Genomic DNA, 57671 nt, shown 5'->3' on the forward strand with positions numbered 1-57671 from the left:
AGCTGATCACGAAGGTCTCCGACCGATATTTCCTGATCCTGAAGCAGGTATAAGATTTTAAATCGAATTGGATGAGATATTGATTTCATCAATTTTGTGATAGCCTTAATCTGTTCGTCCGTCATGCTATTGTCCATTGGTTGATTCCTGCAACGGTATACATTACCTTCACAATTCCGGCTCTATAGTTTATGTTGCCCTAAACACAGGCCATGGTCGTACTTTAAATCAATACAACCATGGTCTTCACCGTTTTCCCCTGATTTACATCAGGGGAAAGCAGTATTTACTGCCAGGGATCAACAAGCCGGGACATTGCCGCTGTCACTAGCATAGTTATACAGAAAATCATAGACATGCGGCAGATAAGCGTCTTTAAGAGGTTTTGCCTGCGGACACTCATTAAGCAATTCCTCATTGAGTTTTCCTGCATCGTTAATGGATGTCCACTCTTCCTGGGTATGTTTTTTTGCCATCGTGCCGCCATCAAAACCACAGGGGCCTTTCATAAGCTTGATATAGATTTTCTGACCTTTGCCCGCATCGGCAAAGACCGGTGTGCTGATGAATCCCACGGTAATGATGAGAGCAAAAAGGATACTGAATAATTTTTTCATTTTTTTCTCCTTATTCTAAAAGATATTTTTAGGTACTGGACCCATCACGGCATCAGCCTAATGGTTCGTTGACCTCGATGGTGCAGGTATTGTCGGCGTCGCAGCTTATATTGGCATCGAAATACATGATTTTTGAAACATCCTGCCCGGCTTCCTTCAGTTTGTAATAGGCTTCCATTGCCCTGGCACCGCTGCCGCAGGCAAAAATGGAGACTTTGTCTTTGGGAAGCCTGGACATAAAGTCGGCTGCGCTCATATCTCCAACTTCGATGTTTATCGATCCGCTCATATGGCCGGCATTAAAATCGGCTGGGCTTCTTACGTCGATAAGAGCAATATTGACAGGCACATTGCCTTTCCTGATACGGGCAGCGTACCATTCGCCGTCGACTGTTCCTTCGTCGGCACCGACCTTTACACCATCGACAAAGATATCCTCCACCGGAGCTGCAGCTGAAGCAACCTTGCCGGAACCGGCGGTTGTCGGCAGGTCTGATTTTTTCCATTCAGGAAGGCCGGCGGCAAAAACACTTACATTCCGGTATCCCTGATCAAGAAGCATATTGGCAACAATATGAGATTTGTCACAGTTGTAGCCGCCGCAAAAGGCGATTATCGGAGTGGTTTTGTCAGCAGGAAAGCGGCCCGCCAGTCTTTCCAGTTCCTTGTCGTACATGAATAAGGCGCCGGGAATGGTTTCCGCCAGGTACTTGAGGCGGGGCCGTGCGTCCATCAGCAGCGCGCTGTCTTTCTCCAATGCTGACTTAATTACCGAAGTGCCTATTTCCACATAGCTTCTGGCAGCCCATTCCGGCTCGCCCGCCTGGTAGAGCTTGACATCGGTAAATCCTATTTTCTGAAGATGTGCTGCCACGATCGCGCTTTTCTCGCACTTCCAGCCGCCGCAGAAGACGATGATCTCTTTGTCCTTTGCAACCTTGTCAAGCTGACCGATATAATCTTCAATCTGCGTATCTGGTATGTTAATACTCGAAGGGATAGTGCCCTTCTGATACTTCAGATGCGGCCGGGCATCGACCAGCAGCGCGTTCGCGCCGTTTCTCGTGCCGTTTCCGATGGCCTGCCGGGTATAGGCATAATCCACAACCTCAAGTTGTGCCTCTTCTATCAACTCCTGGACATGAGGTGCCGGTGCATTAAGGGTTTTCTTTACTGGATCGCCAGCTGTCCCGGATTCATTGAAAGCGGCGCAGCCGCCAAACAAAAAACCGGTTGCCAGAAGCAGTATTCCTATCAATTTTACTCGCATAACTTCTCCTTCTTTAGGGTTAGTAGTGTTCACGTAAATTTCCGACCGAAAAAAGACCATCAAAGAGCTTGTAAATAATCATGGCGACACCGACGGAGCCGACAACTATCATGATCTCCCCCAAATGAGGAGAATTGTAGATAAAAGATACTGTAGGGGCATACTGATCATACGTTTCATACCCGGTGCCGAATCTGTTGGACATCGGATTGGCATTGCCGCCATAAACAAACAGATACCGCCCGATAAAGCCGCCGATAATCACGAAGATCGAGGCGAACACCGTGAAAATCGGTTTTCCGGGTTTGATGACGAAGACAAAGGGCAAGGCCAGGGTCAGCAGGATGTATCCTAAAAAGTACACATAACTGAAGGGGCCGAAAAGAATCAGGAAGGCCCAGTCCTTGTCAACGGTCATATAGGCGAAGATTTCATAGAGCGCGAGAGTGCAGATAAAAAAGAGCATGGCCTTTCTGATCAGCTCCATCAGCGACTGATATTCCGGTTTTTTCCTGTGAACCAGATAGGCGTTAATACCCATTATGCCGAGTGAGGAGACGAATGCCGAAATGATGAAATAAAAGGTAAGGGCGGGAAACTCGGTCCACAGATGGCGTGCCGTGTTCATGGCAAACAGCTTTGCCTGTATATAGTACTCGATAAGATCGATACCGAGGCTGAGGATCAGTATGGGAAGGGCCAGTCGCCGCGCCCAGTCCCGCTTGTTGGTCAGTATCAGGTAAATCTCGAACAGAACAAAAGGAATGTAGGTGCAGTAGAGGGGCAGCATCAGCCACATTCCCGCCTTGAAGTTGGGGGTCAGCAGCATCCAGTGCATATTGAGCATATGCAGATCGGTGGCAATGGTGAAAAGACCTGCAAATATCATGGCAATTCCCGCCACCATAAAGCCGGCAGCCGCCTTGGCCACAATCCTGAAGTTCATAAATTCAGCCAGGGCGACTAAGAAAATAATGCCGCTGCCGGTGTAGACCATATACATGTAGTTAGCGATCAGTACAGTCCAGGGCAAAGTCCTATCGATTTCACCTACCGTCCCGAAAACCGCCTGCCGCATCGCCTCTCTCATACCGGGCTCGGCTGGATTCAATCCGGCATCATGGGCACTGACTACAGTGGTGAAATAACGCAAGTCGAAAAGCTCGTACACACCTATCAGAGCAATTACCAGAAGAACATAGCCGGAAAGCATTGTTTTGCTGAGAAACAACCGTTTCATAGGGATTTTGTTGATCTCTACACCTGCAAAATTTACCTTCTCCATTCTTTGCTCCTTCTGATATTTGCCTGTCGATAAAGCGGCTCGATCTCTTTCCAGGTGTAGATTTTTGTCTCATGGGAAACACTCTGTCTAGCGTAAGACTCGTCTTCGGGCAGGAGGTAGAAGAGTTTGGGCAGTGTGCCGGTATACTCTTTCTGGAAGAAAAATCGTCTGGTCTTCAAAAGCTTGACGATATCGCTGTTGTCATCATCCAGATCACCGAAGGTGCGGACCTTGGTGGGGCAGGTGGCCTGACAGGCCGTAGTCCCCTCTTCGGCTATACGGTGGTCGCAGAATGTGCATTTATCGACCGATACCCTGGTATCGTCTACAAATCTGGCATCATAGGGACATGCCTCCATGCAGCCCTTGCAGAGGATGCACTGTTTCCGCTCCACCTTGACTATGCCGCCGGGTTCATAATGACTTGCATTGGTCGGGCAGACGCTGACGCAGGGCGCGTCGATGCACTGGTTGCATTGTGACGGATAGGTATTGGCAAAAGGTTTGCCGAATGTCGTACCTTCGACGAGACCTACCCAGATGCGCTGTTTGCCCGCACCCAGCTGCACCCCGTTTTCCTCTTTGCAGGCAACCTCGCAGGCCTGACAGTTGATGCAGTTCTGATAATCCAGCGCTATTGCATAATTCATAATCACACCTTCCTGACGGATACCAGCGTGTCATGCATGACCGCGCTGCCGAAGACCGGCTCGATGGTACCTTCTATTATTTCATTGTCGCTTGCCCCGTTTCTCTGGGCAAATGTCTGACCGTCCGACTGAGCACCGAAACCGTGAATGTAAAAAAGTGTTTCCGGCAGGATCTTCGGCGTGGGATAGGCTTGTATGCGGATGGAACCGACGCTGCTTGTCACCTCTATGAGATCACCAAGACCGATTCCCCTTTCCCGGGCTTCTTGGTCATTTATCCAGGCATAATTGGTGGGCATCAGCTCAAGAAGCATGATATTGTTCTGCGTCGCACTCTGAGTGTGCTGGGCATAACGCCCGGTAATGAATTTGAATTTTCCCGGCGGTATTTTGACATAATCCTCATCATGCCACATCGGCATGGCATCGATGCCTCTGGCGGTCATACTTTCCAGATTACATTCAATTTTTTTGCTGGGAGTGTTGAATAACCTCTTCCACGGTGCAATATCCGCGGGATTGACACAGGGGTCGCATGATTTACAGAAATCGGATATCGAAGCGCCCCGGTCAACCTCTTCTTCCAGCTCGAGAACAGAGTAGGTTTTCCCCTCACTGGGATAGCACTCGAAGGTATTATTGTTGATTTTCTTAAACTGATCGAGCATCCCGGGATAAAAGACCCCTTTCTCACGCAATACCGACCAGGCCTTTTCGCCATATTCGCTGACGAACATGTGTTTGTTTATTTCTTCCTGAGACTGCATGTAAGGCTCTGTCAGATCAAAGCCCCAATCTTTGAAATATTCCTCTTCCGGAGAGGTCTCCAACTCCGACTGAACGTCCAGGTCATGTTTTTTTGTGATTTCCCAGAGCGGCCTGGTGAGTCTTTTGGCCAGGCCTCGCATAATTTCAATAACGGGCTTGCTTTCGTACATCGGCTCAATAACCTTCTGCCTCAATACGATAGCCGGCTCTATACCGGTAAAGGACTTCAGGGGGTCTTCTCTTTCGAGATAGGAGCATTCCGGCAGAATCACATCGGCAAGCATTGCCGTGTCACTGGGCATTGTGTCGATGACCACGACCAGATCCATCTTCTCGAACATCTTTCGGGTCTTGTTCGAGTCAGGCACCGAAAGCATGGGATTTTGCTTATAGACGAACATTCCCCGGATGGGATAGGGAGTCTTTTCTTCAACCACCATATCCCGCCATGCCACCCAGGAGCCGGTTGCGCCGATAATTGCGGCGGAATCTTTTTCAATTCTGCCCTGGGCGTTGAAATAAAGCGGAGCATTGATAGGGTGATCGCCCAACGGCAAGGTCTTGCCGAAAACGATACCGCCCTTGACATCGACTCCTCCTCCCAGGGCGCTGAAAATGGCCATGGCCCGGCGCAGCTGGAAATCATTTTTCGCCCAGGTGGAGCGCCGCCCCTGATAATATATGGCCTGCGGCGCCGCAGCCATAAAGTCGTGGGCAATCGAGCATATTGTATCTGCCGGCACACCGGTTATCTTTTCAGCCCATTCCGGAGTGTACCCATGTTCTAAAATGTGTTTTCTGTATGTCTCAAATTCGTTGAAGTTGTTTTCCACATAGATCTTGTTATATAACTGTCCCTTTAATGCCACATAGGTCAGGGCAAGGACAAAGGCCAGGTCGGTTCCAGGCTTGATCGGCACATAGGTATCGGCGTGCATCGCGGTTTTGGTATATCGCGGATCAACCACTACAAGCTTCGCTCCCCTGCCTCGGGTGCGCTTGAAGATGTCCATGGTGTCAGGAGTCAGTATGGCTTCAGCCCTGTTGGCTCCCGCCATGATCACATACTTGGCATTTTCTAAATCGGCCTGACCATAGCCGCCGAGGGTTAAAGCGAAGCCTGAGACGGCGGTCTGGAGACAGATGGTGCTGTGGTTGAGGAAGTTCGAACTGCCGAATTTCTGGGCCATAAAGGATTTGAAGGTGTGCTCTGCCAGTCCTTCTCCGGCACAATAGCCGATAGAGGAGCGATTATCCTCTTCTTCATCGAGAATCGTGACCAGCTTCTCCTTTATGTGCTCATAGGCTTCGCTCCAGGTAACTTTCTTATACCTGCCGTCGCCTCGCTTGCCCACCCTGATGAGCGGGTATTTAAGCCGGTCAGGATCATACAGGGCATGTATTCCTGCTGCACCCCGGGCACACAACATGTTTCTCGACTTGGGCAGATACGGGTTTGGATCAAGCTTTTTTACGACGCCGTCACGGACATGCGCTATGGCCGCACATTTGTTAACGCACATTTCACAGACAGTCGGCACCTTTTTATTGATAGACACCCTCTTTTCACTCTCGGCTTTTGCAAAAAGATCGGCTCCGGTCAGAGAAGTTCCGCCTAAAATGGTAAGTGCTACACTTCCCTGCAGAAATCTCCTTCGCGAGACCTCAACTTTCATAATATATCTCCCTGAAAATACGCCTGTCGATGTTGCCCTGCCGAAAAACCAACAGGGTAATTCCATGCGGGGGCCATGGTTCGACAAATCTTTGATATGCAGACAACATGAATGGTGACATCGGCATCGGCATCATAGTTCCTGTCTTTGTATTTTACTATTACGCAGAATAATGAATCTTCAGGCAACACCAAGCCACTCGAATTATAATTACATCGCGTTTGTTCAGCGAATCCGCGGACGGAGGCTGAACACATAACTATCGGAATTGTTTTGGCTTGAGAGTGCTCAAAGAAGCAGGCCATCATCCGACACGTCAGATATCATTCCAAGATATCTTGATACAAGATTCAGCAAATAGCGTGCCAGGTTTTGAGTGCCAGAGAAATTTGATAAAGATTATTACTACTGCATGTTGATGAGGATCTAGATCAGATTATATCTATGCATCTGATTCCATACGGTTACACGTGATACTCCCAGGATACGGGCAGCCTGTGATTTATTGCCCCCGGCTTGTTCAAGGGCCTGCAGGAGCGCCTGTTTTTTCCTCCCGTCCAGGCTCATCGCCGGCACCGCCAGCTTTGAGCGCTTACTGTCTTCCATGTGTACATCCGGAGGCAGGTGCTCCGCCTTAATACTGCTTTCCATACAGGTAACAAAGGCATATTCAAACGCGCTTTTCAGTTCCCGCACATTTCCCGGCCAGGAGTAGCGGACCAGCGCCTCCATAGCCTCCGGGGAAATACCCTGGATAGGTTTATTACTTTTCAGCTGAACATGTTTGAAAAACATTTCAGCCAGCACGGGGATATCTTCGGTACGGTTTCTGAGTGGTGGGATTTCGATGGGGAGAACATTGATACGGTAGTAGAAATCACCCCTGAAGGAACCGGAATCCACAAGCTGTTTGAGATCGCGGTTAGTTGCAGTAATTATCCTTACATCCACCGGAATCGAGCGGTTGTCGCCAACCCGCTCAATCACTTTCTCTTCAAGGACTCTAAGCAGTTTAATCTGAATTGATTGCGGCAAGTCACCGATTTCATCGAGAAATATATCTCCCCCGTTGGCTGCCTCAAATCGGCCTTCACGGTTTTGATACGCCCCGGTAAAAGCCCCCTTAACGTGCCCGAAAAGCTCGCTTTCCAAAACAGATTCATTCAATGCCGCGCAGTTTACCTGAACATAGGGCCGGTCCTTGCGGGCTGAATTTTGATGAATTGCCCTGGCCGCCAGTTCCTTGCCTGTTCCGCTCTCCCCGATAATCAACGCGGGAGCGTCTGATTCGGCGACATTGGCTATCATATCGAAGGTGCGCCGCATAGTCATCGACACTCCGACCATTCCCTCAAATGAATATTCGGCCTGCAGTTCACGGCGATAGGCCTCGATCTGGTTCTCCTTCTCCAACAACTCGGTGATATCCGTAAGGGTTTCCACGGCGCCGATAATTTTTCCATCTTCTTTGAGCACGGAGGCATTTTTCATAACATCAACGGAAGTACCATCTCTTCTGACCATGGATGCCTTCTGCATGTTAACATCGCCAATGCTGAAGAGTCTACACCAATGCTTGCCAGTCGGATCATAGATTTTTTTGCAGCTGCTGCATCCCAGTATCGAGCATGGCTGGCCCACCAGCTCTTCCTGACTATAACCGGTTATATCCACAAGTGCTTGATTTACAGAGACAATATATCCGCCCACATCGACAATCATGACTCCGTCATGAATTATATCGACAACCGTTTTCCAATAGCGGGCAAGCTTCTCATCTTTCATATTACCTTCCTTTATAGACAAAACTATTTAAACACTGTTAAAACATTATGTTCATTATTTAACAGTTTGGCAAAGAAAATGATAGCTATTATCAGAGGAAAAGAACAAAGCGCGATGTTGAGCGATCAACTCGTTTTGCAGTGTAAATTCAATGCCCTGCTTTGTTTCAGTGCTTCACAAGAAAAACACCGGCGATAGTGAGAATGCCGAACCCGACCATCCCGGCTCCGAAGGAAAGCAGGTCCCCGGCTATGGCAATGCCGGCGGGAAGCAATCCGCCGCCGACTATCGGCGCAACGGCAAGACTCAAAGAAAACGTGAGCGCCCGGCTTTCTGTCGAAGAATTGCCCGAGGCCATTGACAGAATAGGAGGAAACAGACAGGCCGAGGCTGCCGCCTGAATGAAAATGGCAGGCACCAGCAGTGCTCCCGGGCCCATACCAAGACAGACAATGGCTACTCCAGTCACGCCAAGGGCGATGGAAATGGCTGTCGACGGGCTCAGCCGATCCGTCAGCCAACCGGAAAGCAGCACCAGAATCACACTTGGAATCCGTGACAGTCCAAGCAACAGGTTGGCCTGGGCCAGATCATATCCTCTTTCACTCACCAGAAAGAGAGGCGTCATCGTATATACGCCGGTTTCCACTCCCACCGCCAGACTCAGCAAAACACTCAACTGCCAGAAGGAGGGTTTGGCCACAACCTCGCCCACCAGTTTCAAGCTGGGCGGCGATGGGCGTTTGTCGGCATCCACACCCGCCCGCAAATAGACAGCACCCAGTGCCGCCAGGGCGGCAGCACAAAAAATAAATCCCCAGCGCCACGACCCGAGAATTACAGCGATTGTCGCCAGAAATGGAACCAATATAAGAGCCAGGTTGGGCGCAAGTTCATGAATGCTGATAGCCTTGCCCCAATCTTTAGGATGGACCAGGACCGTTATCAGGGAGATGCCAGAGGGAACATAGAGTCCTCCGGCCATACCCAGGAAGAAAAAGCCCGGATAAAGCAGCCATACTGATTGCATATACCCTATTAAGAGTGCTGCTATGGCGCTCCCCCACAGGGACAGCAGGATGCAGTGCCGGTAACCCCATTTGGCAGCCAGAAACGCAGCCCCGAGTTGACTTAGGCAAAAGCCTGACCCTATTAGCAGAATAAACATGCCGCTTTGAGTATGGCTCAAGCCGAGTTCCTCCTCGATAGCGGGCAACAAGGGGCCGGCAAGCTGCCTCCCCACAAAGCTGAGGAAAAAAATAAAGGTCAGGAACATGACCGGGGATAGGTTTTTAGCAAGCTCCGTTCCCTGCGAATTAAAGCTTTTGGTAATGTTTTCAGTTTCCATTATTGTAGTTGGTCCATCTCAAAATAAAAGCCCGCCAAGGCTCTTATACCCCTCAGGAGGTAATGTAAAGAGTCCAGCGCAGCTGGCAAGTACCTTACAGTTAATCTCGATATATCGTATACGTTGGCTCCCACGCTGTGGGGATAGCATGCAGATGAAAAACATCGATCCTAATCAGCTTGGAAAAAGGCAGCAACAGCTTTTTTCGACCTATTTTTTAGAACCGCAGGGCTTGGCTGGTTTCTCGAGACGAATTTATGGAATGACTAAAAAATAGTAGTTTTTACTATCGTTAATCTATCTTTTTTATTCCATTGTTCTTCTCCGCTTTCTTCTTAATGTATTGAGCAGATGCATAAAACATCAATCAAAACTACCCCAGCTGAGCTGGATAAGAACCTTAAGACAAATTGTTTTCTTGTAAAGAAACAAGAAAACAATTTGCAAGGCACCAATAACGATAACACATAGAGGTGATATTATGAGAGGCGGATACGAATCACTAGTGTGGTTAAATGATAATAAAGGTAGAGAATTTGTTTGTTATATCGATGATATCAAGGGTAACAAAAAATCATTCGATGAGCTGACTGAAGAAGAAAAAAAGCATTGTGAAAATGTAAATCAACTGGTCGGCACAGAACGCTGGTAATAATTGACGGGGCTCTCGATTCACTAACAGGGGGCCCCTTTTTCTGCAGTCTGCACAAGCCCCCCACCACCAATTTCTTGATACCTGAAAGAATATTGATTGTTTTTATCCAAGATGCCGGTCAAACCTCGTTGGTTTCAGGGACTACACCCTTCTCATCTAGAATCTCGACCATGATCGAATTTTTTAGGGAAATTACGGCAGCTCTCCGGCAACTATCTTCAGATATCGTCCGGACTCCAGAATTTCACCGACGCCGATCTGATTCAAGCGAGCCAGCTCCTCCAACGGAATCGCGACATTGTGCCGGGCATGGAGCTCTTTCAGAGAAATGGAAGACTGGGTTCTGATGATCTTCAGGCGCAAAGGTTCGGCCTTGAGGTATCGGTCATCTGTCAATCTGCTGAAACTGTTGGCGGAACTGCTGATTTCACGGTCATATTTACTCCAGACCTGCTGAGAACTGTAGCCAATGATCCGGTAGAGGCGTTCATTGTAGAGGATAAAGACAGCTCGTCCGTGAACCTGCCCCTTATCAGTCTGAGCGAGAAATTCACCGCCTGCAGCCGGAAGGCCATTCACTTGCGCCCTTGCTGAAGACAGCGCCCTGATGCCGTTCTGTTGAAGAAATAAGGACAAAGCCTGCAGCGGCTCTTCCCCTTTTCCAAGAGAAAGCTGAACTGCCGCATCCTTGCCGGGACTTATTCCCAGAACAACGCTGGGTTGGTTGACGACCCCCCAACCTTCAGGGAAACGAAGCTGGAACGCCATTTCCGGATGGTAGAACCTGCTGCCTTTGATAATCCCCTCCCGGGGATCGGCACCGTAAACCATGCCGTCCAGTCTCTGCAGATATGATTCTCTTTTTACCGGATTGAAATTCCGGCGATCCAGTCCGGCGAGATGAGCGGAAATGAATTCTACGCGGTTTTCCGGGTGAGGATGGGTAGAGGCCCATTGAGGCAACTTTCCTCCTTCCCCGGTCATGCTGCCCAGCATTTCCATGACATCGATGAGTTCCCTGGGATCTTCATTAACGTTGATCATATAGCGTATACCGAGTCTGTCAGCCTCGGTCTCATCATCCCTGCTGAACTTCAGGAAAAGAAGCTGCATTCCCTGACCAAGCATGGAAGAAAACTCCTGCAGCTCGGGGACGGCGATGGTTGCCACGCCGAGCCCCAGTTGGGTTATCATGGCCTTGCTTAGGCGAACCACCGAATGTTTTGCGGTAACATGCGCGATTTCATGACCCAGCACACCGGCCATCTGAGCTTCATTTTCGAAATGGGCCAATATGCCTCGAGTGAGATAGACATACCCGCCGGGCAGGGCGAAGGCGTTTACTACGTCATCATCTATGACCTGAAAGGTCCAGGGCAGCTCCGGCCGTTCAGTGGTTCGGGCCATTCTCGATCCGATTTCCCCTACATAATTCTGCAGGCCCTCATCCTCATACAGGCCCATTGTCTTGACAATTTCCTCGTTGGAACTCTGCCCCATCTGAACTTCCTGCTGTTCTCCTATGAAACTCAACTGCCGTTGTCCGGTAGCATCAATAGTCTGGCAGGCCGTCATGGTCAGGCAGATCATGATCGGCAGCAGAAGAGCAGGATAAAACGAAGCGGTGCAGGAAAACATCCTCGGCATCCATGTAAGTATCGAATGGAACTGTCTTTGTCTCATGGTGGTCCTCTTCCGCAATGGTTTATCGCTCCCCTTGACTTCGGGAGTGTTTGTCAGCATTAGTGCCTCTATTAATCCTACTGATAAAGAGGGATCGTGGCAAATTTTTTCAGCCGAATATGGGCAACAGCAGAGAGAGGGGACAACATTTCCAATCACAGAAAACTCAATAACTCCATAGCCCGTTTTTTATTTCGGATCTTCTCGGCATAGATGAAATGCAACGATTGAATATCTTATAGGAAAAACCTGGTTTGATTTTGCAAAGATGCCGATCTGAACCGGGTTGCTGTCAGCGGCAAAATAATGCTGGAAAAAGCGGGTGAAAACGGCTAGGTTGTTGAAAATCAATAGCGTATCTAAGGGGGATTATGTGGAAAAGTCAGGATGGGGTGACAAAGCAATTACATATCACCTGAACGAGCGGGCAGAGCTGGAAGAAAAGTTACGCGTCATTAATCGTGACTACACCATGCTTCTGGAAATGTGCAAGACTCTCGCGGAATCGCTGGAGTTACAAAAAGTCCTTCAGATATCTGTCGATAGTGTTACGAAGTTAGTTGGATTAGATACCGCAGCCATTTACCTCCTTGAAGAAAACATACTCTATCTTCAGGCAACTACTCCTCCCCTTCCCTCTGATTTTCCAGAAGAGATGCGCTCTGCCCCTCTTGCAGATCACCCTCATATTCAAAAGGCTTTTGACTCTCACAAGCCATTATTTATACCTGATTTTGCACAAGCCGACCTGACTCCAGCCGAACGGGCTATTGCTGAAAAAAGAAATTTACAAACAGTGCTCTTTGTCCCTCTCGTGATGCATGAAAAGCCGGTAGGTGTATTCATTGTAGGTTCAGTCGGGAAACCTTCGGCTCTATCAAATAGACGAATTGAGCTATCCCGTATCTGGGCAGGCTTGTCTTCTTTATCCTTGAAAAATGCCCGACTCTATGAGGAAAGCGAAAAAAATTCCCTGAAAAACAAAAAAATGCTGATCGAGCGTATTGAAATGATGGAGCAGAAAAACAAGCTTGAATCTCAACTTCAGCAGACGCAAAAAATGGAGGCGATCGGGATTCTTGCTGGAGGTATTGCTCATGATTTCAACAACATGCTCGGAGGGATAATGGGTGCAGCCGAACTATTAGGCTATCATTTGCCCAATGATGCCAAGGCGAAGCAGCTGCACCAGACCATCCTGGACTCCACAACCAGGGCAGCCGACCTGACGAAACAGCTGCTGGCCTTTTCACGTCAATCCGTCAAGGCAAACACAACGGTCAACCTTCATGGAGTTATTCAGGAGATTGTCGCGCTCACCAAAAGAACCTTGAATAAACAAATCATCATCGAGGCAAACCTCAGAGCAACAAGCTGTGTAATGGGCGATCCTTCTCTTTTGCATAACGCTTTGCTCAATCTTTGTATAAACGCCTCCCAAGCCATGCCGGAAGGAGGAATCCTGCGATTGAACACTCAGAATACCTGGGTCGATGAAGATTACGGCATCTCCTCCTCTTTTAAGCTGCAACCTGGACAATACATTGAGGTGGAAGTTCAAGATAATGGATGCGGCATAGCGCAGGAACATCTGGGATATATATTCGAACCGTTTTTTACGACAAAGGAGCAAGGGAAGGGAACGGGGCTGGGGTTATCCTCAGTCTATGGAACTGTTCAACAGCACAGTGGTGCCATAAGTGTATACTCTGAACTTGGCGAAGGAACATCTTTTTCAATATTGCTGCCTATCTGCGAAGATGCCGAGAAAGTGCCCACCAATTCTGTCGATATTAAAAAGGGCTCGGGGTGTATTCTGCTGGTCGATGATGAAGAAATAATGAGGAGCACTGCCAAGGCAATTCTGGAATCTTTGGGGTATGAAGTCCTCATGGCCGAAGATGGTGAAAAAGCCCTGGAAATATACAAGCGAGAAAAAGGCAGGATTGATCTTGTTCTTCTGGACATGATTATGCCGGTGATGAACGGCAAAGTGTGTTTTGAAAAATTGAGAGAATACGATCCACAAGCGCGCGTGATGCTCTCGTCTGGCTTTTCCACTGAAGATGATCTCCAGGAGATGAGAAGGTCCGGACTTAAAGGGTATATTCGCAAACCTTATCTCATCTCGACATTAAGCCGGAGTATTTTTGAAGTACTTCAGGAGGAAAGAGACTAACACAAGTTCGACTGGAAGATTCAATTTCCCCAAGTCGCTTGTCCATGACATGCCGGAACAAGAAGGACCTGTTGCCGAGTGAGCATTACCTATCCCGCTGAAAATGATCTATTATATGTCATAAGAAAATCGATCCTGGTGCGTCACCGGAGATCAGATTTCAGCCGAAGCATTCGGAAAAACAAGATGCCGGCCACGCTGGCATACAAAAGAATATGACAATCATTTCATAGGGAACAAACGCTCATGTCACTACAACAACAATACAATCTCGTCCCGGGCAATTATGCAAAAGAAATGGCTTCAGTATGGCCTCATCTCAAAAGTATCGCCGCAGAACTGGCCACTTCCTCATGGAAGGGAGTATCCGCCCTGCTGCAGGGCGGAAGACAATTCCTCCGATCTGCGAAGAAATTCTAAACGACAGGTTCCGCCAAGTTCTACACAACAATTCGATATTGCTGCATAGAGTTTCAATCGGTCACCTCTATCGGAAGTGGCCGATTTTTTTTTGCATTGCGGTTATGGGTACCAGCGCATAAGCAGTAAATCATGCTAAAGCACATCACCATCAAGATACTGCAGGAATCTTTTCAGCGGCGGAGAGGCGGCTTGCCCCTGCGGGTAGGCGCATACAAGATTCCTGGACGCCCACTTGTCTGCCAGTCGTAACATTGCCAGATTCGCATTGGTCAAATGGGGCTGAAGGTCTCGTTCACCGATTATGCCCAGCCCCAGGCCGGCTTCGACGCACCTGATCAGGGAGTTGATCCGCTGCACCCTGACCGTAGTCAACCTTTTCCTGTGCCCTTTTCTGGCCTCGGAAACAAGTTCATCCAGAACACCTCCTTCATGGAAAGAGATGTGTTCGTATTCAAGAGTTTCTTTAAAGAACACAGCTTCGGACGCATTCTTCTCAAGAAACAGCGGATGGTCTTTATGCCCCACGACCCAGACCTGATCCTCCTTGAAAGGCTTGAGCTCAAAACCCGTCGTGTCGACGGAGTCATATATTATGGCCATGTCCGAAACGTCTTCCCGCAAAAATCTCACGCCCTGCCTGGAGAATATCTCCTGCACTGTCACATGGATTTCGGGGTTATCTCTTTTGAACTGGGCAATGAGAAACGGTAAGACACCCGCCAGGGCTCGGGGAATTGCAGCAAGCCGCAACTCACCGGCCTCACCTTCGGCAAAACGCTTCAGATCCGCTCTTACCTCGGCATATTTGTGCAACAGCTGCTCGCAGTGTTCCGCAAAAGCCTGACCCGCCGGCGTCAGATTAGTACCTGAAGGCGTTCTTGAAATCAGCACGATACCAAGTTCACGTTCAAGATCGCTTATTCGCCGCGATGCAGCAGATGCCGCGATGTGTTCATTCCTGGCAGCCGCACCGATACTGCCCAGGCGGCCAACAGCCAGAAATACGCGCATGGTGACTATGTCGAAACTTTCCATGAACTCACTCTTGAGGTGTTTATTGCCCTATTGAAGTAACGGACATACCGTAACCGATATCATTATCTGCACGGTCAGTTGAAAAACTTCTTAAAAAACCGGATTCACTACCACTCTCCCCGCAGCTCATAGCGGCTGGAATGACCCTCCATTTCAATGCTGCGATATTAACCGTAATTATTGCTTATTATCAAGGTAATATCACTACGCCAGAAGCTTGGTGCGATGCAAAGCTCATAGCGGATGTTCGTTGTGGCGGCATTGCTTCTGATCTTAGTCCGGCGGGGGAGTACATATGTCGGCTCCCCTGCCCTCTTCCCAGTGGCAAGAGGTCCCTCTCGGATTTACTATCAAAAAAACAGCTTGTCTGGAAATGGGCGGCGTGATACTTTTTCTAAGTAAGGTGTATTGGATACAAATTGATCAGACAAATTTTTCCAGCCGACGAGGAAATATGCAGATCCCCAGTGTGAAGATACGCAACATACTCTTCCCTACGGACCTCTCCGACAATGCTCGCTACGCCTTTGCCTATGCCGTGAGCCTGGCCGATCAGTACGGGTCGAAAATAACCCTGCTTCATATACTGCCCGAGGACCAGAGGGAAGTGGAAGGCCACATCACCAGTTATATCAAGAAGGAAAAGTGGGAGGAGATCAAGAACTCGCACTACCAAGAGGTCAGGACTTCCCTGACCGGCAAGATCAGGCAGCATGCCAAGACCCGCACAGTGCGGGATCAATTCGCCGCCGATGAAGCCGGCGCCGAGCCCGCCGACGAAATCGTCATTAAGCATGGCAGCAGGCCGGCCCGGGAGATCATCCGTCAGATCGAGGAGTGCCGATGCGATCTTGTGGTCATGGGCAGCAGAGGCGACTCCTCGCTGATGGACGTGGTCATGGGAAGCATTACCGAGCAGGTGCTCAAGCGCTCCCCCGTGCCGGTGTTGGTTGTTCGCTTGCCCGAAGATTGATCTTCCTGTGAGATTACCGGAGCGGCATTTCAGCTGAACAGTATTGAACAATGCTTATCATGGATGTCCCCCCAATTCTACTATTCGGCCCGGACTCATCATGCTGGCGCGCGGAGTGCCAATAGGCCTTTTTTACCTCGCCAAAAGCGCGGTAAACAGTTCGTCTAGTCCGTCGAATCGCCAGTCTAAGCATCGGAGCTTATCAGCGGATCCCCGAACGGTCGAGGGACATTAGCGGTCCGCATGGTCTTCATAAGCAGCCATTTCCAGAGGACATATTCATCAGCAAACAACTATGGTGGTAGTGATTTAAAATCGGTTTTGAGATTAAATACCTCTGTCATTTAATATTTCTACTCCGAGAGAACGTTCTCCAAGTGTCCCACAACTGTTTGAACACACCCATAACAAATATTTATCATATTCTTATTCTTGAACAAATTCTGACCTTTCTCTGTTCGCAGATTACAACCATTTAGTATTTTAAGACATTGAGTACTCTGATGCTCGTTCTTGAAAACATCACATAGTATCTGTATTTTTTCAATTAATTCTTCCTGTTCTTCTTCTGTTGTAGTTTCAGTTCTACCATACCTGCTATTTAAAACTAGAATTCCACCGGTGATTGCCCCACATGTTTGCTGTGTTCTGCCCATTCCAGACCCGAATCCAGTTGCAATTTTCACAGCAGAATCTTGAGTTAATCCTAAACGATTTGCGAAATGAGCAAATACAGATTGTGCACAGTTATTACCGTTTTTGAAAAAAGTTATAGCCAATATTTCATCCATTATTTCCTCCGCCCGAAGGGCCTTACTGTTCAACGGCAATTATTCCCGTATTGCCTCACCTGGACTCAGGTTTATTTCCGCTCTCTTTCGCACCTCGGTGGGGGCAGCCAGCCCAACAACAAGGCCTGCGGACTCCCTCTTTGAGTTCAGTACGCAATCTCTCTATTCGGCTGCGCCTTGTGTTCGGTTTCTTTGCGTCCTCAAGCCAACAAATCCACTCATTTCGTGCGAGCGGTGTAATAGCCTCCCAATGTGACAGTGCACCTCTATCGGCAATAAGGGCTTTCCGCAAATCATCTGGAACACTATGCACCACACCAGTGGCAATCTCTTTTTTGAACATGGTTTCCCTGTCAACTTTCTACTGAGATCCGCCGCAGTCAAAGACCAACCCAAAACCAAGGCTTGCGACCAGCTGTTTTTCCGAACACGGGCACAATTCCTTGCCGTGTAAATTTTTGCCTGCAATATAACAAATATGGCAGGAAAAAGCCCTGGCTTCGTATGCAAAACCAACCGGTTTGGCGATTATTCCCAAACTGAATAATATGTGTCCCCTATTCTAAAAGGCGCCTCCCGGTTTCATTAGGTTGGGGGAATTGGTCATTGGTTGGAGGTAGTTTGGGGCGGAAACGTTAGATCGGCTTACAAGGCGATGTCTTATCCCTGTTGCAATGCTGCACATGAGAGGCGGCCTCTCTTCAATGAGAGAAAAATGAGCCGGTGTTTATGAGATGTGAATATCAGGAGCGGCAGCGGCCGGTTTACCCCAGGCTGCCGCTAACGAATAAGCATCATTCAGTGTGGGATGCGAAGTACAATTTGTCGAATTCATTGACCAGTTCTTTCAGTTTGGCGACATTGTCCAGATCAACGGTCTGCTTGCATTTCATCGCATATACCAGCATCTGATGAAGAACTTCCAGCATTTGACCATACTGCTTGTCTTCCTTCTTGATACGCTGAGTGAGGAAATATTGGGAGACGATTTCCTGGAACTGATTGGCATGGTCTTCCTTGTTCACCACCCAGCGTATGAGTTGGTTCTTGTTGTCGCCGTCCTGGAGATCCATTATCTGTCCCATGGCCTTTTCGATGGTGGTTATATGCTCTTCCAGCATGGTGATTCGCATCTTGTCGTCGTAAATGCCGCAGGGAATTTCGCAATGTGAAAATGCTGAGACTGAGGGGATCAGGAGAAGGGTGAAAACCAGCGAAAAGGAAATGAACTGTCTGTGCATAACGTCCTCCCGGATGAAGTGAATGGTTGAATTCAATTGTACTTCTCACTGGCGATGATGCAGGCCGGTGTATGTTGCTCTGGTTATTCCAGAACTATAGGAATGAATTATTGAAAAACAAGGAGAGCTTGCCAGGACTATAAGGGTGAAATCCATTGACAAAAAGAAGGAGGGGGATTTCCGCACCTGTAGTTGGCTGTTCCCCGGCTTATTAAGAGGCATTGTGAGAACATCCTTAGCGGTATCAACGACAAGCAAAACGAAGTGATTGAGACAATAACAGACTCATTCCACAATAAGTGAAATGGAGGGGTAATACATTGACATTAAGTACGGTCTGTTTAGTTTTTTCTGTATCTTTACCGCAACACAATCATATTAAATCATAACAGCCACATCCGGCGGTGAGGATACCATGGGTTGTCGCTCTGACAACCTGCTTTCTAAACAACAAAGGAGGTTACAATGGCACATACATGTAAAAGCTGCGGTGCCGTGGCCGATGATCCCGGACATCTCTGTGATCCGACGGTTGAAGAATTATCCTGCGAATACTGTGGAGGAAAAGACGTCGGCGTCAACCATGTCTGCAAAGAAAAACTGACCGCCATGAAATTCTCCTGCGACTCCTGCGGGAAAATGGCGCCAGATGAAACCAGGCTTTGCAATCCGGTTGAGATCAAATAGTCAACTCTTCGTTATTACTTTTACCCGGTTTCACTTTCTACCAGGAACCGGGTTATATTTTGTCGTTCAACTGCCGGCGTCCCTGGTTCTGCCCATCATGCCATAACAGGAAAATTGTTCAGTTCTGCCAGAAAGGACGGGTGAAAAGGATAGGTTGCCGCGAGTTGAGCGCGCATGAGAAGGAATCGTGAAAAAGTCGGGACAAATTTGCTAAGCGATGTTATCACCTAAAAAAACAGAAGCTAAAACTGTAATCATGCAATGATTTTTTCTCTCATGGAGGCGCCAATGTCAAGACGTATTCTTCTCTTTATTCTCCTGCCGCTTTTTCTGCTCAGCGGCTGTGGCTACAACAGTCTGCAGTTGAAGGAAGAACGCGTTTTGCAGGCCTGGGCGGATATTGAAGCCACCCTGCAGAGACGTGCCGATCTTATTCCCAATATCGTCGAGACGGTTAAAGGCTATGCCGCACATGAGCGGGAGACCCTGGAGGCCGTGGTCAATGCACGGGCTAAAGCAACCTCCGTCAATCTTTCACCTGGAGATTTGAGTGATGCCCAGGCTATGAACAGGCTGCAGGAGGCACAAGGCGGACTGTCGTCAGCCCTTTCACGGCTCATGGTGGTGGTTGAGCGCTATCCGGACCTCAAGGCCAACCAGAATTTTCTCGATCTGCAGAACCAGCTTGAAGGGACTGAAAACAGAATCAATGTGGCCAGGCAGCGCTACAATCAGGCGGTGGGTGAGTTCAATGCCGCCATCCGTAAATTTCCCTATAACCTGACCAACAATTTTCTGCTTCACCTGGATCGGAAAGAGTATTTTGAAGCTGAAGAAGGGGCCAGGCAGGTCCCGCAAGTTTCCTTTGAATAGCGTAAAAAATCATAGTTAGGCGGATGAGAAAAATAACTGTCATACTGCTTTGTCTGGCTTTATTGTTGAGCCCTCTTGTCGGATCGGCCCTGAGTCGTGAAGTACCTGCGCTCAAGGGCCGGGTAAACGATTATGCCGGAATTCTATCTGCTTCGACAAAAAACCAGATCGAGCAGCTACTGGTCGAACTCGAAAACAGCGACTCAACCCAGGTTGTCGTCTTGACTATCGAATCCTTGCAGGGAGATAATCTTGAGCAATTCTCACTCAAGGTCGTCGAAAGCTGGAAAATAGGTCAGTCCGGGCTGGATAACGGTGCGCTGCTGCTCATTGCCGTGGAAGACAGGAAAGTGCGGATTGAGGTCGGCTACGGTCTGGAGGGCAAACTCACCGATCTTATGGCCGGTAGAATCATACGTAATGTCATCCTGCCCCAATTCAAAGAGAAAGATTTTGATCAGGGCGTCATCAACGGCGTAAATGCAATGATTGCAACGGTACGTGGGGAATATAGCGATGCGGATCAGCTAGGGTCGGGTAGTAACGAGAACGACCTTATGGGGCTTTTAGCCATGATGATGTTTTTCTTCTTTTTTTTAGGTAACATCCTACGCCGTAAAAAAGTGGCAAGCGCTATTGTCGGCGGTATCGGTGCCCCCCTCCTTGGAAGTATTTTCCAGGGGTTTTCTCTGCCACTTTTTCTCCTGCTCATCCCCGTGGGTCTTATCGGCGGATTAATCGTTTCGGCCTTGCCCATGCGTTCAGGAAGATCGGGGCGATCCGGTGCTATGCATATTGGTTCCGGTGGATTTGGTTCTTCCTCCGGTGGTTTTGGCGGATTCAGCGGTGGCGGTGGCGGTTTTGGCGGCGGCGGTGCTTCGGGAGGCTGGTGAGATGAAAACTTCGGCACAACACTTCCTCACGGAGGAACAACAGGACAAAGTTACCAAAACGGTACAGCAGGCAGAACTCACCACCTCAGGTGAAATTGTGCCAATGATTGTCTCGGCATGCCACGACTATGCCAAAGCCAGGTTTCTGACATCCCTGCTTTTCAGTCTTCCGGCAGCCTTGATCATTCCCCATTTTCTCTCAACGTATCTCTGGCTTGAACCTGATAACGTTTATCTGTTTCTTTGTCTGATGGTACCGCTCTTTTTAGTTTTCAACCAGGTGATCATCTTCTATCCCCGTCTGGCTAAATTGTTCCTCTCCAATGAGGAGATGGAAGGTGAGGTTCAGGAAGAAGCTGTCAAATGTTTTTTCGAGGAAAAACTTTATGCCACCCGCGACGCCAATGGCATTCTCGTATTTATTTCGGTCTTCGAAAAGAAGGCATGGATTCTGGCCGATCATGGTATTGACAGAAAGATTGACCCGCAGATCTGGGTCACACTTGTCAATGAATTGACCGCAAAAATAAAAGATGGTGAGCGCTGCACCGCCCTTTGTCAAACCATATCCGAGATTGGTCAAATCCTACAGCAGCATTTTCCGTATAAAAAAGACGACACCGACGAGCTCCACAATCTCATAATTAAATAACCGGTATTGAAGATGACATCTGTCGTTGATGGGAAGATAGTGGAATATGGGATAGACCACATTTGATATATTTTTGTATATTTTTTATATACTTATTTGAAATAAAAATCCGACCCCAGAGGGGCCGGTATTGTTTACCCCTTGAAAGGGATACTTTGCCGGGCGATATTTAATTTTACTCTGACCCCTTTATATATGAACTTCAACAAGGAGTAATGTGAAAACCGTCGGCAACAAAACTATATATATCTTCGTCTCAATACTGGGCTTTTTCTTCCTCTCCACGCTCGTCTTCGTGTCACTTCTGGGAGAGAACAATAAAATTGATGCCACTGTCCTTAACTATTTCAAGAATGTTCAGGCACAAGAGTATTTTTCCGAGGAAGACAATCTCAAAACCGTTGCCGACCTTGATGTTTTTGATATTGAGGGTGAATTTAGCGAAAATTGTTTTCTGCTCGAATTTGCTCTATTGGAGAAATACGGGTTAATCGAATCGCAGGCCTATGATATCGTCCTGGAAAAGGATATCTTCTGGATTCCTTTTTCCGGAGATTCCTCGGTAAACGTCAGCGTTTCTCTTCATCCCTCCAGGAACTCTTTCCGGTCATTCATACAAGATGATGCCGTTGAGGTAATCAGCGGGTTATTCACGGTCAAAAAGATAAACGGGTTGTGGAGAATTGCATCGATCAATGTGAAAGACTCCGCCCTTCTCCCATATCTGAAAAGTTTAAGAAAAGACCTGGGTCTGGAAAGTTATGTGAAAACTGCGGGAGAGAAACTCATGATAATGCCGGTAGAGATAGATACCGGCAACGCCACAATTTTTGAAAAACGAAAGTTGAGTTACATTTTCCAGAAGGTGAACCATCTCATTCAATCTTCGGAAAAATAGATCTGCAAGGAGCCGAGGTTTTCTACACCGTGATCATCTCCTCGACCCGTTTATCTATCTCTTCCAGCTCATCCTGCCGTCCTTCTTTTTTTAATTTTTCACGGAGCTCCTCCAGTTCCATGCGCAGCTGCGGAATCACTTCATCGCGGAGATGATCGCGAACATCTTTCCGGGCTTTTTCGAATTCATCGGCAAATTGCTTAACAGACCTCTCAAATTCCTTTACCTTCGGAGACTCCGGCACTTTTTGTGCTTCGTTTTTAAATTCCCGCAGTTTTTCGGAAAGTTCTCCGAGCCTGTATTCCAGCTCTGAGTCGAGCTGTTGTGATGCCGCACCCAGAGATTCCTGCAGCCGTTCCAGGACCTGACGCATTTCCTTTTCGGCTACTCCGGTGGTTTTGCTCAGATCACTGATGATTTTGTCAAGATAGCCCGATCCTGCGGAACCCTGCGCGATGCTGCCATCTTCCAGAACCCTGCCGCCGGATTTTTCCTGCAGGACGATAACGGCCATATCCTGTTGCGTTGTGGGATCGCTGCCGACAAAAAACTTCGAATCTTCCGTGGCCGCATTTCTGAACTCTGGTTTTATGGTTAACTCGACCAGGTAATCGCCTTGCTTGGTATATGAAATTTCCCCTACCTTACCGATGCTATTTCCCTCGAAATACACGCCGTCATCCTGTTGCAGTCCTGATATTTCATCAAAACGAACCTGGATGGCCAAGGATTTATCGACACATCCCCAGATCAACAGAAGCACCAGGAATATGGGAGCAAGGGTAAAAGAAAAAAAGAGCCTTTTGTTCATGATTGTTTCCTCCGCTATTACTTTAAGATAGGTTCATCGCTTTTTCAGGACAGATTTCCTGGCAGCAGAAACAGGCAATACAGGCAGCTTCATCCACTTCGGGAAGACTGTCTTTCATGGTAAGGGCGACAACGGGGCACTGCTCGACACAGGCACCGCAGGCTGTGCATAGCTCGGGATCAGCTTTTGGTTTGACCTCGGCCCTGGCATTCATTAATTTCTGAATCTCACAGTTACCGGCGATGGCTTCACCGCCTAACGGAGGCAGCTTGAAATCAGGCAGGACATAAAAATCCCCATCGATTTGGATCTTCCCGGAATCAAAATCACCAAGCCCGAAAGCCTTTGCCTTCTGCAGGAAACGCAGTCGACCCGGATCAAGGCCCATCATTTTAGCAACGACAGCATCCATGGCCACAGGGTTGTCCGCGGCAAGAACCAGGCCGATCTCCCGCAGATCAGGAGAAGCCGGACCATTGCCTTCCATGCCGACCACGGCATCCATGATAAAGAGATCGGGCACCCGCAACCGGAAAACCTCGACCACAACCTCATGAAAACGCTCCGGAGATCCGGCCAGTTTATGCAACCTGGCCTTCTGGGCACCGGGCAGGATGCCGTAGCTATTTTTAATAGCTCCGGTCATAACGGTCAGGCCGTGCGTTTTAAACTTGGGCAGACTGATCAGGATATCCGCATCCATGATCTCTTTTGAAACCCCGATTTCAGGCATGTATTCGGGATTAAAGGCAAGATTTCGCGAAGTATCGCCTAGATTTTTGTAATATCCTTTGGCAGCAGCCATCAACCCGGTCTTTGAAAAACTGTTTTCGTTGTCGCCATAATTAAACAAACCGGGATTGTCTCCAACTATAATCTCCTTTGGCGCCATGTCCTCGACTTTCTCAACCACCGCACGCAATAGTGCCGGGTTGGTGACAATATGCTCTTCTGCGGTGGAAACCCGCAGCACATTTGGCTTGATGACGACTTTTTTTCCGGTGATATCCTGAGGGAAAAGCTCAAACGCCCTGTCGACGGCTTTTCTGCAATTCTCATATGTGGCCGGGTGAATCATGACACGATGCATACTCCCCTCCTTTATGTTTAAACTCTTTTGAGATTCTCTGTTCCATATTATGGCTGAATAATTTTAACCAAATCCGATCTCCTTGTAAACAAACCGTCATTTCTTGATGGGCTCGTAAAAACCCCGAAGTGCTCTCTAGGTCATTCCGGGCTTGATCCGGAATCCTGTTATTTAATATAGTTATGAATTCCGGATCAAGTCCGGAATGATGAATACCAAAAATTTTTGGGGTTTTTACGAGCTTGTCATTTCTTGACTTACATCATTTTTTCCACATGGAATCCATTTTATACTGCCGACAGATCAAACTTGTTGTAGCTGATTAGCGGAAAAGAGAACAACAACTATTTAAACATGATTAACCCTAATCCTCAGCTCAAGGTCGGGACTGCTCTTTTCACGGGTCTCTGCAGCCCGGACGACTCCAGCAAAGCCCCCATGAACGGGTTTATGGCGTCCCGATGAAAAGAACAGTCCCGGCCTGGGCCAGAAAATGCTGACTTTCAGGGGTAATCGAAATTTTAAATATCAGAGGACTATTATGTCAGGATGCGGATGCGGCAGCGCCAACGGCGCGGGCCCTTTTTCAAAAGGAAGAGAGTTAGTGGAATTTGTGTATAACGCTCATGGCGGAACCGTCAGGGATCAACCGATACGCCAGGGGCCCCTGCAGACACAATGTCAGGGATGCGGTGAACCTTTCGAGCTTCAGACCTATCTGGGGAAATGTCCGCAGTGCGGGGGAGTCCATGCCGTGGCTCCGATGAACCCCACTGCCGAAAATATCCAGTTCGGCGGTAAGGGCTTTAATATCGAATAGCGGGTAATTATCAGGTTTCTAAATTTCGTGCGGCTCAGTGCAGCGGTCTCATTTACATGGGCCGCCGGGATCAGGATCCATTTCCCGCTGCGGTCTGATACGGTGCGGTAATATCATGGCCAAAGATATATATCATTATCATTCAAGACACCAGCCTACCTGTTATGCAGATTAATGGGTAATGATTTTTTCCAGCTTCCGCTGATTTCACCGGCAAACATAATTATAGTTGATATTTTTAATGCTGCATCCATCAACCATGATCTGGGCTTCGAAAGGTTTTAATCGGAAAGTGCACCTTAATCAGCAGGAGGCTGGCTATGCCGCAAGTGAACTTAATAACCGAAATCTCCCCCGAAAAACTACAAAGTTGGATAGAGGAAGATATCAATTTTCTTCTGATAGACACTCTGGCTCCTGAATACCACGAACGGGTTCACATTCCACAGGCACAAAATTGTTGTGTTTTTCAGGTAACTTTCCCGAATCGAATCGAAGAAATCACCACAGACAAACATACCCCCATGGTTCTCTATGGTGCAAACGCCGGCACCATGGACGCGCAGAGTGCCGCGGAAAAACTGCACAGGTCAGGATATGAAAATATATATATTCTAGCCGGCGGCATAGAGGGGTGGCGGGATGCCGGATTACCACTGCAGGGGGATGCCGCGGCACTTGATGAGGAAACACAGCACCTGCAGCCACTGCAGGAAGGCAGATATTTGGTCGATCCGACAAAAAGCAGCGTTGTCTGGGCAGGCAGGAATCCTGCCTCACGCCATTACGGCAACATTGTAATTTCCGCCGGGGAGTTGCGGGTGAAGAAGAACGAGGTCTCGGGGGATCTGCACATAGATATGAACTCCATAACCAACATAAACCTGGAGGGCGATGAACTGCAGCCCGTTCTTGTTTCCCATCTAAAATCCGATGACTTTTTCGATACCGATCTCTATCCCTCGGCCCAGTTTGAAATCAGCGGCTCGACTCCTCTCGAGGAAAACTATCGCACTTCTCCCAACTTCGGAATCCAAGGCCGCCTGAACCTCAAGAGAAAATGGGCAGATTTGATCTTCCCTGCCACCATCAACAGATTAGATGATGGAAGTCTGACCCTGGAGGCTCATTTTGATATTGATCGGACACGATGGGGGGTAATTTACGGGTCGACGAGATTTTTCAAGCACCTGGGAATGCACCTGGTATTTGATCATCTCAGCATCGAGTTGCGATTGGTTGCCGAAAAGAACAACTGAAACCAGTTGGCAGACACTACTTTATTCCGGGCTTTCATCAGCATCTCCTCCATCAAGGACGGCACGCAGAGCCGCTGCTATTTCCCGGAGGATAAAGGGCTTCATTACATACTTGCAGGCACCTATAGTTCTGGCTTTCTCCTCGTTAATCAGTTCACTGAATCCTGTACAGATTACCACCGGTATATTGGGCCGGTATTTTAAAATTTCTTTTGTGAACTCAGCGCCGTTCATCTTTGGCATGGTCATATCGGTCATCACCAGATCAAAGGAACTGCCGTGTCTCTTAAAAAATTCCAATGCCTCTATGGGACTCTGAAAGGCCGTGATGCTGTAGCCAAGCTTTTCCAGAAGTGATTTCTCGAGGTTGAGAACAATCTCTTCATCATCGACAAGCAAAATCCTTTCCCTGCCGCCAGGCAGAGGTTTGTTCTGGGTGATAACATGTCTGCTGACACTCCCGATTATCTGCGGGAAATACACCCTGAAAGTGGTTCCCTCCCCCGGTTCGCTGTAGGCACTGATATGCCCGCTATGCTCCCTGACAATACCATGGACGACGGCCAGCCCCATACCTGTGCCGCCGCTCTCTCCCCTGGTGGTGAAATAGGGATCAAAAATTCGTTCAAGAACATTCCGGTCCATGCCTACGCCGGTATCGCTTATCTCGAGGACGACATAGGGGCCGGGCTGCAGATGAAGGCGCCCCACCCGTAGATCATCTTTGTCGATCTCCGTTTGGATAAGATTGACACTGAGTGTTCCGCCCTTCTCCCGCATGGCATGATAGCCATTTGTGCAGAGATTCATGATGATCTGGTGCATCTGGGTAGGATCGGCCATAATATAGTCGTCATCGTTGAGAATATTCTCCCGGATCTCGATGGATGCAGGGATGGTCGAACTCAACATATTCATGGCTTCCCTGACGATCACGCTGAGCTGTACTGGCACGTTTTCATGTTTCTGCTGACGGCTGAATGTCAGTATCTGCCTGATCAGATCCCGTGCCCTGTGCCCGGCCTCCAGGAGTCTTGCCAGATCATCATGAACAGGACAATGTTCCTGCTTGCAGCCCTCGGCGATGTGCAGTTGAGCAAGATCAGTGTAGCCGATTATTGCAGTCAGGATATTGTTGAAGTCGTGGGCAATTCCTCCGGCAAGTGTACCAATTGCCTCCATCTTCATGGCCTGGCGAAGCTGTTCCTCAAGCTTGTCGTTTATCTTTTCGGCTTTTCTCCGCTCCGCCACTTCTTCAAAAAGTTCCCTATTGGTCTTTTCCAGCTCCGCTATTCTCTGCTGCAGTTCGGGGTAATAGCTTTTGCGAATCGATTTTTCCCCTAATCCGATTATCTTGCTTCTCAGCAGGTCTCTGGTTTCCTGCTCAGAGGGCTTCTTCATAGATGACCTCGATATCCCTCACAGCCGCAACTCTGGGATTGGTAACCATGCATGGATCTTTCATGGCATTGCGGGCCAGCGCCGGAATATCGGCAGAAACCGTTCCTCTTTCCTTTAATCCGCCGATTATGCCGACTTCCTGCTTGAGCTGTCGGATCCGCTGCAGTATTTCATTTTTTATCGCCGGGGAGTCCATGGAATCGACAGGAACACCTATGGCCCGGGCAATGTTGCGATAACGCTCGGGAGCTTTGGGATAGTTATAGGCAACCACATGATCCAGAAGGAGAGCATTACATTCACCATGGGGCATATCAAGAAGACCTCCGCAACTGTGCGCCATAGCATGCACCGCGCCCAGGCTTGCATTGGAAAAGGCCAGGCCTGCCTCCAGGCTGGCAAGAGCAATTCTGCCGCGAAGCTCCATATTGCCGGGTTCCTGTAATACCGGCACCAGGTTTTCAAAAATAAGTGTTATGGCGTTGAGGGCGTGCAGATCGAGAATTGGAGCATGGGCCGTGGAGACATAAGCCTCGAAAGCATGCACCAGTGCATCTATACCAGTGCAGGCCGTCAGATATCCATCCATGGAAACTGTTGCCGCGGGATCGATCAGGGCGACATCGGGCACCATGGTTTTGCTGACGATGGCAATTTTGATCAACTCTTCGCGGTTGCTGATTATGGCAAATTGAGAAACATCCGCTGCGGTTCCAGCCGTGGTCGGCAGGCAGATCAATGGTGGCCCGGGGATCTCCACATTGTCAATGCCTTCAAATTCCAGGATATGTCTGCGATTTGTGGTGACAATACCGATTCCCTTGGCGCAGTCCATGGGACTGCCTCCACCCACCGAAATTATCACATCACATGAATCGCTGAGATATTGCTCGGCGCCGGCCATAACCTCCTGCGCCCGGGGATTTGGCGATATGGCGGTGAACAGGGAAAATTCGAGACCAATAGCCTTAAGATTATCAATAACTTGTTGGGTTATCCCGCTATTGACAACACCTTCATCGGTGACGATAAAAGCCTTTCTGGCGCCGAAATTTCCGGCATACCGTCCCACCAAATCAAGTGCACCCAATCCGAATATAAACTCAGGGGCTACAAACTTTCGTAATTCCAGCATGAAAATCTCCTCAAACTCTCAGCCCCCCCCCGTGGAGGATTTAGTCCAGCACCTACAACGCATCATCTCGGATTATAGATATCATCAAGAAAATAAATTACTGGATTATAAAGCCTAAACCCTGGCGAATTATCTCCGATGTCATGTGGGTTGTCAACAGCCCATTGCCAGGCCTGATGGAGTCGTAAAAGCTCGATTGATATCGTTACAGATGAAGCAATGGCGATTCGCCTACCTCATGTATCAACAAATCACGCTTGAGGTGCTACGACTAGTATATCCAGCTTTCTCAAAGTATTCGCTTATACAGAGTACATCTCGGGCAACCTCGAAGATTTTTTCCGTGCTCATCACCCCCCGAGAGCCGCTAAAACGGGTATATGATTGTATTAACCAGTTAATTGTGCTATTCTTCTGCACCACTTAGTTAGTTTCTCTTGACAAATCATTTTCTAAAAATATATTGATGTAGAATTTAATTAAAATCTTTAATAACCTCTTTCATTCTTTTACCTCATGACACTATTTTATCGGGTATCTATCATCCTTCTGGTCTGTATTGCCGCAGCCCCCCCCCTTTTTGTGTTCGCAGGCCAGGGAGAGGAGGAACGGGTCTGGGATGCGGAGAGCGCCGTCGACTATGCTCTGCAGAACAATGCCGACAGTCGTATCGCCCTGATACGAATCGCCAGAGCCCAAGCGGGAATCGATCAGGCCGACAGTGCACTTTATCCCCGGCTGCTCCTCAACTCGGAATACGCTCAGACTGATAATGCTCTTTATTCTTTTGGCAATATTCTCAATCAGGGCTCTTTCGACAACTCCATCGATTTTAACGATCCAGGCAGAACTGATAATCTCCGCATCCAGGCTGAACTGCAGTATCGCCTCTATAGTGGAGGAAAAGACCGTGCCGCCATCGCCCTTTCTGAACATGATCGCCAGAAGTTCATCGCCGATCGGGAAAGTCTTTTAAATCAGCTTGCCTTCGAAGTTGTCCGGGCCTTCGAACAGATCGTTCTTGCCGAGGAAATGGTGGAAGCCCGCAAATCGGCACAAGATGCCATCAAAGCCTCACTACATGTTGCCAGGGCACGTTATGATGCAGGTGATCTGCTGCGCCGGCAACTTCTTGATCTCGAGGTCCAGGAAGCTCGAGCAGGAGAAGACCTGATTCTGGCCCGGCACACTCTGAATCTCACTCATCATGCCTTCAACAATCTGCTGGGAATTGCCGATGGACCGGTACAGATAGACAGAGAAAGCTCCTTTCAGCAGAGTATCCCCGAAATTGCCGACTATTCCGCCCGGCCTGAACTCAAGTCCATAGAAAGTGGTATCGCAGCAGCCGGGGCTGCCATGCAGATGAGCCGGGCCCAATACCTCCCCGAAATCGATGGATTTGCCGGCTACCAGCACGACACGGGGTTTGTCAGCGGCGATCACGGCAACTCATGGATTGCCGGGGTCAGACTGAAATATTCACTTTTTGACGGAGGACGAAGGGATGGCGAGCTGGCCGAGAAAAAAATGCTGCTGGCCGAACGGGAGGAACTGCGAAGAAAGACGGAGCTCCAACTCAACTATGAATTGCAGCAGGCAAAACAGGAATTGCAGCAGGCCAGAGAAAGAGTTGACGTTACTAAAAAGATGATCAACTTTGCCAGGGAAAGCGCACGGCTAAGCCGGGCTCGTTTCAAAGAAGGCGTGATACTCTCTTCCGATCTCATAGACTCCGAAACGCGACTTACAGACGCTCTGGTGCGGGCTTCTCGGGCTAATGCCCTGCATAAGATAGCCATTGCCAACCTGCGCAAGGTAGTTGGCCTGCCTCAATTTTGAAAGCTTATTCTACCATTGATTTTCATACTTAGATAACATGGAGCAGAAAATGGTCCGATACCCCAATAGTCATGGCACAGTCTTCTTCCTGCTGCTTTTTTTATTCCTTGCCGGCTGCAGCAGTGAGCAGGATAAGGACAGTCAATCCTTTCCCGGCGGTGCGGTCACGGTGGAAACCGTTACCGTCGTCAGTACGGAAGTGGCCGATCAAGTCGAAGTAATGGCCACCGTTCAGGCCGCCAGACAGGCAGTCATTTCCTCAAGAATCAGCGGTAATATTATCGCTCTGGAGGTTACCTCCGGCTCCCACGTAACCAAGGGTCAGACATTGCTGCAGATCAGCGCCGAGGAAATATCGGCACAGCTACAGCAGGCCCGGGCTCAGCTTGATCAAGCCTCCCGCAATCTTAGCCGGGAACGGAAACTGCTCGCACAGAACGCCGCCACGCCGGAAGCGGTGAAGCTCCTGGAAGATTCCCAGAAGATCGCCGAAGCCACCTACCGGGAGGCTCGGACCATGCTGGATTACACCACCGTGACGGCACCTTTCGATGGTCTCATTACCCAAAAATCGGTAGATATCGGCGATCTGGCAACTCCGGGAAAACCCCTGCTGCATATTGCCGATGAAAGCAACCTGCAGATAGTGGCCGATATCCCCGAAAGTCTTGTCGCAAATATCACTCTCGGCATGGAAATGGAGACGAGCGTCCCCGCAGCGCAGCTCAAGCTGAAGGGTACTGTTGTCGAAATCACTCCAATTGCAGATCCGCGCAGCAGAACGGTACCGATCAAGCTTGACATCAACGAACAACCCGCTCTTCGTTCGGGCCAGTTTGCCCGGGTGATTCTTCCGGGAAACACCGTGGAAACAATTCTGGTACCACCGCAGAGTATCGAATCGTTCGGGCAGATGGAAAAGGTTTTTCTTCTGGTGGATGGCAGAGCCAGACTGCGGCTGGTCAGAACCGGAAAACATTACGGACAGGAAGTTGAAATACTCTCGGGGCTCAGCGCCGGAGATAAACTGATAATCAGTGATGACAAGCGCTTGAGAGATTCTCAGCCCGTCAATACATTAGACCCGCAAGGTCAATGATGAAGAACGCTAATTCCCCGAAAACGGGCTTTGCCGGCATTTTTGCCGGAGCCTTCCTGCACTCCAAGCTGACCCCACTGGCCATAGTCGCCTCGCTTCTGCTTGGGGTGCTGGCTGTGATACTGCTGCCGCGTGAAGAGGAGCCGCAGATCAAGGTGCCCATGATCGATGTCCTGGTTCAAATGCCCGGCGCAACTCCAAAGGAGGTTGAAGAGCGGCTCTCCATCCCCATGGAAAAGCTGCTGTATGAACTTCCCGGAGTTGAATACATCTATTCCACCTCAATGCACGGCAAGAGCCTCATAGTGGTGAGATTTTACGTGGGTGCCGATCTCGAGGAATCCATAGTACGGCTCAATCAGAAACTGGAGACCAACTTTGACCGCATTCCGCATACGGTATCACAACCGTTGATCAAACCACATACCATAGACGATGTCCCCATCCTTGCCGTCACCCTGCACAGTAATGAATATGACTCCTTTATGCTGCGCCGGGTGGCGGCACAGCTCGATGATTCTATAAAGAGCATCCGGGATGTTGCCGAAACCACGATAATCGGAGGGACCCAACGTCAACTGCGGGTGCTTTTCGATCCATTACTCCTTAATTCCCGGAACCTGACTGCTACCGAAATCATTACCAAAATTCAGCAGGCCAACCAGCAGTCCTTTTCCGGAAGTCTCAAGACCCTGAATACTGAAATATTGCTGCAGACCGGCCGCTTTTTCGCCGATGTGGAGGATGTGGAAAGGGTGGTAGTCGGAGTATTTGGCGGAAAACCCGTATATCTCAAAGATGTTGCCGCCGTCATGGACGGTCCCGCCGATCCCGAGAATTATGTTATCCATGGCGACCGGAACACCCCAGCGAGAGAGGCAGCGGTAACCCTGTCCATTGCCAAGAGACCCGGGGCCAATGCCGTTAGTGTCGTCGACGATGTACTCAAAAAAATTGAAGGCCTCAAGGGCAGTCTGATACCTTCGGAAATAGATATCACGGTAACCAGGGATTATGGTCAGACTGCGGCTGAAAAATCGAACGAGCTGCTTCTCCATATGGGAATCGCGGTCTTCGGCGTCGCCCTTTTAATACTGTTCTTTCTCGGCTGGCGCGAATCGATCGTGGTCATGCTGGCCATCCCCTCGACCCTGGCCCTGACCCTGCTCATCTTTTACCTCTACGGCTATACTCTCAATCGAATAACGCTTTTTGCCCTCATCTTCTCCATAGGCATTCTGGTCGACGATGCCATTGTCGTAGTGGAAAATATCGTGCGCCACCGGCGTCTGCCTGCCAATAGCGATAAATCCTTTTCCACAATCGCCATCGAAGCCGTCGACGAAGTGGGCAATCCCACAATTCTCGCAACTTGGGCGGTAATAGCGGCAATTCTCCCCATGGCCTTTGTCGGCGGCTTGATGGGGCCTTATATGCGACCGATTCCCATCGGTGCCACGGCGGCGATGATCTTTTCTCTGCTCATCGCCTTTTCCATCACGCCCTGGGCGGCCGTCCATATTCTCAAAGGCAAAGCGTCCGGCAATCATGAGGGCGGTGACCACGACGTTCCCGACGATTTCTTCACCAGACTCTATCATGCGGTGATGGATCCGCTGCTTTCACATGGGTGGTGGCGTATTCTTTTCTTCGCCGTAATCATCATTCTGCTGCTGTTGAGCATGTCGATGGTCTACTTCGGTCTGGTAAAAGTCAAGATGCTGCCCTTTGACAACAAGAGTGAATTTCAAGTCATTCTCAATATGCCCGAAGGGACTACGCTCGAACAGACTTCACGGGTTGCTTTGCAGATGTCCGAGGCCGTTGCCAAGGACCCTGCGGTGGACAACTATCAGATTTACACCGGAATCGCTTCGCCCTATAACTTCAACGGCCTGGTTCGTCATTATTTCATGCGCAAGGGACCGGAGGTTGCCGATATTCAGGTCAATCTTCTGCCAAAAGATGAACGCAGCGACCAGAGCCATGATATCGCTCAGCGAATTCGTCCTGCACTGGCTCTAATAGCAGAGCAGTACGGAGCGGCCGTGGCCGTGGCCGAGGTGCCTCCCGGCCCCCCGGTACTGCAGACTCTTGTTGCCGAAATCTACGGCCCGACGGAGGAAGCCCGCATAGAACTGGCAGAAGAAGTAAAGCGGATATTTGCCGAAACCGAGGGAGTGGTCGATATAGACTGGTTCAGGGAAGAGGAAAGACACAGAAAGATCATCACCGTCGACAAGGAAAAGGCGGCTCTGAATGGGGTATCGGAAGAACTCGTTGCTAAAACCATTGACATTGCCGTCCGGGGCGCTTCCATTGCCCTGTACCACAAGGCCAGCGACAAAGAAGAGATCAACATCATTTTCGAGCTGCCAGAGTATCTTCGGGCCCGAATCGACTCTCTGCTCAATATCTCAGTACGCCCGGACATGTCGCCCGAATCTGCCCTGGTACCGCTGCGGGAACTTGTCCGGGTTAAAGAAAAAAAAGTGGCTCAGACCATCTACCGGAAAAATCTCAAACCGGTGATCTATGTTACCGGAGATGTGGCCGGCAGCGTTGAAAGCCCGGTGTATGCCATCTTCGCAATGAATAAGCGGATAAAGCAATTGGAGGCGGAGCAGTTTGGCGGCAGGGCGGGAAATGTTGCCATATATAATCTCAACCAGCCCTTTATGGAGCATGAAGTAGCACTGAAGTGGGACGGGGAGTGGCACATCACCCTGGAGGTTTTTCGCGACCTCGGCCTTGCCTTCTGCGTCGTCATGATCCTTATTTATATGCTGATGGTGGGCTGGTTCAAGGATTACATCACACCCCTTGTGGTCATGGCGGCCATTCCCTTTTCACTCATCGGGATTCTGCCTGCGCATTGGGGACTGGGCGCTTTCTTCACGGCGACTTCAATGATCGGTTTCATGGCCGGTGCCGGCATAGTGGTGCGCAACTCCATAATCCTGGTCGATTTTATCGAACTGCGCAGAGCACAGGGACAGGAGCTGGCCCATGCGGTCACCGAGGCCGGTGCAGTGCGTTTTCGTCCGATGCTGTTGACCGCTCTCGCCGTTGTTGTAGGGGCCTCGGTCATTCTTGCAGACCCGATTTTTCAGGGGCTCGCCATCTCCCTCATGTTCGGCGAAATCGCCTCACTTCTGGTAAGCAGGATGGCGGTTCCTGTTCTTTATTATATGGTAAAAAAACCCCGGGTAAACAAATAAAAAAACAGCTCCCGTAAAGGAGCTGTTTTTTTATTTTTCCCCGGGGCAACCCGGTAACTTCTGCCAAGACAATGTCCGCTGTAAATTTAGGACTTAAGCCCTTTCTATTGCTTCAGGTCTCCTTCCTGCAGACCTGTCTTTTTTCTGGGCTCGATATCAGCCGGTAGGGTAAAAGCAAAATCATCCACGTCCTTCTCCTCCTGAAATTCCATACTGCCACCATTTTCAGCCGCTTTGATGGCAGGCAGAAGGTTGGGATCCAGGGTATTCATTTCCTGTTCAACCCTGCTGATATTATCCTGGACCTTATCCAGTATGTCCACATCGGAATATTTTGTGAGTATTTCGGTAAGAAGCCGTCTCGACTCGGTGAGAAGCTTCTTTTTCATCTCGACATCCGATGTCTTGGTATAGCGAATATAGAGATCTGCGGCAGCCCTCCTGTCCGATTTGGCGGCAAGAAGGGTAATATCTTTTATTTTATCCTCGGCCTTGGCGTGATACTCCGTCTGCAGCAATGCCTGAAAAGCGGTTATGGCTTGATCATAGTCTCCCTCTTCGACCTTTACCATTCCTTCATTCCAGCGGGTCTGTAACTCCTGCATTTTCTCGATCTTGCGGGTTTCCCGCTCGACGGCTTCAGCAAGAACAAGTTCATCGGTTCGCGCCTTTATCTTCTCCTTCTGTTCAAGACTGATAATGTCTCCCGGGATCGCTTCCAGTTTTTCTATGGCATCAAGATATTTTTGTTCCGCTGCCAAATCGTCCACTTCAACAAAGAACTGCTCGAACCATTGCTGGGCTCTTTGCCGGGCCGTATCCTTGATGATATCAACATTGGAGGCCACAGCGGAATAGGGAAAGTCGGCCAGAAAATTTTCGGCATCCCAGACAATTTTAAAACCGTCCCGTTCCGGAATAAAGCCGAGAAAGTTGCGCAGCAGATTGGAGTATTTCGTGAGCTCCGGACCACCTTCTTCGCTCCTTTCCAGAATATTAAGCTGCAGTTTTGACCACTCTTCTATGCTGCCAAGATCCCGGTAGTCTCGTGAGATATTGAGGTACTGACTCTCCGCGGCAGTGTAATTGCCCGATGCGGTATAGAGATCCGCCAGTATCCGGCGTAATGAAAGCAGATCGGTCTTCTGCTCGTCCGAGACCGACATCTCATCGACTATCTGCTGATATATTTCCGCAGCCTTCTCTTCCTGATGCAAAAACATCAGGGCATTGCCATAGAAGATCTTGGTGCGCAAATGAACTCTTTCCTTCTGCTGCTCGGGGATTCGCTGCCAGGCCTGCACAACCTCTTCATATTCACGGCTGTCCGTGTATCTCTCGATTATGGTTTCCAGCTGCGGCAAATCTGCATCGGCCTCCCTGTTCTCCCAGTCGACCAGTTCATCCCCTTCGGGAGCAAGTAATTTCCCGCATATGGATTCCAGAAAAGAAATATCGCGCTTCTGCAAATCCATGACATCTTCACCGCTTATTATCAGATGAGCGCTGCTGGTATTGAGCTGCAGCATATCGGCGCGAAGCCGGTTATAGCCATTCAGAACCTTTTGCAGATCCACAAAACAGCCGACCATGGTTTCGCTATCCTCGCGGCTCATCTCCAGTGCTGCCGAGCGGGCATCTATCTCTCTCCAATGATCAAGCTTTCGACCATATTCAAATATACGGTCATTGACATACGTCATTGTCGGCAGAGGGCCCTGGATCTGGACAAAATCCTTTTCTCTCGCTGTCTCCGAAGGAAGGCGTATTTCCTGGGGTTGGGTGATTTCTTTTTGCGAGTCAAAATCTACCGGAGAGCTGCTTACTCCGGGATAGGAGCCATCTCCATCTCTGCTCTCTCTGCTCTCTCTGCCATAACTCTCCTCCTGCAGCGGTGGTGCGTATTTCGGGGGGGAGCCGCAGCCAGTAAACAGCAGAGCACAAATGACACATACTACCGGTATTTTTAAGGAAGACATTTTCATACGTTATTTAATTTTCTTCATTTTTCCGGGAGGAGATATTCGCCCCGCGTTGGTTTTACCTGTTACTGTCATATCGGTAACAAATTAAAATAGTTTAACTAATCAAACTGGTTGCACCTGCCGCACTTTTTTGCAGGGAGGTCTACAGCTCCTGGATTTTGCGGTCGGATACAGCCTGTTATCTCCGCTCTTTACCCGCATTATAATAGACATATTCCATATCATAGCAAGGAGCAGGAATAAAATCCAGGAAGTCATGCCGATCCCGAAAACAATGAAGCATATCCTGGGATTTTTTACCTGGTCAGGGTCTTTTCCACAAGAGAAGACACCCGCCAGTATGGGAGAAAATGACGTGTCGGAAGAAACCCTCCCTGGTCATCCAAAGTGCCGAATGTCAATATCGAAGGAGTATACCTGTCCTGAGAATCTATGATTCCCGCAGCACCCGGCGGAATGATCCCTCCCTTATCCGTGGAAATCGCAATATTTTTTTGTCCTATTTCAGGGCGCTTCAGCGACAATCCATAAAAAGAGAGATCGACGACATCGAGTTGGTTAGCATATCCATCGTTCTGCACAATCGCATTGACAATCTCACTCCAGATAGGCAGTGCTCCGGCAGAACCGGATATTCTGGTAGCCCCTTTCCTCATGGCCTCATTATCATCAAATCCGACATACACTCCGACGGCATAACCATCGCTCAGCGAAAGAGTGTTGTCAGCCTTGGAAAATCCGGGAAGATAACCGAAAAACGAGGCATTGGTATATCTGTTGGCCGTCCCGGTTTTTCCCAGAACCGGAATAGACAGGCCCAGGCCGTCGATTATTTCGTCCTTCTCCTGAGTCGCCGAGCCGGTGAGTTTGACATGCTTATCTGCATATCTCCCTGTGCCGAATTTTACTACATTTTCAAGCACATGTCCTATCGCTGCGGATGTTTCCGGAGCTACGAGGTCCCGGCTAATCCGCTGTGGCTGATACAGGATCTCTCCACCCGATGATTCAATTCTATCGATGATGCTGAGCAAATCTCGGCTGTCATCCTCATTGACGCCGGACAGAGTCACTTTGCCGGTCGTCAGTCCTTCATAAAGGCGCAGGGTTTCTAAGAGCGTGACTACATTCGATCCAAGCGGAAAGGACAGCACCGGGGCCAGGCCGCTGTTGACTCCGAATTCCTGAGCAAGTGCTATTAAATATCTAAGGCCGACCAGTATTCTGAAATCACTGATATGCTCGAGTGTATCCATACTGTAGGGTTGCTGTTGTCGCAAAGTTTCCATCTCACGGGAAACCTGTTGCTGTATCAATTCGAAACCCTCCACCGAAATTTCGGAATTCAGATAAACATCATTCCAGAAATTTTTTCTCTGCGTCTCACTCATAGCTGTCAGCATCCGCTCCAGACGAGCCCCGGACAAAGGAATCATTCCTCCGCTCCGGGATATATCTTCCAGGAAGATATAGCGTCCGGCAAATTCGTCATAGAATAATCGACCCTCGGCACCTTCCTCGCTCTCGTCAATGGTATCCTCCACCAACTCCGGATAGTATACGGAGGCGAATGTTCTATCGCTGCGGTGCCGTTGTCTGAAATTGTCAAACTTGCGGTGAAGATTTTCATAATCAAGATAACTTTCAGCCACTATTTCCCGGCGCAGCTCCAGCTCTTCCCTGGCACTCTGGCTCAACGATCGATTTTTGAGTTCTTTTTCAATAGACTTTTTAATATCCGCAAACCCCAGACCATAATGCATCTTCTGTAAACGTTTATGCTCAAGGTCTCTGCCTGCAAAGATAAAATCCGTTTCTATATTTTCCAGGGCACGCTGAAATGCGGCTTTACGCAGGGTGTCGAGATTTATGACAATTCCATACCTGTCGCGGATGCGGCTCCTGTAACGGGAGTAGGGTTCCTGCTCACCATCGACGACAGTCGGCGCCATATCGACATGCTCCGCCACCTCACGGAGCTGTTCACTGGTCAGCTTATCGCAAAGATGTGAGAGCAGCCAGACAGAGGCAACATTCTCCGATTTGACACCCGCCCAGCTCAGTGAAACCTCATCAAAAGGCGAATGATGATCGGGACGGGGAAAATATGGCTGGTTCTGGTACATGAAAACATCCCGGGAGTTCCGCAGATGATCTGTGCTATTCCACCCCAACTGCAGTGCCGCCGCAAAGACAAAAGGCTTGAAGGATGACCCCATCGTCCTTCTGGCATAAATGGCCCGATTATAAAAGCGATTCTCCACTCCTCCGGCCACCGCTTTGATAATGCCGTCTTTAAGAACCAGTGCCCCGCCGTTTAATTGTGGATATTTTTCCAGATCGAGCTGTATCCTGCCATCGTCACCTTCTCCGCGAACGCTGACCCAAACCGTGTCTCCCGGCTGCAGCTGCTGGAGAAAGGCGCTGTAGTCCTTTGCGCCGGCAACACTCCAGGGATTTTTCTGCCAGCGCACTCTGGCGGCCACCAGCCGTGAAAGCCCGCTCTTGTCTATCACGCCGGTTCTGGCACGATGGCCCAGATCGACAGTGACCAGCGGAGAGCCGTCATCATTTGAAACCTCCACAATTTCACCAAAGAGAAAGGCATGCTGTTTGAAAAGCTTGTCGCCCTTATAGGTAAGCTCCTGCAACTCTTTCTGCACCTGCTCGCGTTCATATCCGCGAAGACGCACATCCAGACGGGAAATATCATGGCGCAGAGAGTACAGCGTCTGTTCCTGCATTTTTTTATCGATGGTGGTGATGATACGCACGCCTGATGTGGAAATATTGGTAATTTCATGTTTTTCCAAAGCCTCGGTAATTTCAACCGAGGTCACTGCGTCCTTGACCATATCCATGGCATAATCAAGAGGAAAGCCGACCTCGCCTTTGGAAAATCCTATATCACCGAATGTGGCAACGCCCTGCTCGTATTCGCTGATCATTCCAAGCTCGAGCATTTTTGCCAGAACGTAGTTGACTCTGGTCCTTCCTCTTTCAAGCGCCTTCTTTCTATTTTCCTCCGACTTTTTGATGAAAGGATTATAGTAATTCGGCCTCTTGACGCTTCCGGCTATATAGGCACACTGCAGGAGAGTCAGCTCCTCGGGTTTTTTATCAAAGTAGTAACGCGCGGCAATACCTAATCCATGACCATTGCCGCTGACAAAGAACTGGTTGGCATAAAACTCGAAGATTTTCTCCTTGGGGTAGTGATATTCGAGACGTAAGGCAAAAAGCAGCTCTTTCAATTTCGCTTGTATGGTGCGGTTTTTTCTTTTGAAGAGGTTTTTCGCGGTCTGCTGTGTCAATGTAGATCCACCCTGTACTATCCTTCCGGACTGAATATTCATCCAGGCCGCCCGCATGATACTTAGAGGGTCAAAGCCAAAATGAGAGAAGAAACTATTGTCTTCGGAGGCCACCAGGGCATTGATGAAATTGACGGGGATTCGGTCATATGGCACATACTGTCGGTGCGCCTGGTCAAAAAACACGCCAAGGCGGGTGATGCCGTCGTTATAGAAAACAGGACTTTCTTTCCCTAATATGCTTTCGATATTCTCTGATTGAATCTCTTCGCCGGGATGGAGGACCACAAACCAGTAAAGTGCTGCTCCACCTCCAAGTACAGAAAGAAAGAGGGCTATTGCAAGAAACCGCAGTATTTTTTTTATCATTTTTGAAGGCAACTAAGTAATATCAATGAGGCACAGCAATAATAGTCTTTTTCTCTTTTTTCCATCGCGAAATCCTGCCATAAGAAACTCAAGGGAGTATTCTCAATAGCAGCCGGATTCACGGAAAATATCATCCTGAAAAATATCCGAAAGATTTTTTCTAAGGTACTAAAATGCTATTTTGCTTGCAATTCAAGGAATCATAAGGTTTAAATACACCAATTTTACTATCAAGCTGATAGAAAAGTGAGTGTACATTGTTACTCCACTTATCTCAACCTGCATGTAGTTGTTTTCTATTTTTGGTAGCTTCCGGCAACAGAATATTACTATGATTTGCAAATAATGATTATATCAAAAACCCGCTTTATTCTCCTTTCATGTCTTCTCCTCGGTCTTTCGGGCTGTGCAGCCAAAGAAACATTTCTCAGTTTTATAGATGATCCTGCAGTAAATTCGGGGGAAGATGTCATCCTGATCGATTCTGAAAATTCATCCACACCTCCCGCTGAACTGCTGCCGCTGCCGGTTGAGGATGAAAAAAGCATAACTCAGGAACTTAATGCTCTCGAACAGACAGGGTCCTGGGCGGAAAAAAAGATTCCTGCCGCAGCTGACGTCAAGGACTATGATTTTCCGATAGTTATCAACAAACAGGTCGAAATGTATATCGACCTCTTTCAGAACAAGCAGAAAAAACATTTTAAACGCTGGTTGGCCCGTTCCTCAAAATATATGCCGCTTATCCATGCAGAGCTTGAGAAAGCGGGTCTGCCGAAAGACCTCATCTATCTGGCCATGATCGAAAGTGGTTTTAATCAGCGCGCCTATTCGCGAGCCCGGGCCGTTGGCATGTGGCAGTTCATGTCAGGGACCGGCAAGGATTATAATCTCAGAATCGATCAGTATGTAGATGAACGCCGCAACGCCGAAAAGGCGACAAAGGCCGCCGTCGCCTTTCTCGGCGATCTCTACGCACAGTTTAATGACTGGCACCTGGCGGTGGCTGCCTATAATGCCGGCGCCGGTAAAATCGGATATGGCTTAAAACGTTTCAAAACCAAGGATTTTTGGGAGCTTGCCGAAAAAAAATATCTCAGTCTTGAAACCAAGCGGTATGTCCCCAAACTCATCGCTGCCATGATTATAGCCAAAAACCCGGAAAAATTTGGTTTCAACAATATCAGCTACGAAGCTCCCTTCCAGCACGACACCATTGAAGTCGGCCCGGGTCTGAGCATCAACGCCCTGGCCCTTGTCAGCGGGGGATCCGAAAAGGAACTCGGACTCCTCAACCAGGAGCTGAAAACAGGAAGAACCCCGCTTAATCAATCAAAATATCTTGCCAATGTTCCCAAAGGTACTTCCAGCCTTGCGGCGGCCAATCTCAGCAGACTGCACAGTGTCGTCAAAACAGGCTATAAAACACATATAATAGCAAAAAACGAAACTCTTACGGCTATCTGCAACAAATATAACGTCAACAAGACCACGATCCTGAAGGTCAACAATTTACGTAGCGGTACCTTACAGCGTGGGCAGCGTCTCCGTATCCCTTATAGCGTTGTTGATTATCAGCTGCTGCCGAAAGACGGCTCGGCCATTGCTCACTCAAGCGACAGTTTGATCCTGCATACTATCAAGCGTGGTGAAACCATTTCAAAAATTGCCACGAAATATTCGGTTCCTCAGCAGATGATCGTTGCCTGGAATGGGCTTAAAAGCGTCCATAAGATTCGGGAGGGGCAGCAGCTTGCTCTTTATATAATAGATGACGGCGCTGTTTTAGCCTCCTCCACCTCCGCTCAAAAAAATCCGCAGAAAACAGCGGCTGCGGATACCGACAATAACCTTATAGTCTTTGCTGATAATAAAAAGAACATTCCCGTAACGGAAACGTCCGCCCATGAAGCGTTTAGCTGGTATCAGGTTAAGGGTGGCGACACTCTCTGGAAAATTTCACGCCGCTTCAATACCTCGCCCAAAGAGATCAAACTCTGGAACAATTTGAATACCAACCTCATCCATCCGGGCAGTAAGCTGAAAGTAAAGGATGTCTAGATGAAGACAGCGCTGGCGAACTCCCGGCCACAGCCCTTTTGCTGAGACAATGAGTGGTTTTCGAGAACTGCTTTGGCAAGCAGGATTTTGTGCCGGGCTTTTGCCGATGTCAAAGATCATTTTTTTGACAGCAGGATACGTTTCGAATTCTCTTTACAACTGAACCTTTCGTTGCCATTGTAGGGCTAGACCTTACGTGCGTGGTGCAGCGCAATTATCCTCCCCTTTTTTAAAATTACTCATATTCATGCTCGAAGACACACTTGTCAGGAATCAACATTCGGATGATGTCCATATACTCCATCTTGAAGGAAAAACAGTCCTGCTCATAGGGACTGCGCATATATCACAGGAATCAGTTGACCTTGTCAGACAGGTAATCACTCTTGAAAACCCTGACACCGTCTGCCTGGAGCTCGACGATAAGCGATATAAGGTCCTGATGGAGAAGAAACGCTGGCAGGCCCTGGATCTGAAAGAGGTTATCAAAAACAAACAGCTGTCGACACTGATGATCAATATGCTGATGGCCTCCTATCAGAAGAAACTCGGAAGCCAACTGGGCGTCACCCCCGGTGCTGAACTTCTCGCCGCCGCGGAAACCGCAGACAGGCACGGGATACCCATTGCCCTGTGCGATAGGGATGTGCGCATTACTCTGCGCAGAACCTGGAAATCCACCTCATTTTTCAAGAAAGGATATCTTTTTGCGGCTCTGCTGGGAAGCCTTTTTGATCGTACCGAAGTAAGTGAGGAGAAACTGGCCGAGCTGAGACAAAAGGACGTTCTGGCCGAATTGATGGATGAAATGGGAGATACTCTGCCCGATGTCAAAAGGGTACTTATCGATGAAAGGGATATCTACCTTGCTGAAAAAATACGAACCACACCGGGTGGGAAAATAGTCGCTGTCGTTGGAGCCGGCCACATAAGTGGTATCATCAAACATCTACAAACCGACAACAGTTCGCTGATGGAGGAGATAAGCACTATTCCACCGGTATCCCGTACCTTTAAATTTGTAGGATGGGCCATACCTCTTGTTATTATCGGTTCACTTGTTACCATCGGCTTCCAAAAAGGAGCATCGGTGGCCGGCGCCAACCTGCTCTACTGGATTTTAGCAAATGGTATACCATCGGCCGCAGGAGCGGTGCTCGCCATGGCCCACCCTTTCACTACTATTGGCGCCTTTGCGGCGGCGCCGATAACCAGCCTCACTCCGGTGATCGGCGCGGGATATGTCACCGCATTTATCCAGGTTATGGTATGCCCGCCGGTTGTCAGGGAATTTGAGACGGTAGCTGAAGATATGCTGCATTTCGCCTGTTGGTGGAAAAACAAACTTCTGCGGGTATTCCTGGTCTTTATTCTTACCGGTCTTGGATCCGCCATCGGTACCTGGATAGGCGGTGTTGAAATAGTTAAAAACCTTATGAGCTGAAACACTTGTCTTCGGCTCATACCTGGCCATTGCCTTCATAGGCTAAATTTATTAAAAACGGTTACAAATTATAAATATAATGGATACTCCAGCAAAACCTCAAGATACAGCACTCACCAACCGGCAAATCAAATACCTCAGAGGTCTGGGCCACAAGCTTTCCCCCCTGGTTCTCGTCGGCAAGGAGGGCATCAGCGAAAGTCTGCTGAAAGCCGTGCAAACCGAACTTCTCAATCACGAGCTTATTAAGGTAAAGGTAGGCAGCAACTCCGAAGTTGACAAAAAGGAAGCTGCCCGGATCATACCGGAAGCCTCGCAGAGCTCACTGGTCCAGTTCATCGGCAAAACCCTGCTACTATATAAAGCCAATCCCAAAAGACCGAAGGATAAGCGGATCCACCTACCCAGCATGTAATGTGATTTTTATTTGCCTGCTTGCCCCCTAGTCCTCGGCCCAAGGCCAGGAGAAGCTGGAGTTCAGGGGGAAACAGATTTATTTATGATGGTGGGCCGATAAGGAAAGATCCATGATGGTAGTGGGACACTCCTGCCGTGCCACTACGAAGGTGCTGTTCGAATCAGCCTTTACTTTCATTGCAGCTTCATGGGCGATTCCGGGAAGGTTGTTGGTTTCACTCAGGTGGGCCAGAACGATGTATTGTAACCGCGGATTGAGAAGACGGCCCAGAAAATCGGCGGCATCGTCATTAGCCAGATGACCGTGGCTGGAGCGGACGCGCTGCTGTAAAAAAAGTGGATACGGACCTTGCCTGAGCATTTCCGGATCATGATTAAATTCGAGGATCAAACCATCACAGTTGAGTAGGCGGGCTGCCATGAGATGGGTGACTTTGCCGGTATCGGTGCAGTACCCCAGAGTGTATTGACCGTCGCTGATCACATACCCCACCGGATCATTGGTATCATGAAGAGTGCGGAAGGAGCGAATTTCGAGATCCTGAAAGACAAATTTCTCTCCTGTTTCAAACTCTTCTCTCTGATGAAGCCTCCCCATCTTCTTCTCTCCGCCGCGAAAGGTGCCTTCATTGGCGAAAACCGGAATCTTACAGCGCCTGGAGAGTATTCCCGCTCCACAGATATGATCATTATGTTCATGGGTTAATAAAATTCCGCCGACGCATTCGATGGCTTTACCGGTACTGTTCAGGCGTGAACACAATTGCTTTCCGGAAAATCCCGCATCCAGCAATATCCCCGTTTTTCCGGATTCAATATAGACGGAATTTCCTTTGCTGCCGCTGCCGAGCACCGAAAAACGCATATCACCTGCCTGTGTGGCCGAAACCGCCATCACCCCGTGTGGTCCTGGAGAGTTCCAGTGCCGTCTTCACATTTGCCCGGACAACAGGTGCCACGACTAATTGTGCAATACGATCTCCTCTGGTAATACGGAAATCCTCCGTGCCGAGATTGATAAGCGCTATCTTGATCTCTCCCCGATAATCCGCATCTATCGTTCCCGGGCTGTTGAGCACGGTAACACCATGCTTAACCGCTAGTCCGCTGCGGGGCCGTACCTGAATTTCAAAACCTGGAGGAATGGCAACTGCCAGTCCTGTTCCGATAAGAGCACGTTCGCCGGCCCTCAGGATCAGAAAGGTGTCAACCGCGGCACGGATATCCATGCCCGCGGCATGTTCTGTTTCATAGGCAGGCAGACCCAAATCGGCGGTGGCCTGTCGATCCAGACGGCAAAAGGTGATTATTTCTTCGCTCATTGATTTTTTCAATTCAAAAAAAAAGCCGGATCAATAACGATCCGGCTTTGCATTAAATAATTACCACGCGTTCAGTCGATTACAGCAGGGCTTTACGGCTCAGACGGATCCGGCCTCTATTGTCGACATCGAGAACTTTCACCTCCACAGTGTCACCCTCGTTGAGCACGTCGGTAACCTTGGCAACACGTTTGGTATCCAGTTCGGAAATGTGAACAAGGCCGTCAGTTCCCGGCAATACTTCAACAAAGGCGCCAAAATCCTTTATGCTCTTTACCACTCCGGTGTAGGTCTTGCCTATTTCAACCTCGGCTGTAATCGCCTTGATCTTCTCGATCAATGCTTCAGCTTTGCTGCCATCCGAGGTGAATATCTTCACCAGACCGCTGTCATCAACTTCTATTTTGGCATCGTATTCAGCAGACATCTCTTTGATGATTTTGCCGCCCGGGCCGATAATATCCCGAATCTTATCCGGGTTTATTTTGATAACCAGATACTTAGGAGCATATTCTGACACTTCTTCACGTGCTTTGGAGATTCCTGATTTCATTTCAGCAAGAATGTGCAGCCTTCCTCTCTTGGCTTGCTCAAGGGCATCTCCCATGATTTCACGGTCAACCCCGGCAATCTTGATATCCATCTGCAGTGAAGTTATGCCGCCTTCAGTGCCGACCACCTTGAAGTCCATGTCGCCGAGATGATCTTCATCGCCGAGGATATCGGAGAGAATAACAACCTTGTCTCCTTCCTTGATAAGTCCCATGGCAATGCCTGATACCGATTCCTTGATCGGTATTCCGGCGTCCATCATGGCCATACTGCCGCCGCATACTGTTGCCATGGAAGAAGATCCGTTTGACTCCAGCACTTCTGAAACCACCCGAATCGAATAGGGAAAATCCTCTTCACTGGGCAGAACCCCGGATAAACCGCGCATCGCCAAGGTGCCATGGCCGACATCCCTTCTTGAAGGACCTCGCATCATGCGCGCCTCGCCCACACAGAATGGCGGAAAGTTATAGTGGAGCATAAACCTTCTGTTTTCATCGCCAGTGAGGGTTTCAATGCGCTGCTGGTCTCTCTCGCTGCCGAGGGTTGCCGTCACCAGGGCCTGGGTTTCTCCGCGGGTGAAGAGCGCAGAACCGTGTGTTCGCGGGAGGTAACCGACTTCACAGGTAATATTACGAATCTGATCAAAGGAGCGCCCGTCAATCCTTCGCTCATCATCAACGATCATTTTACGCATGACCGTCTTCTTGTAAGATGACAGCAGATCACTGATTTCCCCGGCCCGATCGCCGCTTTCATCAAGCTCGGCAATCACTTTTTTCTTGAGCTCATCGGAAAGACGACCCCGTTCCATTTTATCGGCCGTGGTGACTACTTTGATCACACCCTCGGAGGAAACCTCTTTTACCTTCTCCAGAAGGGCTTCATCAATCTGCGGTGGTTCGATAATTCTTTTCTCGCGTCCATTGGTGGACCTCAAATCATCCTGCAGATCTATCAATGGCTGTATCTGCTCGTGCACAAAAAATATGGCTGATAATACTTCAGCTTCGCTGAGGCTGTCGGCCTGGCCTTCGACCATGACAACAGCATCTCGGGTACAGGCTACAACGATGTTCATGCTGGATTCAAGCAGCTCGTCCGCCGTGGGGTTGATAACGTAATCACCGTCTATATATCCAACCCGGGCACCGGCCACAGGTCCGCCGAAGGGAATGTCGGAGAGGGTCAGAGCGCATGATGCACCGACCAATGCCAGAACATCCGGGTCATTCTGGGTATCAGCGGATAGAACAGTGGCGATAACTTGCGTCTCGGATGCATAGCCCGCGGGAAACAAAGGACGCAGCGGTCTGTCTATAATTCTGCAGGTCAACACCTCATGATCACTGGGGCGACCTATCTCTCTTCTGAAATAGTTGCCCGGTATTTTGCCGACAGATGCCAGTTTTTCCTGATATTCGATGGTCAGCGGCAAGAAACCCAACTCGGGTTTATTTTCCTTGCCTGCAACCGCGGTCACCAGGACAACGGTCTCTCCTGACTGGATCACAATAGAACCAGAGGCCTGTTTGGCCAGTTTACCGGTTTCAATGGAAATGTTTTTCCCACCTATTTGTGCTTCTACTTTTTTATACATTTTAACTCCATAGTTATTGCATCAGGGAAATGCCCAGCGCCACTAATATGACTGGATTATCCACCAGCCCCGTATGCTCTTTTTTTTCCGGAAATGCGTATTTACCTACCCGGTTATACCGGATAAGCAGTGCCTTTAAAAAGCATGTTCTTACAAACAATTGTAAAATTACTTAAAGACACCAAAAACAACAGACTATTGCGGAGTCTTCCGGAATAGTCTGTTAAATAATGGCACGAACGTAAACATGAAAAGGGCAGAAGCCCTGCACAATCACTATTTACGAATACCGAGCTCCTGAATCAGGGCTCTATATTTATTTATATCTTTTTTCTTCAGATAATCAAGAAGGCTCCGCCTCTGTCCGACCAATTTCAGCAACCCTTGTCGGGAATGATGGTCCTTTTTGTGAGTTTTAAAATGATCGGTGAGGTAATGAATACGGTCCGTCAGCAGAGCAATCTGCACCTCTGAAGAGCCTGTATCCGAAGGATGCACCTTAAATTTCTCAATTATTTCACTTTTCTTTACAGCTGTCTGTGCCACAACAAATCCTCCTGAAATGTCATCCGGACAAATTCGCTGGTATCTTTTGAAAACGAATTTGATCCAATAAAAACTCCATAAGCACCTTCATAAATAATTTCCTGACCCAGCTAAACAGGATAAGAAAATATTCCCAGGGTACTCAAATACACATGCCACAACAAGCGACCTCTTAAGCTGTCCCTTGAGGGGTGATAACAGTACAACTAAATATCACAAAAAAACAAGACTTACCATGTCAATGATTCAGTCGACCCGGACCATGGCCTTAAGGCGTCTGCACCTCTGCCCCTGCCGGTGGCAACACCCTATCCATTAATTAGGATTTTTGCAATAGATTACATACATCATTTACAGATAATGCTCCAGCCAAAAAACGCTCGTAGGCATTCTCCGCCGTGAAATCCTTACCAGAAAAACTGTCCGTTACCGAGAAAGAACCGCTCCGTATGCGGCGCAGGCTGCTGAGATAGGCGCCGCAACCCAGCATCCGACCGATATCTGCGGCCAAGGTGCGAATGTACGTGCCTTTACTGCAGATTACCCTGATAGTGAGCTCCGCACCGGAGCCACTGAGTATGCCATTCTCATCGACTCTCTCTATCTGCCGGATATGTACATGGCGCGCCTCTTTCTTCACCTCTATGCCTTTGCGTGCATAATAATAAAGAGGCTTTCCTTTATGCTTCAAAGCCGAGTAAACAGGAGGTATCTGCATCTGCTCTCCGACAAAGCTTGTCAGACACCTTTCAACCACCTCTTCGGCGAGAGGTTCCACCGCAGTCGTGGCGGTAACCTGCCCCTCCGGATCCTGTGTTGTCGTCTCCACCCCAAGTGTCAGAGTAGCGAGATATTCCTTTTCCCCTTCCATCAGCGAAGAGATTATTTTTGTGGCCGGCCTTCCGGCGCAGATAACCAGGAGACCACTGGCGAAAGGATCGAGAGTTCCGGCATGCCCTACTTTTTTGATCCCCAGGAGACGCCGAACATTTTTCACCATGGTAAAGGAACTAGGGCCGGCGGGTTTATCCACCAGAAATACCGCCGCTTCAATATCTGACATAAGATTTTTATTACATTCAGGAGGATCGCTCAAACATTCGTGTCAATTCGTCGGTGACAATCTGATGCACCTGTTCAGCGGTCTTGTCGGTAAAGCTAAAGCCGGCGGCGTTTCTATGACCGCCACCGCCGAATGCCTTGGCAATCTCAGCGACATCATGCTCTCCTTTTGCCCTCAGGCTCACGGAAATGGAACCGTCTTTACCTTCCTTAACAAAAGCGGCAATCTTGACCGAGGTGATGGAGCGCGGAAAGTCGACAAACCCTTCGACATCTTCAGGCAGGGCGCCGCTTTTCTCAAACATCTTCCCGGTAACGTGAATAACAGCGAGCTGATTGTAGGCGTGCAGACTTAAAGTGCCGAGAACCATCTCCAACAGACGGATCCTCTCCAAGGTGAAATTATTATGGATATAGTCAGAGATTTCGTCTGGGCATACCCCAATATCCAGGAGATCAGCGGCAATCCGAAGAGTGCGGGAGGTAGTGGAATCGTATCGAAATGATCCGGTATCGGTGGAAATCGCCACATATAAATTATAAGCACAATTGTAGCTGATCCCGGCCTGCAAATGCAGGGCAAGTTCATACACCATTTCCCCGGTCGAGGATCTATCTGGATCAACCCAGCGATGCATCCCGAAATCCTTATGGGAACGATGATGATCAATCACCAGAAATGGTTCTATCCGAAGAAAAATATCTTTATTTTTACCTAATCTGTCGCAATCGCCGCAATCGAGCGATATGCCAATAACATTTTTATTTTCATTAACAAATGATGAGAGTTCGGTGAGAGAACTGTTCACCGTCTCGCAGTCTGGCAGGAATCGGTAAAGATATGGCACGGGCTCTTCAAGATAACAGAACACCTTTTTGCCTAGTGATTTGAGTATTCCGGCACATCCCAGCATTGATCCCACCGCATCACCGTCAGGATGAACATGGGTAAGCAGAATGACGCTTTCGGCGTCTTGAATGGAAGTGCTGATTTCCTCAGGAATCATCGTCATTTTTTTTTCTCGGCAGCTATCTCACGAAAAATCCTCTCAACCTCTTCAACCTTTTCAGCAGTTTCATCATAAAAAAACTGCAGCGCGGGGGTATATCGAAGATTGAGAGTCTTAGCCAAATGGCTGCGCATAAACCCCTTTGCTCTTTCCAGTCCCTTTCCGGCAAGCTTAATTGCCTTCCCCTTTCCTTGAACTGTATAATATATTTTGGCGTATTTCAAATCATCGGATACCAGCACCCGGGTCAGAGCAACACCTGCGAGATCGGGATCGCGCACCTTCTCGATCAGTAAGATCGATAATTCATTCCTGATTACATCCGCCACACGAGCGGGTCTTTTCTTTTCCTGCTTCCCCGCTCCCAAGGAATCCAGGATATTTTTGGGATCCCAGTCACTCATTGTTGATCATGCTCACTATTTTTCCGACAAAGTCGCTGCTACCTGCTTGATGATAAAGGCCTCCAGTGTATCGCCGACCTTGATATCATTATAATTCTCTACTCCAATACCGCACTCGAAGCCCGAGACGACCTCTTTGACATCATCCTTGAAACGTCTAAGTGAATCTATCTTTCCAGTGTAGACCACGACGCCGTCGCGGACCACCCTCACCTTGGCATTTCGTTGGAATTTGCCGTTTGTGACAAAAGAGCCGGCAATGGTTCCATGCTTGGGAACACTGAATGTTTCCCTGACCTCTGCATTTCCGATAACGTCTTCCACAAAGGTGGGATCGAGCATACCGACCATGGCCTTCCTGATGTCATCAAGAGCGTGATAAATAACATCATATGCCCTGATATCGACATTCTCTTTCTGCGCGAGTTCCTTCACCTTCACCGAAGGTCGTACATTGAATCCTATAATAATTGCTTCCGAAGCAGAAGCCAGGAGAATGTCGGATTCGGTTATGGTTCCGGTTCCTTCATGAAGCACGCGAACCCTGATTTGGTCGGTGGACAATTCTTCAGCTGCCTTGGCAAAGGCTTCAAGAGTTCCCTGAACATCAGCGCGGAGAACTACGCGGAGTTCCTTAACGTCACCTTCGCTCATTTGTTCAAAAAGTTTATCCAGAGAGATCTTGGTATGTGCACCAAGTTCACTTTCCCGGACCTTGAGTGAGCGAGAATGGCTGACACTCTTTGCCATCTTCTCATCGGTGACAACAAGGAACTCGTCACCTGCAGAGGGTACGCCGGACATTCCCTGTACCTCTACCGGAATCGAAGGACCGGCAACTTCTATCGGCCTGCCCTTATAGTCGGACATGGCACGTACTTTACCGCTGTATTGACCAACCACAAAGTAGTCTCCGGCGCGCAGGGTTCCTTCCTGTACCATTACGGTTGCAACCGCCCCGCGGCCCTTATCGAGTTTTGCCTCGACAACCCGTCCTTTTGCCTTACGGTCCGGGTCGGCTTCGAGCTCAAGGATTTCCGCCATAAGCTGGATATTGTCCAGGAGATTGTCTATGCCTATATTCTGTTTTGCCGAGGTCTCACAATATATAGTCTGCCCTCCCCATTCTTCCGGGGCCAGATTGAGATCAGCAAGTTCCCTTTTTACCCGGTCGGGATCGGCATTATCTTTATCTATCTTGTTGACCGCCACGAGAATGGGCACCTCAGCCGCCTGAGCATGGTGGATTGCCTCTCTGGTCTGGTCCATGACTCCGTCGTCTGCGGCCACCACCAGAATCACCAGGTCAGTGACCTGAGCCCCACGGGCACGCATCTCGGTAAAAGCGGCATGACCTGGCGTATCTACAAAGGTGACGTCTCCGGAGGGTGATTTGACATGATATGCACCGATATGCTGAGTGATGCCGCCAGCTTCTCCTTCTGCAACATCGGTTTTTCTGATGGCGTCGAGAATGGAGGTTTTACCATGATCAACATGTCCCATGACCGTCACAACCGGCGGACGGGGTTTCCTGACACCACCTTCCTGTTCCTGGTCTAGTATCTGGATGCCGATCTCCTCGGTAACGCCCTGTTCTACTTCATAGCCGAAATCGCTGGCAATCAGCATGGCGGTTTCAACATCCACCGGCTGGTTCATTGTTGCCATGACCCCAAGCCCCATCAATTTGCCGATAACTTCGCTCGCCTTGACCCTCATCTTGGCCGCGAGATCGCCAACGGTGATGGAGTCATATACTATTATGCGCTTCTTACTCGCTTTCATTTCCAGAAGCGGGGAAGACTGCCTGTCTTTCTTGCCTTTGCCGCCTCGCTTTCCTCTCTTGCCGGGAGAGCGCTGATATTCTCCAAAGTGGGTATATTTTACAGCCTTCTTCCCTTTCTTTAAAGCTTTGCCCTTACGGCCTGCTTCATCATCTTTCTCTACCGGGACAGCTTTCCGCCCCTTTTTCTTAACGCGGGCTTCTTCGTCTTTTCCTTCAGGACCTACAGGAATATCCGTTCTGCCGGGTGCGCCTGAAACTGGTGGTCTGGCAGGTCTTCTCTTCGGTCGGGACGGTACCGGTTTTTCTTCTTCAACAGGGATATCTATTGTGCCGACAACACGAGCAAAGTTTTTACGGGGGGCTTCTTTTTTACCCCTGGGGGCTGGTTTCTTTTTCGCAATAGCCTCCCCGGCCTTCTCTTCCATGATTTCCGAAGGTTCCTCTTGTTCCGGCTCACTACCGGTATCGGCAGTCTGTTCTATGTCTGCATCCCTGGTTTCTTCCGGCGTTGCAGAAACTTCCTGAGCGGTTTCATCCGTGGCCTGCTCCCCTGCGTGTCCGGAAACACCTTCGGCATCGAAGGCGGTTTGGCCCTCCCGCTCTTTCTCGGCGGGATGCTTTTCTTCGGCATGAGTACCTTCACCTTCAGCTATCGTGCTCTCAAGCTCTTCTCCAAGGCCTTCCGGTGTCTCGGCGGTGACGGTCGTTCCGGTTTCCCCCTCATCTCCGCTTTCTTCTTCAACGGCGGGAAAGGCTTCCTGTTCCTGCTCTTCTTCAGGGACACTTTTCGGCCTGCGGCGAATAATAGTGGACCTTCTGCGGATAACAGTCGGTCCGGCCTCACCCTTTATCCTTTTTTCGACAAGTTCAGTATCAGCGCTTTGCAAAACGGTTTTACGGATCTTGTCGGCCGTTTCTTCATCAACAGTTGAACTGTGGCCCTTGACGTCATATCCCTGATCCATGAGTTTTGAAGCCAATGCCTTGCTGCTCATTCCGGCCTCTTTCGCCAGCTCGTAAATCCTAACCCTACTCATTTTTTGCTCCCGTAATACCTCTCTACAGCAAAAACACCCGGTTAACTTAATCTTTTCTATTTGTGAAAAAAGTTATGCCTGAGCATCATTAAAAAGTCAAACTACTTTCTAAATGTTTTTCGCCACTTTTGCTTTTGTGAAAGAAATCTATGCAGGCACTTTTCGCCTCTGCAGCAATAAGCTCCTCTGCCTTCCATCCTCTGTAATTCATCGAGGACAGGTCCTTCTTCCATCCAGACAAAACGATGTAATATCCTTTTGTCCGTCTTCATTCTGCAGGCCACGCATGTTCTAACGGACACAGTCACAGATATTTATTTATTTCCTTCGGCTTCCGTATCTTCTGAATCATCCTGATCGATCTTCGCCGCTTCTTCCCTGGAGGAGATCAAACCTTCCTCTTCCTCGCCAGCATTTTCTTCCGCGGGGGATTGGTCATCCTCTGCCGCTTCGCCTTTTTCATGGGAAGAGGCTGGGTCGTTTGTTGCCGTTTCGGTTTTTTCTCCCACGGAGATCACATTTTCCGCCTCCGCTTCAATCCGTTCTTCGGAGGAAGTTTCGTTTTGCTGCTCCGCTTCGTCCTTTTCTTCCGCCTCGGCCTTTCCTTCAGGTATAAACCCCAGCCCGTTTTTTACTGCCTCAGCGGCGGCCCCGATCAATCTTTCCGCAATTTCTTCATCTATGGAGCGCAGAACAATCAGTGTCTCGACACTTGCCCTGGCCAGGTCGTTAACGGAAGTAATACCCTTTGCGAATAGCTGGTCGGCAAGCGGTTCTTCGACACCACGAAGAGCGAGCAGGGTCTGATATCCAGGATCTTCCAGGTTGGCATACCTCTGTTCACTCTTGACATCAATTTTCCAGCCGAGCAGCTTGGAGGCCAGACGAACATTTTGCCCCTGTCTGCCTATTGCCAGTGAAAGCTGGTCATTCGGCACCACAACGAGAAGAGATTTTGTATCCTCGTCGACCCGTACCATGCTTACATGAGCAGGAGCGAGTGCGTTATATACATATTTTGCAGGATCCGGGCTCCAGGTCACGATATCTATACGCTCACCCTGAAGTTCCTGAACGACATTCTGCACCCTGGACCCCTTCATGCCGACACAGGCGCCTACAGGGTCTACGTCGGTTTCCATGGAACTCACGGCGATTTTAGCGCGAAATCCTGGTTCCCTGCTGACTCCCATTATCTTGACGATGCCCTCGGCTATTTCGGGAACTTCCAGTTGAAAAAGCTTCTCCAAAAACTCATCGCAGGTTCGCGACAACAGCAACTGGGAATCTCTGCTGGTCTGGCGTACTTCTTTAAGATAGGCCCGTATCCTGTCACCCTGCTTGAAGGATCGTTTGGGTATCTGCTGATCCTTGGGCAAAACAGCATCGGTTCTGCCAAGATTGACAATCATGTTGCCCCGTTCAAAGCGCTGGACAATACCGCTGACGACTTCGCCGATTCGCCCTTTGAACATTTCATAGATGACTTCCTTCTCGGCATCCTTCATCTTATGAATGATGACCTGCTTGGCCGACTGCGCGGCAATCCGGCCAAGATCCTCGATTTTGTCCATTTTTTCGCCAAGCTCATCACCCAGCTGTACCTCAGGGTCAAGACGAATGGCCTCATCGAAAGAGATCTCCGTCTGCTCGTCTTCTGCAGATTCAACAACGCTTCGGAACTGGAATATTTCCACCTCACCATATTCTTCGCTATAGCGGACTTCAATATCCCTTCGACTGCCGAGCTTCTTTCGTGCGGCTGAAGCAACGGCTTCCTCGATTGCCTCAATCAGAAGTCTTTTGTCAAATCCTCTATCCCTGCTGATCTGATCGATAATGCGTTTTAAATCTGACAGCATCCTGTTACTCCACCGTTTTTGCCCTGACTTCTTAGAACGGACACTCTTTTATTATATGACAATGCGATATTCATAATTAAATAGCAAGCCTCGCCACGCTGACCATGTCAAAAGTGAACTCCAGCTCTTTTCCACCTTCCATCTCAAGAAATATCGACTCCCCGTCGACTCTGGAAATAACGCCGATAAACGTCTTCTCCCCATCAATGGGCAGATGCATTTTGATTTTTGCCTTGCGACCGTGAAATCTCTCAAAGTCCTTCAGCCTGGAGAGTTTTCTTTCCAAACCGGGAGATGATACCTCCAGATGATACTGGTGTTCGATGAGATCCTCAACATCAAGGTAATCACCCAACTCCCTGCTGACCATACTGCAATGATCAAGGTTGACTCCATCCGGACCGTCAATAAAAATCCGGAGAACCAGACCGTGCTGTTCTCTTCTGAACTGTACTTCTACAAGTTCAAGTCCCATGGAAGGCAGCAGTTCATCTGCGAACTCACCTATTTTTTTAATTACAAAATCACTCATTTTTTGTGCAATTTAAACACTACTTTAAAATCGTACTCTCATCCACCGATTCGTACGGAAAGGGTGGACGATACTTTTCATTACCTTTGAAAAATTTTTTCTTAATGAAGTTGTATGAGAAAATATTTTTCCACGCCAGGTATACGCTCCGGGCCAGATGAACAGACATAAAAAAAAGCGGGCAAAGCCCACTTTCAAATGCCTGCCGATAATCTGGCAGGTATACCCCTCCGGCCCCTTTCGATCTCAGCTCCACCAACGACTCAAACCGAATTGGAGCGGGCAACGAGGTTCGAACTCGCGACCTCAAGCTTGGGAAGCTTGCGCTCTGCCAACTGAGCTACACCCGCATGTACCCGTCTCAAGCAGTCAATTTAAACATTTCCACGCGGCATTGTCAAGTGATAAGGACTGGAATCATCGGCAGATAATTAAGAACGGCGGTAGTCATGGAATTGCGGCAGCAAGTGTATTGCTTTTTGAATCTATGTAGTTCCCTGATAAACCGAAAACAATTTCACTGGTTGTTCTTTTCCTGACTGCCGGCCCGGATTAAATAACCGCACGTTTGACATTCAACCGATAGGCCATACAATAGACCTGCGGCAGAAAACTCCCGGCATTTTGCCGTTAAGCGGAGGCGCCATCCGGGTTAGGAAAAAAATTCCGATTGACAAACCACCGACCGCCCTATACAACATCTGACTATTTTCATAGAATCGATAGAAAAACCTTGCGCTGCTTTGCTTTATCGCTGAATTTCCTGTCCGAAAAGGACACTCATCCAGCTGGACTGAGCAGCAATAGGTTATCGTATTATATACAAAAAGAACAAATATGATTCTCAAAATACTAACTCAGCTGAGCCGAATAAGTGCTCTGGCTGTAGAGGCCGGTTCACATCTAATATATTTTTTGATTTTCTTGTTTGTTGTAAAGGCCTTTCGAAGTTGCGGAACCAATCCAGCTGAGCTGCATAAGTGCTTTGGCTGTAGGGGGCGATTCACGGATTTTAATATATTTTTTGATTTTCTTGTTTGTTGTAAAGGCCTTTCGAAGTTGCGGAACCAATCCAGCTGAGCTGCATAAGTGCTTTGGCTGTAGGGGGCGATTCACCGATTTTAATATATTTTTTGATTTTCTTGTTTGTTGTAAAGGCCTTTCGAAGTTGCGGAACCAATCCAGCTGAGCTGCATAAGTGCTTTGGCTGTAGGGGGCGATTCACGGATTTTAATATATTTTTTGATTTTCTTGTTTGTTGTAAAGGCCTTTCGAAGTTGCGGAACCAATCCAGCTGAGCTGCAT

Annotated in this window: 47 protein-coding genes and 1 tRNA gene (1 of these 48 only partly in view); 17 read left to right on the top strand and 31 right to left on the bottom strand. The window is 48.9% G+C overall.

Annotation, left to right across the window (positions count from 1 at the left end):
• The 8 genes from JWG88_RS09805 to JWG88_RS09840 form a co-directional block, all read right to left on the bottom strand.
• Nucleotides 1-125: the 5' portion of an ArsR/SmtB family transcription factor gene (locus JWG88_RS09805; protein ID WP_205233549.1), read on the bottom strand. The gene continues 211 nt to the left of window position 1, outside the view; the window shows 125 of its 336 coding nt (coding positions 1-125); its start codon is at nt 123-125; the stop codon falls past the left edge of the window.
• 174 nt (nt 126-299) lie between these two features.
• The gene (locus JWG88_RS09810) at nt 300-617 is read right to left on the bottom strand and encodes a hypothetical protein (protein WP_205233550.1); all 318 of its coding nucleotides are present in this window, start codon (nt 615-617) and stop codon (nt 300-302) included.
• Between the two features lie 52 nt (nt 618-669).
• The gene (locus tag JWG88_RS09815) at nt 670-1887 is read right to left on the bottom strand and encodes a rhodanese-like domain-containing protein (protein ID WP_205233551.1); all 1218 of its coding nucleotides are present in this window, start codon (nt 1885-1887) and stop codon (nt 670-672) included.
• A 19-nt stretch (nt 1888-1906) separates the two neighbouring features.
• On the bottom strand, nt 1907-3172 hold the full coding sequence (nrfD, locus tag JWG88_RS09820; protein WP_205233552.1) for an NrfD/PsrC family molybdoenzyme membrane anchor subunit: 1266 nt from the start codon (nt 3170-3172) through the stop codon (nt 1907-1909).
• Nucleotides 3160-3822, bottom strand: a complete 663-nt coding sequence (locus JWG88_RS09825; protein ID WP_205233553.1) for a 4Fe-4S dicluster domain-containing protein — start codon at nt 3820-3822, stop codon at nt 3160-3162. The genes nrfD and JWG88_RS09825 overlap by 13 nt, the downstream gene beginning before the upstream one ends.
• A gap of 2 nt (nt 3823-3824) precedes the next feature.
• On the bottom strand, nt 3825-6266 hold the full coding sequence (locus tag JWG88_RS09830; RefSeq protein ID WP_205233554.1) for a molybdopterin-containing oxidoreductase family protein: 2442 nt from the start codon (nt 6264-6266) through the stop codon (nt 3825-3827).
• Nucleotides 6267-6692: 426 nt separating this feature from the next.
• Nucleotides 6693-8051 (bottom strand): sigma-54 interaction domain-containing protein, encoded by a 1359-nt coding sequence (locus tag JWG88_RS09835; RefSeq protein WP_205233555.1) that lies wholly within the window; start codon nt 8049-8051, stop codon nt 6693-6695.
• Between the two features lie 166 nt (nt 8052-8217).
• Nucleotides 8218-9399, bottom strand: coding sequence for an MFS transporter (locus JWG88_RS09840; RefSeq protein ID WP_205233556.1), 1182 nt, complete (start codon nt 9397-9399; stop codon nt 8218-8220).
• 481 nt (nt 9400-9880) lie between these two features.
• On the opposite strand from JWG88_RS09840, the gene JWG88_RS09845 reads away from it, so the two are divergent.
• Nucleotides 9881-10051: a hypothetical protein gene (locus tag JWG88_RS09845; protein ID WP_205233557.1), complete on the top strand. Its 171-nt coding sequence runs from the start codon at nt 9881-9883 to the stop codon at nt 10049-10051.
• A gap of 195 nt (nt 10052-10246) precedes the next feature.
• Here JWG88_RS09845 and JWG88_RS09850 read toward each other — a convergent pair whose 3' ends face one another.
• Nucleotides 10247-11797, bottom strand: coding sequence for a M48 family metalloprotease (locus JWG88_RS09850; protein WP_205233558.1), 1551 nt, complete (start codon nt 11795-11797; stop codon nt 10247-10249).
• A 313-nt stretch (nt 11798-12110) separates the two neighbouring features.
• Here JWG88_RS09850 and JWG88_RS09855 point away from each other — a divergent pair, with 313 nt between their 5' ends.
• Both JWG88_RS09855 and JWG88_RS09860 read left to right on the top strand, forming a co-directional pair.
• Nucleotides 12111-13916, top strand: a complete 1806-nt coding sequence (locus JWG88_RS09855) for a response regulator (RefSeq protein WP_205233559.1) — start codon at nt 12111-12113, stop codon at nt 13914-13916.
• Nucleotides 13917-14162: 246 nt separating this feature from the next.
• Nucleotides 14163-14336 carry a hypothetical protein gene (locus JWG88_RS09860; protein WP_205233560.1) on the top strand — a complete coding sequence of 58 codons (174 nt, stop codon included), beginning with the start codon at nt 14163-14165 and terminating at the stop codon, nt 14334-14336.
• Between the two features lie 135 nt (nt 14337-14471).
• Here JWG88_RS09860 and JWG88_RS09865 read toward each other — a convergent pair whose 3' ends face one another.
• Complete coding sequence (locus JWG88_RS09865) at nt 14472-15374, bottom strand: LysR family transcriptional regulator (RefSeq protein ID WP_205233561.1); 903 nt, start codon at nt 15372-15374, stop codon at nt 14472-14474.
• A gap of 454 nt (nt 15375-15828) precedes the next feature.
• Here JWG88_RS09865 and JWG88_RS09870 point away from each other — a divergent pair, with 454 nt between their 5' ends.
• The gene (locus JWG88_RS09870; protein WP_205233562.1) at nt 15829-16347 is read left to right on the top strand and encodes a universal stress protein; all 519 of its coding nucleotides are present in this window, start codon (nt 15829-15831) and stop codon (nt 16345-16347) included.
• Between the two features lie 353 nt (nt 16348-16700).
• On the opposite strand, the gene JWG88_RS09875 is transcribed toward JWG88_RS09870, so the two are convergent.
• The 3 genes from JWG88_RS09875 to JWG88_RS09885 all read right to left on the bottom strand — a co-directional run bounded on the left by JWG88_RS09875 (nt 16701) and on the right by JWG88_RS09885 (nt 18379).
• A complete protein-coding gene (locus JWG88_RS09875) occupies nt 16701-17138 on the bottom strand; it encodes a C-GCAxxG-C-C family protein (protein WP_205233563.1) in 438 nt (145 codons plus the stop codon).
• A 55-nt stretch (nt 17139-17193) separates the two neighbouring features.
• Nucleotides 17194-17481, bottom strand: a complete 288-nt coding sequence (locus JWG88_RS22150; protein ID WP_205233564.1) for a YdeI/OmpD-associated family protein — start codon at nt 17479-17481, stop codon at nt 17194-17196.
• 451 nt (nt 17482-17932) lie between these two features.
• Nucleotides 17933-18379 (bottom strand): superoxide dismutase [Ni], encoded by a 447-nt coding sequence (locus JWG88_RS09885; RefSeq protein ID WP_205233565.1) that lies wholly within the window; start codon nt 18377-18379, stop codon nt 17933-17935.
• A gap of 465 nt (nt 18380-18844) precedes the next feature.
• On the opposite strand from JWG88_RS09885, the gene JWG88_RS09890 reads away from it, so the two are divergent.
• From JWG88_RS09890 to JWG88_RS09910, 5 genes are all read left to right on the top strand, one after another.
• Nucleotides 18845-19066, top strand: a complete 222-nt coding sequence (locus tag JWG88_RS09890; protein WP_205233566.1) for a hypothetical protein — start codon at nt 18845-18847, stop codon at nt 19064-19066.
• A gap of 288 nt (nt 19067-19354) precedes the next feature.
• Nucleotides 19355-19939: a LemA family protein gene (locus JWG88_RS09895; protein WP_205233567.1), complete on the top strand. Its 585-nt coding sequence runs from the start codon at nt 19355-19357 to the stop codon at nt 19937-19939.
• A 23-nt stretch (nt 19940-19962) separates the two neighbouring features.
• Entirely contained in the window at nt 19963-20832 is an 870-nt protein-coding gene (locus JWG88_RS09900) for a TPM domain-containing protein (RefSeq protein WP_205233568.1), read from the top strand.
• Between the two features lies 1 nt (nt 20833).
• Entirely contained in the window at nt 20834-21484 is a 651-nt protein-coding gene (locus JWG88_RS09905) for a TPM domain-containing protein (RefSeq protein WP_205233569.1), read from the top strand.
• Nucleotides 21485-21701: 217 nt separating this feature from the next.
• Nucleotides 21702-22382, top strand: coding sequence for a hypothetical protein (locus JWG88_RS09910; RefSeq protein WP_205233570.1), 681 nt, complete (start codon nt 21702-21704; stop codon nt 22380-22382).
• A gap of 22 nt (nt 22383-22404) precedes the next feature.
• Here the strand turns inward: JWG88_RS09910 and JWG88_RS09915 are convergent, their stop codons facing one another.
• A complete protein-coding gene (locus tag JWG88_RS09915) occupies nt 22405-23193 on the bottom strand; it encodes an MlaD family protein (protein ID WP_205233571.1) in 789 nt (262 codons plus the stop codon).
• A 22-nt stretch (nt 23194-23215) separates the two neighbouring features.
• Entirely contained in the window at nt 23216-24283 is a 1068-nt protein-coding gene (locus tag JWG88_RS09920; protein WP_205233572.1) for a DUF362 domain-containing protein, read from the bottom strand.
• Between the two features lie 541 nt (nt 24284-24824).
• Between JWG88_RS09920 and JWG88_RS09925 the strand changes: the two genes are divergently transcribed.
• Together JWG88_RS09925 and JWG88_RS09930 are read left to right on the top strand one after the other, a co-directional pair.
• A complete protein-coding gene (locus JWG88_RS09925; RefSeq protein WP_205233573.1) occupies nt 24825-25103 on the top strand; it encodes a hypothetical protein in 279 nt (92 codons plus the stop codon).
• A 320-nt stretch (nt 25104-25423) separates the two neighbouring features.
• The gene (locus tag JWG88_RS09930; protein WP_205233574.1) at nt 25424-26362 is read left to right on the top strand and encodes a YceI family protein; all 939 of its coding nucleotides are present in this window, start codon (nt 25424-25426) and stop codon (nt 26360-26362) included.
• A 21-nt stretch (nt 26363-26383) separates the two neighbouring features.
• On the opposite strand, the gene JWG88_RS09935 is transcribed toward JWG88_RS09930, so the two are convergent.
• Together JWG88_RS09935 and ercA are read right to left on the bottom strand one after the other, a co-directional pair.
• Nucleotides 26384-27763 (bottom strand): hybrid sensor histidine kinase/response regulator, encoded by a 1380-nt coding sequence (locus JWG88_RS09935; RefSeq protein ID WP_205233575.1) that lies wholly within the window; start codon nt 27761-27763, stop codon nt 26384-26386.
• A complete protein-coding gene (gene ercA / locus JWG88_RS09940; RefSeq protein ID WP_205233576.1) occupies nt 27747-28898 on the bottom strand; it encodes an alcohol dehydrogenase-like regulatory protein ErcA in 1152 nt (383 codons plus the stop codon). The genes JWG88_RS09935 and ercA overlap by 17 nt, the downstream gene beginning before the upstream one ends.
• A 516-nt stretch (nt 28899-29414) precedes the next feature.
• Between ercA and JWG88_RS09945 the strand changes: the two genes are divergently transcribed.
• Genes JWG88_RS09945 through JWG88_RS09955 form a run of 3 tightly spaced genes read left to right on the top strand, consistent with a single transcriptional unit; the run spans nt 29415 to nt 35060 of the window.
• A complete protein-coding gene (locus JWG88_RS09945) occupies nt 29415-30740 on the top strand; it encodes a TolC family protein (RefSeq protein ID WP_205233577.1) in 1326 nt (441 codons plus the stop codon).
• A 49-nt stretch (nt 30741-30789) separates the two neighbouring features.
• The gene (locus tag JWG88_RS09950) at nt 30790-31839 is read left to right on the top strand and encodes an efflux RND transporter periplasmic adaptor subunit (protein WP_205233578.1); all 1050 of its coding nucleotides are present in this window, start codon (nt 30790-30792) and stop codon (nt 31837-31839) included.
• On the top strand, nt 31839-35060 hold the full coding sequence (locus JWG88_RS09955; protein WP_205233786.1) for an efflux RND transporter permease subunit: 3222 nt from the start codon (nt 31839-31841) through the stop codon (nt 35058-35060). The genes JWG88_RS09950 and JWG88_RS09955 overlap by 1 nt, the downstream gene beginning before the upstream one ends.
• A gap of 104 nt (nt 35061-35164) precedes the next feature.
• Here the strand turns inward: JWG88_RS09955 and JWG88_RS09960 are convergent, their stop codons facing one another.
• The gene (locus JWG88_RS09960; RefSeq protein WP_205233579.1) at nt 35165-37045 is read right to left on the bottom strand and encodes a tetratricopeptide repeat protein; all 1881 of its coding nucleotides are present in this window, start codon (nt 37043-37045) and stop codon (nt 35165-35167) included.
• Nucleotides 37046-37341: 296 nt separating this feature from the next.
• On the bottom strand, nt 37342-40728 hold the full coding sequence (locus JWG88_RS09965; protein WP_205233580.1) for a transglycosylase domain-containing protein: 3387 nt from the start codon (nt 40726-40728) through the stop codon (nt 37342-37344).
• A gap of 345 nt (nt 40729-41073) precedes the next feature.
• On the opposite strand from JWG88_RS09965, the gene JWG88_RS09970 reads away from it, so the two are divergent.
• The 3 genes from JWG88_RS09970 (at nt 41074) to yhbY (ending at nt 44648) form a co-directional block, all read left to right on the top strand.
• On the top strand, nt 41074-42789 hold the full coding sequence (locus tag JWG88_RS09970) for a LysM peptidoglycan-binding domain-containing protein (RefSeq protein WP_205233581.1): 1716 nt from the start codon (nt 41074-41076) through the stop codon (nt 42787-42789).
• Nucleotides 42790-43036: 247 nt separating this feature from the next.
• A complete protein-coding gene (locus JWG88_RS09975) occupies nt 43037-44233 on the top strand; it encodes a TraB/GumN family protein (RefSeq protein ID WP_205233582.1) in 1197 nt (398 codons plus the stop codon).
• Between the two features lie 79 nt (nt 44234-44312).
• Nucleotides 44313-44648 (top strand): ribosome assembly RNA-binding protein YhbY, encoded by a 336-nt coding sequence (gene yhbY / locus JWG88_RS09980; RefSeq protein ID WP_205233583.1) that lies wholly within the window; start codon nt 44313-44315, stop codon nt 44646-44648.
• A 78-nt stretch (nt 44649-44726) separates the two neighbouring features.
• On the opposite strand, the gene JWG88_RS09985 is transcribed toward yhbY, so the two are convergent.
• From JWG88_RS09985 to JWG88_RS10040, 12 genes are all read right to left on the bottom strand, one after another.
• A complete protein-coding gene (locus tag JWG88_RS09985; RefSeq protein WP_205233584.1) occupies nt 44727-45515 on the bottom strand; it encodes an MBL fold metallo-hydrolase in 789 nt (262 codons plus the stop codon).
• 1 nt (nt 45516) lies between these two features.
• Nucleotides 45517-45972, bottom strand: a complete 456-nt coding sequence (gene dut / locus JWG88_RS09990) for a dUTP diphosphatase (protein ID WP_205233585.1) — start codon at nt 45970-45972, stop codon at nt 45517-45519.
• Nucleotides 45973-46051: 79 nt separating this feature from the next.
• On the bottom strand, nt 46052-48124 hold the full coding sequence (gene pnp, locus JWG88_RS09995; protein ID WP_205233586.1) for a polyribonucleotide nucleotidyltransferase: 2073 nt from the start codon (nt 48122-48124) through the stop codon (nt 46052-46054).
• A 276-nt stretch (nt 48125-48400) separates the two neighbouring features.
• Nucleotides 48401-48670 carry a 30S ribosomal protein S15 gene (rpsO, locus tag JWG88_RS10000; RefSeq protein WP_205233587.1) on the bottom strand — a complete coding sequence of 90 codons (270 nt, stop codon included), beginning with the start codon at nt 48668-48670 and terminating at the stop codon, nt 48401-48403.
• A 319-nt stretch (nt 48671-48989) separates the two neighbouring features.
• A complete protein-coding gene (truB, locus tag JWG88_RS10005) occupies nt 48990-49733 on the bottom strand; it encodes a tRNA pseudouridine(55) synthase TruB (RefSeq protein WP_205233588.1) in 744 nt (247 codons plus the stop codon).
• 16 nt (nt 49734-49749) lie between these two features.
• A complete protein-coding gene (locus tag JWG88_RS10010; RefSeq protein WP_240194371.1) occupies nt 49750-50745 on the bottom strand; it encodes a DHH family phosphoesterase in 996 nt (331 codons plus the stop codon).
• Nucleotides 50742-51146 carry a 30S ribosome-binding factor RbfA gene (gene rbfA / locus JWG88_RS10015; protein ID WP_205233589.1) on the bottom strand — a complete coding sequence of 135 codons (405 nt, stop codon included), beginning with the start codon at nt 51144-51146 and terminating at the stop codon, nt 50742-50744. The genes JWG88_RS10010 and rbfA overlap by 4 nt, the downstream gene beginning before the upstream one ends.
• A gap of 15 nt (nt 51147-51161) precedes the next feature.
• The gene (infB, locus tag JWG88_RS10020; RefSeq protein ID WP_205233590.1) at nt 51162-53972 is read right to left on the bottom strand and encodes a translation initiation factor IF-2; all 2811 of its coding nucleotides are present in this window, start codon (nt 53970-53972) and stop codon (nt 51162-51164) included.
• Between the two features lie 101 nt (nt 53973-54073).
• Nucleotides 54074-54280: a DUF448 domain-containing protein gene (locus JWG88_RS22155; protein ID WP_353740668.1), complete on the bottom strand. Its 207-nt coding sequence runs from the start codon at nt 54278-54280 to the stop codon at nt 54074-54076.
• A 6-nt stretch (nt 54281-54286) separates the two neighbouring features.
• Nucleotides 54287-55834, bottom strand: a complete 1548-nt coding sequence (gene nusA / locus JWG88_RS10030; RefSeq protein WP_240194372.1) for a transcription termination factor NusA — start codon at nt 55832-55834, stop codon at nt 54287-54289.
• Between the two features lie 76 nt (nt 55835-55910).
• Entirely contained in the window at nt 55911-56366 is a 456-nt protein-coding gene (rimP, locus tag JWG88_RS10035; RefSeq protein ID WP_205233592.1) for a ribosome maturation factor RimP, read from the bottom strand.
• 274 nt (nt 56367-56640) lie between these two features.
• A tRNA-Gly gene (locus JWG88_RS10040) sits at nt 56641-56716 on the bottom strand.
• Between the last annotated feature and the right edge of the window lie 955 nt (nt 56717-57671).

The organism is Desulfopila inferna (assembly GCF_016919005.1).
Classification (GTDB): Bacteria; Desulfobacterota; Desulfobulbia; order Desulfobulbales; family Desulfocapsaceae; genus Desulfopila_A; species Desulfopila_A inferna.

Excerpts from the sequence above, each read along its gene's own strand:
- JWG88_RS09810 (WP_205233550.1), bottom strand. The coding sequence starts at position 617 with ATGAAAAAATTATTCAGTATCCTTTTTGCTCTCATCATTACCGTGGGA.
- JWG88_RS09815 (WP_205233551.1), bottom strand. The coding sequence starts at position 1,887 with ATGCGAGTAAAATTGATAGGAATACTGCTTCTGGCAACCGGTTTTTTG.
- nrfD (WP_205233552.1), bottom strand. The coding sequence starts at position 3,172 with ATGGAGAAGGTAAATTTTGCAGGTGTAGAGATCAACAAAATCCCTATG.
- JWG88_RS09825 (WP_205233553.1), bottom strand. The coding sequence starts at position 3,822 with ATGAATTATGCAATAGCGCTGGATTATCAGAACTGCATCAACTGTCAG.
- JWG88_RS09830 (WP_205233554.1), bottom strand. The coding sequence starts at position 6,266 with ATGAAAGTTGAGGTCTCGCGAAGGAGATTTCTGCAGGGAAGTGTAGCA.
- JWG88_RS09835 (WP_205233555.1), bottom strand. The coding sequence starts at position 8,051 with ATGAAAGATGAGAAGCTTGCCCGCTATTGGAAAACGGTTGTCGATATA.
- JWG88_RS09840 (WP_205233556.1), bottom strand. The coding sequence starts at position 9,399 with ATGGAAACTGAAAACATTACCAAAAGCTTTAATTCGCAGGGAACGGAG.
- JWG88_RS09845 (WP_205233557.1), top strand. The coding sequence starts at position 9,881 with ATGAGAGGCGGATACGAATCACTAGTGTGGTTAAATGATAATAAAGGT.
- JWG88_RS09850 (WP_205233558.1), bottom strand. The coding sequence starts at position 11,797 with ATGCTGACAAACACTCCCGAAGTCAAGGGGAGCGATAAACCATTGCGG.
- JWG88_RS09860 (WP_205233560.1), top strand. The coding sequence starts at position 14,163 with ATGTCACTACAACAACAATACAATCTCGTCCCGGGCAATTATGCAAAA.
- JWG88_RS09865 (WP_205233561.1), bottom strand. The coding sequence starts at position 15,374 with ATGGAAAGTTTCGACATAGTCACCATGCGCGTATTTCTGGCTGTTGGC.
- JWG88_RS09870 (WP_205233562.1), top strand. The coding sequence starts at position 15,829 with ATGCAGATCCCCAGTGTGAAGATACGCAACATACTCTTCCCTACGGAC.
- JWG88_RS09875 (WP_205233563.1), bottom strand. The coding sequence starts at position 17,138 with ATGGATGAAATATTGGCTATAACTTTTTTCAAAAACGGTAATAACTGT.
- JWG88_RS22150 (WP_205233564.1), bottom strand. The coding sequence starts at position 17,481 with ATGTTCAAAAAAGAGATTGCCACTGGTGTGGTGCATAGTGTTCCAGAT.
- JWG88_RS09885 (WP_205233565.1), bottom strand. The coding sequence starts at position 18,379 with ATGCACAGACAGTTCATTTCCTTTTCGCTGGTTTTCACCCTTCTCCTG.
- JWG88_RS09890 (WP_205233566.1), top strand. The coding sequence starts at position 18,845 with ATGGCACATACATGTAAAAGCTGCGGTGCCGTGGCCGATGATCCCGGA.
- JWG88_RS09895 (WP_205233567.1), top strand. The coding sequence starts at position 19,355 with ATGTCAAGACGTATTCTTCTCTTTATTCTCCTGCCGCTTTTTCTGCTC.
- JWG88_RS09900 (WP_205233568.1), top strand. The coding sequence starts at position 19,963 with ATGAGAAAAATAACTGTCATACTGCTTTGTCTGGCTTTATTGTTGAGC.
- JWG88_RS09905 (WP_205233569.1), top strand. The coding sequence starts at position 20,834 with ATGAAAACTTCGGCACAACACTTCCTCACGGAGGAACAACAGGACAAA.
- JWG88_RS09915 (WP_205233571.1), bottom strand. The coding sequence starts at position 23,193 with ATGAACAAAAGGCTCTTTTTTTCTTTTACCCTTGCTCCCATATTCCTG.
- JWG88_RS09920 (WP_205233572.1), bottom strand. The coding sequence starts at position 24,283 with ATGCATCGTGTCATGATTCACCCGGCCACATATGAGAATTGCAGAAAA.
- JWG88_RS09925 (WP_205233573.1), top strand. The coding sequence starts at position 24,825 with ATGTCAGGATGCGGATGCGGCAGCGCCAACGGCGCGGGCCCTTTTTCA.
- JWG88_RS09930 (WP_205233574.1), top strand. The coding sequence starts at position 25,424 with ATGCCGCAAGTGAACTTAATAACCGAAATCTCCCCCGAAAAACTACAA.
- JWG88_RS09935 (WP_205233575.1), bottom strand. The coding sequence starts at position 27,763 with ATGAAGAAGCCCTCTGAGCAGGAAACCAGAGACCTGCTGAGAAGCAAG.
- ercA (WP_205233576.1), bottom strand. The coding sequence starts at position 28,898 with ATGCTGGAATTACGAAAGTTTGTAGCCCCTGAGTTTATATTCGGATTG.
- JWG88_RS09945 (WP_205233577.1), top strand. The coding sequence starts at position 29,415 with ATGACACTATTTTATCGGGTATCTATCATCCTTCTGGTCTGTATTGCC.
- JWG88_RS09950 (WP_205233578.1), top strand. The coding sequence starts at position 30,790 with ATGGTCCGATACCCCAATAGTCATGGCACAGTCTTCTTCCTGCTGCTT.
- JWG88_RS09955 (WP_205233786.1), top strand. The coding sequence starts at position 31,839 with ATGAAGAACGCTAATTCCCCGAAAACGGGCTTTGCCGGCATTTTTGCC.
- JWG88_RS09960 (WP_205233579.1), bottom strand. The coding sequence starts at position 37,045 with ATGAAAATGTCTTCCTTAAAAATACCGGTAGTATGTGTCATTTGTGCT.
- JWG88_RS09965 (WP_205233580.1), bottom strand. The coding sequence starts at position 40,728 with ATGATAAAAAAAATACTGCGGTTTCTTGCAATAGCCCTCTTTCTTTCT.
- JWG88_RS09970 (WP_205233581.1), top strand. The coding sequence starts at position 41,074 with ATGATTATATCAAAAACCCGCTTTATTCTCCTTTCATGTCTTCTCCTC.
- JWG88_RS09975 (WP_205233582.1), top strand. The coding sequence starts at position 43,037 with ATGCTCGAAGACACACTTGTCAGGAATCAACATTCGGATGATGTCCAT.
- yhbY (WP_205233583.1), top strand. The coding sequence starts at position 44,313 with ATGGATACTCCAGCAAAACCTCAAGATACAGCACTCACCAACCGGCAA.
- JWG88_RS09985 (WP_205233584.1), bottom strand. The coding sequence starts at position 45,515 with ATGCGTTTTTCGGTGCTCGGCAGCGGCAGCAAAGGAAATTCCGTCTAT.
- dut (WP_205233585.1), bottom strand. The coding sequence starts at position 45,972 with ATGAGCGAAGAAATAATCACCTTTTGCCGTCTGGATCGACAGGCCACC.
- pnp (WP_205233586.1), bottom strand. The coding sequence starts at position 48,124 with ATGTATAAAAAAGTAGAAGCACAAATAGGTGGGAAAAACATTTCCATT.
- truB (WP_205233588.1), bottom strand. The coding sequence starts at position 49,733 with ATGTCAGATATTGAAGCGGCGGTATTTCTGGTGGATAAACCCGCCGGC.
- JWG88_RS10010 (WP_240194371.1), bottom strand. The coding sequence starts at position 50,745 with ATGACGATGATTCCTGAGGAAATCAGCACTTCCATTCAAGACGCCGAA.
- rbfA (WP_205233589.1), bottom strand. The coding sequence starts at position 51,146 with ATGAGTGACTGGGATCCCAAAAATATCCTGGATTCCTTGGGAGCGGGG.
- infB (WP_205233590.1), bottom strand. The coding sequence starts at position 53,972 with ATGAGTAGGGTTAGGATTTACGAGCTGGCGAAAGAGGCCGGAATGAGC.
- nusA (WP_240194372.1), bottom strand. The coding sequence starts at position 55,834 with ATGCTGTCAGATTTAAAACGCATTATCGATCAGATCAGCAGGGATAGA.
- rimP (WP_205233592.1), bottom strand. The coding sequence starts at position 56,366 with ATGAGTGATTTTGTAATTAAAAAAATAGGTGAGTTCGCAGATGAACTG.